60 protein-coding genes (2 of these 60 running past the window's edge) are annotated in these 55,136 nt (G+C 63.1%); 33 read left to right on the top strand and 27 right to left on the bottom strand.

From position 1 onward, the window contains the following. Both ftsH and GC121_RS02555 read left to right on the top strand, forming a co-directional pair. Positions 1-862 carry the 3' end of an ATP-dependent zinc metalloprotease FtsH gene (gene ftsH, locus GC121_RS02560; RefSeq protein ID WP_151972611.1) on the top strand. Its footprint begins 1,088 nt before the window's first position, so the window shows 862 of its 1,950 coding nt (coding positions 1,089-1,950); its start codon lies beyond the left edge, outside the window; its stop codon occupies positions 860-862. Further along, positions 859-1,131, top strand: a complete 273-nt coding sequence (locus GC121_RS02555) for a hypothetical protein (protein ID WP_151972610.1) — start codon at positions 859-861, stop codon at positions 1,129-1,131. Before ftsH ends, GC121_RS02555 begins: the two co-directional genes overlap by 4 nt. Positions 1,132-1,134: 3 nt before the next feature. Here GC121_RS02555 and GC121_RS02550 read toward each other — a convergent pair whose 3' ends face one another. Continuing rightward, positions 1,135-2,190, bottom strand: a complete 1,056-nt coding sequence (locus GC121_RS02550; RefSeq protein WP_151972609.1) for a DUF3667 domain-containing protein — start codon at positions 2,188-2,190, stop codon at positions 1,135-1,137. Between the two features lie 158 nt (positions 2,191-2,348). Between GC121_RS02550 and GC121_RS02545 the strand changes: the two genes are divergently transcribed. Continuing rightward, entirely contained in the window at positions 2,349-3,122 is a 774-nt protein-coding gene (locus GC121_RS02545; RefSeq protein WP_234421081.1) for a sterol desaturase family protein, read from the top strand. Between the two features lie 63 nt (positions 3,123-3,185). On the opposite strand, the gene rpoZ is transcribed toward GC121_RS02545, so the two are convergent. The 3 genes from rpoZ to GC121_RS02530 form a co-directional block, all read right to left on the bottom strand. Beyond that, entirely contained in the window at positions 3,186-3,530 is a 345-nt protein-coding gene (rpoZ, locus tag GC121_RS02540) for a DNA-directed RNA polymerase subunit omega (RefSeq protein WP_151972608.1), read from the bottom strand. Positions 3,531-3,628: 98 nt separating this feature from the next. Beyond that, complete coding sequence (locus GC121_RS02535) at positions 3,629-4,447, bottom strand: universal stress protein (RefSeq protein ID WP_151972607.1); 819 nt, start codon at positions 4,445-4,447, stop codon at positions 3,629-3,631. A 454-nt stretch (positions 4,448-4,901) separates the two neighbouring features. Beyond that, a complete protein-coding gene (locus tag GC121_RS02530; protein ID WP_151972606.1) occupies positions 4,902-6,431 on the bottom strand; it encodes a replicative DNA helicase in 1,530 nt (509 codons plus the stop codon). Positions 6,432-6,583: 152 nt separating this feature from the next. On the opposite strand from GC121_RS02530, the gene GC121_RS02525 reads away from it, so the two are divergent. The 3 genes from GC121_RS02525 to GC121_RS02515 are packed head-to-tail and all read left to right on the top strand — an operon-like array spanning position 6,584 to position 8,268. Continuing rightward, the gene (locus GC121_RS02525) at positions 6,584-7,075 is read left to right on the top strand and encodes a UPF0262 family protein (RefSeq protein ID WP_151972605.1); all 492 of its coding nucleotides are present in this window, start codon (positions 6,584-6,586) and stop codon (positions 7,073-7,075) included. A gap of 48 nt (positions 7,076-7,123) precedes the next feature. Beyond that, complete coding sequence (locus GC121_RS02520; RefSeq protein WP_151972604.1) at positions 7,124-7,822, top strand: glycoside hydrolase family 25 protein; 699 nt, start codon at positions 7,124-7,126, stop codon at positions 7,820-7,822. Positions 7,823-7,872: 50 nt separating this feature from the next. Then, the gene (locus GC121_RS02515) at positions 7,873-8,268 is read left to right on the top strand and encodes a hypothetical protein (RefSeq protein ID WP_151972603.1); all 396 of its coding nucleotides are present in this window, start codon (positions 7,873-7,875) and stop codon (positions 8,266-8,268) included. A gap of 3 nt (positions 8,269-8,271) precedes the next feature. On the opposite strand, the gene GC121_RS02510 is transcribed toward GC121_RS02515, so the two are convergent. Beyond that, positions 8,272-9,411 (bottom strand): M14-type cytosolic carboxypeptidase, encoded by a 1,140-nt coding sequence (locus tag GC121_RS02510; protein WP_151972602.1) that lies wholly within the window; start codon positions 9,409-9,411, stop codon positions 8,272-8,274. 11 nt (positions 9,412-9,422) lie between these two features. After that, positions 9,423-10,025, bottom strand: coding sequence for a DUF4136 domain-containing protein (locus GC121_RS02505; RefSeq protein ID WP_151972601.1), 603 nt, complete (start codon positions 10,023-10,025; stop codon positions 9,423-9,425). A gap of 81 nt (positions 10,026-10,106) precedes the next feature. On the opposite strand from GC121_RS02505, the gene galE reads away from it, so the two are divergent. From galE to GC121_RS02490, 3 genes are all read left to right on the top strand, one after another. Beyond that, positions 10,107-11,126 carry a UDP-glucose 4-epimerase GalE gene (gene galE / locus GC121_RS02500; RefSeq protein ID WP_151972600.1) on the top strand — a complete coding sequence of 340 codons (1,020 nt, stop codon included), beginning with the start codon at positions 10,107-10,109 and terminating at the stop codon, positions 11,124-11,126. A 193-nt stretch (positions 11,127-11,319) separates the two neighbouring features. Next, the gene (gene ykgO / locus GC121_RS02495) at positions 11,320-11,445 is read left to right on the top strand and encodes a type B 50S ribosomal protein L36 (RefSeq protein WP_004210176.1); all 126 of its coding nucleotides are present in this window, start codon (positions 11,320-11,322) and stop codon (positions 11,443-11,445) included. 73 nt (positions 11,446-11,518) lie between these two features. Then, complete coding sequence (locus GC121_RS02490) at positions 11,519-12,136, top strand: HAD-IA family hydrolase (RefSeq protein WP_151972599.1); 618 nt, start codon at positions 11,519-11,521, stop codon at positions 12,134-12,136. Between the two features lie 90 nt (positions 12,137-12,226). Here the strand turns inward: GC121_RS02490 and GC121_RS02485 are convergent, their stop codons facing one another. Then, positions 12,227-12,535 carry a hypothetical protein gene (locus GC121_RS02485; protein WP_151972598.1) on the bottom strand — a complete coding sequence of 103 codons (309 nt, stop codon included), beginning with the start codon at positions 12,533-12,535 and terminating at the stop codon, positions 12,227-12,229. Between the two features lie 171 nt (positions 12,536-12,706). Between GC121_RS02485 and GC121_RS02480 the strand changes: the two genes are divergently transcribed. Further along, positions 12,707-13,204, top strand: coding sequence for a helix-turn-helix domain-containing protein (locus tag GC121_RS02480; protein ID WP_151972597.1), 498 nt, complete (start codon positions 12,707-12,709; stop codon positions 13,202-13,204). A 44-nt stretch (positions 13,205-13,248) separates the two neighbouring features. Here the strand turns inward: GC121_RS02480 and GC121_RS02475 are convergent, their stop codons facing one another. Then, the gene (locus tag GC121_RS02475; RefSeq protein ID WP_151972596.1) at positions 13,249-14,745 is read right to left on the bottom strand and encodes a YifB family Mg chelatase-like AAA ATPase; all 1,497 of its coding nucleotides are present in this window, start codon (positions 14,743-14,745) and stop codon (positions 13,249-13,251) included. Between the two features lie 137 nt (positions 14,746-14,882). On the opposite strand from GC121_RS02475, the gene GC121_RS02470 reads away from it, so the two are divergent. The 6 genes from GC121_RS02470 (at position 14,883) to yihA (ending at position 19,149) form a co-directional block, all read left to right on the top strand. Then, entirely contained in the window at positions 14,883-15,743 is an 861-nt protein-coding gene (locus GC121_RS02470) for an alpha/beta hydrolase (RefSeq protein WP_151972595.1), read from the top strand. Positions 15,744-15,812: 69 nt separating this feature from the next. Then, on the top strand, positions 15,813-15,947 hold the full coding sequence (gene rpmH, locus GC121_RS02465) for a 50S ribosomal protein L34 (RefSeq protein WP_119591263.1): 135 nt from the start codon (positions 15,813-15,815) through the stop codon (positions 15,945-15,947). Positions 15,948-16,113: 166 nt separating this feature from the next. Beyond that, positions 16,114-16,506, top strand: coding sequence for a ribonuclease P protein component (gene rnpA / locus GC121_RS02460; RefSeq protein ID WP_151972594.1), 393 nt, complete (start codon positions 16,114-16,116; stop codon positions 16,504-16,506). Continuing rightward, on the top strand, positions 16,503-16,712 hold the full coding sequence (gene yidD / locus GC121_RS02455) for a membrane protein insertion efficiency factor YidD (RefSeq protein ID WP_151972593.1): 210 nt from the start codon (positions 16,503-16,505) through the stop codon (positions 16,710-16,712). The genes rnpA and yidD overlap by 4 nt, the downstream gene beginning before the upstream one ends. 35 nt (positions 16,713-16,747) lie before the next feature. Next, entirely contained in the window at positions 16,748-18,511 is a 1,764-nt protein-coding gene (gene yidC, locus GC121_RS02450) for a membrane protein insertase YidC (RefSeq protein ID WP_151972592.1), read from the top strand. Beyond that, a complete protein-coding gene (gene yihA / locus GC121_RS02445; RefSeq protein ID WP_151972591.1) occupies positions 18,508-19,149 on the top strand; it encodes a ribosome biogenesis GTP-binding protein YihA/YsxC in 642 nt (213 codons plus the stop codon). The genes yidC and yihA overlap by 4 nt, the downstream gene beginning before the upstream one ends. A gap of 171 nt (positions 19,150-19,320) precedes the next feature. Here the strand turns inward: yihA and GC121_RS02440 are convergent, their stop codons facing one another. Beyond that, the gene (locus GC121_RS02440) at positions 19,321-21,639 is read right to left on the bottom strand and encodes an EAL domain-containing protein (protein WP_151972590.1); all 2,319 of its coding nucleotides are present in this window, start codon (positions 21,637-21,639) and stop codon (positions 19,321-19,323) included. A 208-nt stretch (positions 21,640-21,847) separates the two neighbouring features. On the opposite strand from GC121_RS02440, the gene GC121_RS02435 reads away from it, so the two are divergent. From GC121_RS02435 to GC121_RS02420, 4 genes are read left to right on the top strand one after another with little or no spacing between them, the layout of a single operon-like run. Then, on the top strand, positions 21,848-22,525 hold the full coding sequence (locus GC121_RS02435; RefSeq protein WP_151972589.1) for a glutathione S-transferase family protein: 678 nt from the start codon (positions 21,848-21,850) through the stop codon (positions 22,523-22,525). Then, the gene (gene dapE / locus GC121_RS02430) at positions 22,522-23,661 is read left to right on the top strand and encodes a succinyl-diaminopimelate desuccinylase (protein WP_234421080.1); all 1,140 of its coding nucleotides are present in this window, start codon (positions 22,522-22,524) and stop codon (positions 23,659-23,661) included. The genes GC121_RS02435 and dapE overlap by 4 nt, the downstream gene beginning before the upstream one ends. Before the next feature lie 27 nt (positions 23,662-23,688). Beyond that, the gene (locus GC121_RS02425) at positions 23,689-24,933 is read left to right on the top strand and encodes a dicarboxylate/amino acid:cation symporter (protein WP_370513731.1); all 1,245 of its coding nucleotides are present in this window, start codon (positions 23,689-23,691) and stop codon (positions 24,931-24,933) included. Positions 24,934-24,954: 21 nt separating this feature from the next. Continuing rightward, positions 24,955-25,392, top strand: a complete 438-nt coding sequence (locus GC121_RS02420) for an ABZJ_00895 family protein (protein ID WP_151972586.1) — start codon at positions 24,955-24,957, stop codon at positions 25,390-25,392. 5 nt (positions 25,393-25,397) lie between these two features. Here the strand turns inward: GC121_RS02420 and nth are convergent, their stop codons facing one another. The 3 genes from nth to dapB are packed head-to-tail and all read right to left on the bottom strand — an operon-like array spanning position 25,398 to position 27,986. Continuing rightward, a complete protein-coding gene (gene nth / locus GC121_RS02415) occupies positions 25,398-26,048 on the bottom strand; it encodes an endonuclease III (RefSeq protein ID WP_151972585.1) in 651 nt (216 codons plus the stop codon). After that, entirely contained in the window at positions 26,045-27,214 is a 1,170-nt protein-coding gene (locus tag GC121_RS02410; protein WP_151972584.1) for a M48 family metalloprotease, read from the bottom strand. Before GC121_RS02410 ends, nth begins: the two co-directional genes overlap by 4 nt. Before the next feature lie 43 nt (positions 27,215-27,257). Further along, on the bottom strand, positions 27,258-27,986 hold the full coding sequence (gene dapB / locus GC121_RS02405) for a 4-hydroxy-tetrahydrodipicolinate reductase (RefSeq protein WP_151972583.1): 729 nt from the start codon (positions 27,984-27,986) through the stop codon (positions 27,258-27,260). 117 nt (positions 27,987-28,103) lie between these two features. On the opposite strand from dapB, the gene GC121_RS02400 reads away from it, so the two are divergent. Next, positions 28,104-28,823, top strand: coding sequence for an NAD-dependent deacylase (locus tag GC121_RS02400; protein WP_151972582.1), 720 nt, complete (start codon positions 28,104-28,106; stop codon positions 28,821-28,823). A 3-nt stretch (positions 28,824-28,826) separates the two neighbouring features. On the opposite strand, the gene GC121_RS02395 is transcribed toward GC121_RS02400, so the two are convergent. From GC121_RS02395 to mutM, 6 genes are all read right to left on the bottom strand, one after another. Next, a complete protein-coding gene (locus tag GC121_RS02395; protein ID WP_151972581.1) occupies positions 28,827-29,774 on the bottom strand; it encodes an alpha/beta hydrolase in 948 nt (315 codons plus the stop codon). Positions 29,775-29,981: 207 nt separating this feature from the next. Continuing rightward, positions 29,982-30,311: an HNH endonuclease gene (locus GC121_RS02390; RefSeq protein WP_151972580.1), complete on the bottom strand. Its 330-nt coding sequence runs from the start codon at positions 30,309-30,311 to the stop codon at positions 29,982-29,984. Between the two features lie 4 nt (positions 30,312-30,315). Continuing rightward, the gene (locus GC121_RS02385) at positions 30,316-31,116 is read right to left on the bottom strand and encodes a HesA/MoeB/ThiF family protein (RefSeq protein WP_199857711.1); all 801 of its coding nucleotides are present in this window, start codon (positions 31,114-31,116) and stop codon (positions 30,316-30,318) included. A gap of 146 nt (positions 31,117-31,262) precedes the next feature. After that, entirely contained in the window at positions 31,263-32,666 is a 1,404-nt protein-coding gene (gene dnaA, locus GC121_RS02380) for a chromosomal replication initiator protein DnaA (protein WP_305038603.1), read from the bottom strand. A gap of 543 nt (positions 32,667-33,209) precedes the next feature. Further along, positions 33,210-33,470, bottom strand: coding sequence for a 30S ribosomal protein S20 (gene rpsT / locus GC121_RS02375; protein WP_151972578.1), 261 nt, complete (start codon positions 33,468-33,470; stop codon positions 33,210-33,212). Between the two features lie 405 nt (positions 33,471-33,875). Next, positions 33,876-34,691: a bifunctional DNA-formamidopyrimidine glycosylase/DNA-(apurinic or apyrimidinic site) lyase gene (gene mutM / locus GC121_RS02370; RefSeq protein WP_151972577.1), complete on the bottom strand. Its 816-nt coding sequence runs from the start codon at positions 34,689-34,691 to the stop codon at positions 33,876-33,878. 91 nt (positions 34,692-34,782) lie between these two features. Between mutM and GC121_RS02365 the strand changes: the two genes are divergently transcribed. The 8 genes from GC121_RS02365 (at position 34,783) to dut (ending at position 42,719) form a co-directional block, all read left to right on the top strand. Next, on the top strand, positions 34,783-35,310 hold the full coding sequence (locus GC121_RS02365; protein WP_151972576.1) for a DUF1993 family protein: 528 nt from the start codon (positions 34,783-34,785) through the stop codon (positions 35,308-35,310). 61 nt (positions 35,311-35,371) lie between these two features. Further along, the gene (locus GC121_RS02360) at positions 35,372-36,103 is read left to right on the top strand and encodes a class I SAM-dependent methyltransferase (protein WP_151972575.1); all 732 of its coding nucleotides are present in this window, start codon (positions 35,372-35,374) and stop codon (positions 36,101-36,103) included. A gap of 3 nt (positions 36,104-36,106) precedes the next feature. Then, positions 36,107-37,663: a 2-polyprenylphenol 6-hydroxylase gene (gene ubiB, locus GC121_RS02355; RefSeq protein ID WP_151972574.1), complete on the top strand. Its 1,557-nt coding sequence runs from the start codon at positions 36,107-36,109 to the stop codon at positions 37,661-37,663. A gap of 86 nt (positions 37,664-37,749) precedes the next feature. Next, positions 37,750-38,163: a hypothetical protein gene (locus GC121_RS02350; RefSeq protein ID WP_151972573.1), complete on the top strand. Its 414-nt coding sequence runs from the start codon at positions 37,750-37,752 to the stop codon at positions 38,161-38,163. Between the two features lie 13 nt (positions 38,164-38,176). Then, entirely contained in the window at positions 38,177-39,334 is a 1,158-nt protein-coding gene (locus tag GC121_RS02345; protein ID WP_151972572.1) for a hypothetical protein, read from the top strand. A 32-nt stretch (positions 39,335-39,366) separates the two neighbouring features. Then, positions 39,367-40,476, top strand: coding sequence for a hypothetical protein (locus GC121_RS02340; protein WP_151972571.1), 1,110 nt, complete (start codon positions 39,367-39,369; stop codon positions 40,474-40,476). 55 nt (positions 40,477-40,531) lie between these two features. Next, positions 40,532-42,268, top strand: coding sequence for a phosphopantothenate--cysteine ligase family flavoprotein (locus GC121_RS02335; protein WP_151972570.1), 1,737 nt, complete (start codon positions 40,532-40,534; stop codon positions 42,266-42,268). Continuing rightward, on the top strand, positions 42,261-42,719 hold the full coding sequence (gene dut, locus GC121_RS02330; protein WP_151972569.1) for a dUTP diphosphatase: 459 nt from the start codon (positions 42,261-42,263) through the stop codon (positions 42,717-42,719). Before GC121_RS02335 ends, dut begins: the two co-directional genes overlap by 8 nt. Positions 42,720-42,725: 6 nt before the next feature. Here dut and GC121_RS02325 read toward each other — a convergent pair whose 3' ends face one another. From GC121_RS02325 to secB, 5 genes are all read right to left on the bottom strand, one after another. Further along, positions 42,726-43,244, bottom strand: a complete 519-nt coding sequence (locus GC121_RS02325) for a hypothetical protein (protein ID WP_151972568.1) — start codon at positions 43,242-43,244, stop codon at positions 42,726-42,728. 77 nt (positions 43,245-43,321) lie between these two features. Beyond that, positions 43,322-44,023: a DUF4136 domain-containing protein gene (locus GC121_RS02320; protein WP_370513762.1), complete on the bottom strand. Its 702-nt coding sequence runs from the start codon at positions 44,021-44,023 to the stop codon at positions 43,322-43,324. Positions 44,024-44,201: 178 nt separating this feature from the next. Then, complete coding sequence (gene trpS, locus GC121_RS02315; RefSeq protein ID WP_151972566.1) at positions 44,202-45,221, bottom strand: tryptophan--tRNA ligase; 1,020 nt, start codon at positions 45,219-45,221, stop codon at positions 44,202-44,204. Between the two features lie 35 nt (positions 45,222-45,256). Next, complete coding sequence (gene murJ / locus GC121_RS02310; protein ID WP_151972565.1) at positions 45,257-46,873, bottom strand: murein biosynthesis integral membrane protein MurJ; 1,617 nt, start codon at positions 46,871-46,873, stop codon at positions 45,257-45,259. Positions 46,874-46,973: 100 nt separating this feature from the next. Then, positions 46,974-47,495, bottom strand: a complete 522-nt coding sequence (gene secB, locus GC121_RS02305; RefSeq protein ID WP_151972564.1) for a protein-export chaperone SecB — start codon at positions 47,493-47,495, stop codon at positions 46,974-46,976. Between the two features lie 279 nt (positions 47,496-47,774). On the opposite strand from secB, the gene GC121_RS02300 reads away from it, so the two are divergent. From GC121_RS02300 to GC121_RS02290, 3 genes are read left to right on the top strand one after another with little or no spacing between them, the layout of a single operon-like run. Further along, positions 47,775-48,437 carry a Tim44/TimA family putative adaptor protein gene (locus GC121_RS02300; protein WP_370513730.1) on the top strand — a complete coding sequence of 221 codons (663 nt, stop codon included), beginning with the start codon at positions 47,775-47,777 and terminating at the stop codon, positions 48,435-48,437. Further along, positions 48,437-49,636, top strand: a complete 1,200-nt coding sequence (locus GC121_RS02295) for a murein transglycosylase A (protein ID WP_151975551.1) — start codon at positions 48,437-48,439, stop codon at positions 49,634-49,636. Before GC121_RS02300 ends, GC121_RS02295 begins: the two co-directional genes overlap by 1 nt. Next, a complete protein-coding gene (locus GC121_RS02290) occupies positions 49,633-50,208 on the top strand; it encodes a Smr/MutS family protein (protein WP_151972563.1) in 576 nt (191 codons plus the stop codon). The genes GC121_RS02295 and GC121_RS02290 overlap by 4 nt, the downstream gene beginning before the upstream one ends. 6 nt (positions 50,209-50,214) lie before the next feature. Here the strand turns inward: GC121_RS02290 and GC121_RS02285 are convergent, their stop codons facing one another. Further along, positions 50,215-50,769 (bottom strand): DUF2306 domain-containing protein, encoded by a 555-nt coding sequence (locus tag GC121_RS02285; RefSeq protein WP_151972562.1) that lies wholly within the window; start codon positions 50,767-50,769, stop codon positions 50,215-50,217. On the opposite strand from GC121_RS02285, the gene GC121_RS02280 reads away from it, so the two are divergent. Further along, positions 50,770-51,750, top strand: a complete 981-nt coding sequence (locus tag GC121_RS02280; protein WP_234421079.1) for a LytTR family DNA-binding domain-containing protein — start codon at positions 50,770-50,772, stop codon at positions 51,748-51,750. It abuts the gene before it with no gap. 8 nt (positions 51,751-51,758) lie between these two features. Here GC121_RS02280 and GC121_RS02275 read toward each other — a convergent pair whose 3' ends face one another. From GC121_RS02275 to ahpF, 3 genes are all read right to left on the bottom strand, one after another. Next, the gene (locus GC121_RS02275) at positions 51,759-52,394 is read right to left on the bottom strand and encodes a Pr6Pr family membrane protein (RefSeq protein ID WP_151972561.1); all 636 of its coding nucleotides are present in this window, start codon (positions 52,392-52,394) and stop codon (positions 51,759-51,761) included. A 185-nt stretch (positions 52,395-52,579) separates the two neighbouring features. Next, on the bottom strand, positions 52,580-54,763 hold the full coding sequence (gene katG, locus GC121_RS02270; RefSeq protein ID WP_151972560.1) for a catalase/peroxidase HPI: 2,184 nt from the start codon (positions 54,761-54,763) through the stop codon (positions 52,580-52,582). A gap of 216 nt (positions 54,764-54,979) precedes the next feature. Further along, a protein-coding gene (gene ahpF / locus GC121_RS02265; RefSeq protein ID WP_151972559.1) for an alkyl hydroperoxide reductase subunit F crosses the window boundary here: on the bottom strand, positions 54,980-55,136 show its 3' end. The gene runs 1,445 nt beyond the window's last position; 157 of the gene's 1,602 nt are visible here — the last part of the coding sequence; its start codon lies off the right edge, out of view — the gene reads right to left on this strand; its stop codon occupies positions 54,980-54,982.

Below are 55,136 nucleotides of genomic sequence, written 5' to 3'. Positions count from 1 at the left end.
GATTGCCCGCGGCACGCCCGGCTTCTCCGGCGCAGACCTTGCCAACCTCGTCAACGAGGCGGCGCTGCTGGCCGCTCGCCGCAACAAGCGGCTTGTCGCCATGCAGGAGTTCGAGGACGCCAAGGACAAGGTGATGATGGGCACCGAGCGCAAGTCCATGGTGATGACCGAGGACGAGAAGAAGATGACCGCCTATCACGAGGCGGGCCATGCGCTGGTGAGCATCAACGAGCCCGCGTCCGACCCGATCCACAAGGCGACGATCATCCCGCGCGGCCGTGCGCTGGGCATGGTGATGCGCCTGCCCGAACGCGACAATTACTCCTACCACCGCGACAAGATGCACGCGAACCTTGCGGTCGCCATGGGAGGCCGTGTGGCGGAAGAGATCATCTTCGGGCACGACAAGGTATCGTCCGGCGCGAGCGGGGACATCCAGTATGCGACCGATCTGGCCAAGAACATGGTCACCAAATGGGGCATGTCCGACAAGCTCGGTCCGCTGATGTATGAACAGAGCCAGGAAGGCTATCTCGGCATGGGCCAGTCCACCCGCACCATGGCGGGCGCGGAAACCAACAAGCTGATCGATGCCGAGATCAAGGAACTGGTCGAAGGCGGGCTGAAGCGCGCCACCGAGGTGCTGACGAGTCAGGAAGACAAGCTCCACCTGCTCGCCCAGGCGCTGCTCGAATACGAGACGCTATCGGGCGACGAGATCAACCAGTTGATGCAGAACGGCAAGATCGACCGCCCCGATGCCCCATCGGGCCCGGTTATTGTCCCGCCGGCCCATGGCTCGTCGATCCCGAAGGCAGGCAAGCGTTTCGGCGGCGAGGGTGAAGCGCCGCAAGGCGCGTGATCCACGAACCGCCGCCGCGCCCGCTGCGCACGCTTTCCCGAAGCGTGCTGCGGGTGATGGAGGCGGGCGGCCGTTTTCTCCTCTGGCTTGGCCCCGGGCTGCTGGTGATCCTGCCGCTGGTATGGCTGCTCAACCCGCATGCGCGCGATGAGGTGCTCGCCCAAGGCAGCGTTGCGCTGCTCCTATGGGGCGCGATGGCGGCGGGCTGGCATATCGTGCTGGTGTTCCTGCGCTGGTGGATGTGGTGGCACCGCGACGAACGCGGCTAGGCCTTAGAACGCCCCCAGCAGTAGCAGCAACTGCACGAACAGCAGGATTATGATCCAGATAAAGATGCTCAAAACCATCAGCCGCCAGAAGGTGCCGAAGCGGCTGAGATCATAGGCATAGCGCAACTGTTTGTAGAGGTGGATCGGCGGAACCAGCATCGTCGTTATGACAACCAGCCCCGCGTCCAGTCTCGCAGCAATCAGCAGCGATGCGGCGATGAACAGGATGGTCATGAAGCTCAATGAATAGGTGACGAAGATCGCGTGGTCATAGGCCTTGAACCGGCGCTTCCAGAACAGCAGCAGCCATAAGAAGGGTATGGAGATCGGGATCAGTAACCAGCTGAATTTATACGCGTTCGCCTGCAATTTGTAGAGCATCAGCCCCGGATTATCGCGCCATTTGGCGACGATGCCTTCATCGAGCGATTCAATGCCGAAGATGGTGACGTCCGGATTGTCCTCAAAATCCAGCACCCGCGCCTGCGCCAGCCCGTCGAGCGCCTCCTGTGCAGCCGCCGCTTCGCGCTCGGCCTCGGCATGGGCGGGCGTGCCCGCTTCGCTCGCCGCCATACGGCTGCGCGCATCATCGAGATCGTCTTGCGCGGCGGTTTGCAGCGTATCCATCGAGGAGCTGATGCCGCTGGAATTGAGATCGGTCGGCGTGGTGAGCCCCAGCATCTGGAACACGGCGAACATCAGGAACACGCTGAACAGGAACAGCGCCATCGGGCTGACAAACCGCGCGCGTTCCCCGTCGATATAGCGGCGGGTGAGCGCGCCGGGCTTGAACAGCAGCATAGGCAGCGTGCGCCAGAACTTTCCTTCGAAGTGGAACGCGCCATGCACCAGATCATGCATAAAGGCGCCAATCGTCCGGTGCAGGTGCCCCTTCTGCCCGCAGGAATGGCAATAGGCTCCTGTGAGCGCGGTGCCGCAATTCAGGCATTGCTCGGGCTGGTCGGGATGCGGAGCCTTCGCGCCCGAATCGGGCTCCAGCGCGCGGGCGAACAGGCCGCCCTGGGTTGCCGAACCGATGCCGTCGAACAGATCATTCATGCGCTTGTCCCCGTCGCCTTGGGGGCAAGTATAGGCGGCAGAACAAGGCTGGCAATCGCGGACTTGCTGCGCGCTTGAAGGGTGGCAGCGGAGGGCTTGTGCCGCCCATCGCGCTGTCCCACATTGCGGGGATGGAACTCGCCCCAAGCCAATGGCCTATGCTTGGCCTTGCGATCATGGCCGCTGCCTTCGTGCTCGTTGCGCTGGTGGAGCTGGCTGCGCCTGTGCGGCAAGCGGTGCAATCGAAGCCGCAGCGCTGGCTGACCAACCTCGCCCTGTTCGCCATCGACACGCTGGCGGTGCGGCTGGTGCTGCCCGCGGCAATGCTGGGCGAGGCCTTGCTGGCTGCTGAGCGCGGCTGGGGGCTGTTCAACGCGGTCGAGGTGCCTGCCTGGCTCGCCTTCATCGCCACGCTGCTGGTGCTCGATTTCGCGCTTTATATGCAGCACCGCGCGACGCACGAGATACCGCTGCTCTGGCGGCTGCACCGCGTCCACCACAGCGACCGCGATTTCGACGTGACGACGGCGGCGCGGTTCCATCCGGTAGAAATTGTGCTGAGCATGGTGTGGAAATGCGGCGTGGTGATCGCGCTGGGTGCGCCGGTGCTGGCGGTGTTCGTGTTCGAAGTCGGATTTGCCGTGGCGACCTTGTTCACTCACGCCAATTTTGCGCTGCCGCGCCGCATCGACCGCGCGATGCAAAGCCTGTTCGTCACGCCCGATATGCACCGCATCCACCACTCGGCGCTGGAGCGCGAGACGAACAGCAATTACGGCACTACGCTGTCGTTGTGGGACAAGCTGCTGGGCACCTATCGCGGCGAGCCGGAGCGCGAGCAGACGCGCATGACCATCGGGCTGGATGAATGGCAGGATGATCGCCCCGCGCGGCTCGGCTTCAGCCTGCTGCTGCCCTTCCAGCGCCGATAGCAGGCACAAAAAAGGCCGCTATCCGTAAAGGAAGCGGCCTCTTTGTCGGGTGATCGCGGCGGATCAGCCGTCGTAATCGCCACCGATCGAGGTGGAGCGCGAAGGCGCGGCGGCGGACAGGCGCATGGCCTCTGCCGACTGGCTCAGCGAACCGATTTCATCCGCCTCGTCATCCTCGTCGGGAAGGATCGTCTGCAGCGATTGGATCAGCGATTCCTGCAAATGCTTGGGCTTGACCGTCTGTTCGGCCACTTCGCGCAGCGCGACCACGGGGTTCTTGTCCCGGTCACGGTCAATCGTCAGTTCCGCACCGCCGGAAATCTCCCGCGCGCGCTGGGCGGCCAGCAGGACGAGATCGAAACGGTTGGGAATCTTGTCGACGCAATCTTCGACGGTAACGCGCGCCATAGGGGCACTCCAATAGCTTGGGTATTTCGGAAAGCGCTCGCTTAGGCGAGGCTTGCGCCAAGGTCAAGATTTTCCGGCCTATCGACGCTGGGCGCAGCTTACCCCGTCACTTGCGGGCCGATAATCGCGGTATCCACCGGCACGCTGGTGAGCAGATCGTTCGCCTGGCTGCCGATCATCGCGTGGCGGAAGCCGCTCTCCCCGTGCGAGCCGAGCACAACGCAATCGATGCCCTCGCTGGCGATCAGCCGGTGTATCGCGCCAGACACGGTGCCGTTGGCGATATGCGTGGTGACGCGCGCAGCAATGTCGGGCGGCAAGTCGCCGACAAAGGACTGCATTTCCTCTGTCGCATAACTTTCCAGCTCCTTTACCACATACTCGGCGTTGTTCCAGGCCTGATAGGGCATATGGAACGCGTGCAGCAGATGTAGCTGCGCATTGGGAAAGAAATCCGCCGCCCATCCGGTTGCCGCCAGCGAAAAGACCGAGAAATCCGTGGCAATGGCGATCTTGGCGTAGGGCGCTTGCGGGCGCTGCTTCACCACCAGCACCGGGCGCGGCGTGCGGCGGATCACATCGTCCACCACCGTGCCCAGAATGAAATCGCCGAGCGAATTGTGTTTGGCGACGCCCATCACGATCAAATCGGCATTGTTGGCATCGGCGCAGGCGGCGATGTTCTGCGGGACATGGCCGATTTCAGTGGCGATCTGCACGTCCCCTGCACCGGGCGGAAGCACCGCGCGGATCTTCTTGCTGATCGTATGCGCATCCTCCTCCTTGCCGGGATCGAGCGAGCGGCCGTGAAAGACAATAACCTCGTGCCCCGTTTGCTTGCCGAGCGCAATCGCCCGGTCAATCGCGCGGTCGGCGCGGGCGTGAAAATCGGTGGTGACGATAATGGGGCCGGTCATAGGGTCTCTCCTCCTGAACTGATTCGGAGATACCGCAAGGTGCAGGTGGCTGCGTTGACTTAGGTCAAATTCAGATGCTCAATCGACGCAAACAAAACCACCATCGATCTGCCCATTGTTGATCTCGGCAAAGCAGCCGAAAGTCACGTTGGTAGCTTCGCAAAAGCCAGCGGCTGGGGTCCCGCTGGTTGGGAGCGGCCCTCTATCGGCTGCGTCGAGCAGACATCTGCCTTGGCATTCCGACCCATCGCGGCAGGGCGTGCCGGCATCCTCATATGCGATAGAGCAGACTGCGGAGCCAAGCCTTCCGCCGCGAACCACTTCACCGCCCCTGGCGTTGCAGTCGTCAATCATCGCGTGAGTGACAGGCGCGTGGCGATATCTCGGTTCGCAAGCAATAATTATGAAAACAGCAGAGATGCTGATCGCCAATCGAGCCAAGTTGTCTCGCAATTTACTCAAACCCATAATCCGAATAGTCCTTCAGATTGGGCGAAGTAAACTTGGTGAACTCGCTCTGGAAGTGCAGCGGGACATTGCCGGTGGAGCCGTGGCGCTGTTTCGCCACGATCAGCGTCGCCTTGTTGCGCAGTTCCAGATAGCGGTCTTCCCACACGCGGTATTTCTCCTTCTCCGCTTCGGAGGAGGTTTCGCTCGGATTATCGGGGCGCGAGGCTTCGTGGTAATAATCGCCGCGAAAGATGAACCACACCATATCGGCGTCCTGCTCGATAGAGCCCGATTCGCGCAGATCGGAGAGCATCGGGCGCTTGTCTTCGCGCTGCTCGACCGCGCGGCTCAATTGCGAAAGCGCGATCACCGGCACTTGCAATTCCTTCGCCAGCGTTTTCAGCCCGCGCGAAATCTCCGAAATCTCGTTGACGCGGTTGTCATTCGCGCGGCCCGATCCTTGCAGCAATTGCAGGTAATCGACCACGATCAGCCCGATATCATGCTTGCGCTTCAACCGCCGCGCGCGGGTGCGCAGCGCGCCGATTGTGAGCGCGGGCGTATCGTCGATATAGAGCGGCAATTCGGCCAGCCGCTGCGCCGCGTAAGAGAGTTTCTGGAACTCGTCGCGGTTCAGCTTGCCCGAACGCAGGGCTTCGGAAGAGACTTCGGCCTGTTCGGCGAGGATACGTGTGGCGAGCTGGTCGGCGCTCATTTCCAGGCTGAAAAAGACAGTCGGCGCGCCGTAGCAGTGCGGGCCGCCATCGCGTTCCCAATTGAGAAATTCCTCGGCGCAATTGAAGGCGATATTGGTGGCGAGCGAGGTCTTGCCCATACCCGGACGCCCGGCGAGGATGATGAGGTCGGAATTGTGCAGGCCTGCGGTCTTGCTGTCGATGGTGGCAAGGCCGGTGGTCTTGCCCGACAGGCCGCCGCCCGAATTCATCGCCGCCTCGACCATGCGGATCGCTTCGGTCGAGGCCGCGCGGAACGTGGTCGAGGTGTTTTCGCTGGTCGCCCCGGCGGCGACTTCGAATAGGCGCGCTTCGGCCCCCTCGATCTGCCGCATCGGTTCCACCGATTCGGAAGTGTCGAGCGCGCCTTCCACCAGCTCGCGGCCCACGCTCACCAATTCGCGCAGCAGCGCCAGATCGTAGATCTGCTGCGCCAGTTCGCGGGGGGCAAGCAGGCCCTGCCCGTCGGCGGTCAATTGCGCCAGATAGGCGGTGCCGCCCAGCTCGGCGAGGCCTTCATCGGCTTCGAAATAGGGTTTGAGTGTGACCGGGGTCACCACCATCTGCTTGTCGACGCCGATCAGGACGCGGTCAAAAATCCGCTGGTGGATCGGCGCGTAGAAATGCTTGGGACGCAATTCGACGGGGAGTTCTTCGAGCACCCGGTTGTCGATCAGCACCGCACCCAGAAACGCCGCCTCCGCCTCCAGATTGGTGGGCAGGGTGCGGCCCTGCGTATCCTTCGGCGTGTCGGAAGGCGCGCTGGCGGGAGGACGGATCAGAAGTTCTTCATCATTCATGGATCGCCGGTAATGCGGTGCCGCTGCGCCAAGAGCAAGCCACACGGTGCGGCATTTTTCTTACGCCCCCTGTGGAAAGCGGGGACGAATGGCGCGCCTGCCCTTTTTCGCAATTGCAATATGCCCCAAGGCTGGGCCAAGAGAGGCGCGCTATGTCGCAGGACAACGATAACCGGATCGAAGCCATCACGCTTGACGAAGCGACTGTTATCGCGCGCAATGAAGAGATCGAGAAGGAGCGCGAGGTCGCGCTGCGCGATCTGGTGGAGGACAACCGCTTCCGTCCGCTCCGCGCGCTCGAAAACGGGCAGCAAGGCCCGTGGCACGTGCATCTGGCGATTGTCGACGGGATGCTGGCGCTCAGCTTGAAAGACCGTGCGGGCGTGGATGCGGGCACAATCGGGCTGGGTCTCGGCCGGATGCGCCGTGTGGTGCGCGAATATTTCGCGATTTGTGACAGCTATTACAAGGCGCTGCGCCGCGCCTCCGCGCAGGAAATCGAGACGATCGATATGGCGCGGCGCGGCATCCATGATCGCGGCTCGCGCATCCTGTCGGAGGCGTTGGAGGGCAAGATCGATAGCGATTTCGAAACCACGCGCCGTCTTTTTACATTAATTTGCGTGCTGCATATCAAGGGCTGATGCTACCGGCATCATCGCACCGTTCCAGCCAGTAATCAGGGTCGCCCGATGGGCAAGAAGAAGAAGAGCATTCTGCGGTTCTGGATCGAGGCGTTGCTGCTGATCGCGCTCGTTGCCGTGGGCGTGTTCCTGTGGTGGCGGACGCAGAATTTCATGCCCGAACGGTCCGAGTATCCGGTGCAGGGCGTGCTAACAGGTGCGGGTGAGGGCGTCGTCGATATCTCCGCGCTGCGCACCGCGCGCGCCGATTTCGTCTATCTCGAAGCCAGCAGCGGCGATGACGGGCGCGACGAGGCGTTCGGGCGCAATCTGGCCGCGCTGGCCAGCACCGGCATCCGCCACGGCGCAGTGCACGAATATGATCCGTGCATTCCGGCGCAGGAGCAGGCGGCGAATTTCGTCACCATCGTGCCGCGCGATCCGGAAATGTTGCCGCCCGTCATCGCGCTCAGCAAGCTGGCGAGCGAATGCGGCGATCCGGTGGTGGAGGCGGCGCTGGAAAGCGAGCTGACGACTTTCATCAACCAGGTCGAAGGCCATGCCGAGCAGCCGGTGGTGCTGAAAGTGAGCGAGGAATTCGAACGCACGTATGGCATCGCTGCGTCCATAGAGCGCAATCTGTGGCTCGAACGCGACTGGATCGAGCCCGATTATGCGGGCCGTCCGTGGACATTGTGGACGGTCAATTCGCAACTGGCCAATCCGGCGAACGGTCAGAGTATGCGCTGGGTGGTGGTGCAGAACTAGCGTTGCGGCTGTTAAGCTGGCGGACACGAAAGCGGGCGCAAGATAGCGTGATGCGGCTCCTGCTTTTCGCCTTCGCCATGCTGTGCACCGCTGCGCCCGCTTCGGCGCAGGAGCAGGGCATTTTCAATTTCGACCTTGCGCAACCCTATGCTGTCGAGAACCGGGCGCTCGTCGAACGCGCGGTTGCCGATGCGGAAGACATTGCCGACGCCGCCGCGATTTATTGCTCGACCAACCCTTGGGCCGATGGCGCACGGCATCGCGCGGAATTGCGGCAATTGCTGTTGGAAGCGGGTTCGGCTAGTGCGCGACTGTTCGATGCAGGCCATTGCACGCCCGACATCACTGGCCTGCTAAACGACGACATTGGCGAAGACCGCGTGTGGCTCGCGCTTACCAATGTGCATTTTCTCGAACGCTTTCTGGGAGAACGCGCGCAGCGTTAAGGCTCAGCACGGCTCCAGCCACTCCACCAGCGCAGCCAAACACTCGCGAGCCAGCAGCTTGCAGCGTTCCGGGCTCCAGCCCTGTGCCGCATCGGGCCAATCGGCATTATCTTTGAACGGCATTTCCAGCGTCATCGCAGTCGCGCCGAAGCGTTCGGCGAGCTGGTTGGTACAGAGCGACAGATTGGCCGTGCCCGGTGCCGATTTGGGATAGCCCTTTTCCGTCTGGAAATCGGGGCAGCGGCGGTCAAGAATGCGCTGGTAGCGGTAGAAGGTCTCGCCGAATTCGTCGGTCCATGAAGGGATACCTTCGTATCCGGCAAGGAAGACGGCGGGGATAGCTTCGTCACCATGCACATCCATCGCAAAATCGACCCCGGTTGCATCCATGGCATTGCGGATAGCGAGCACTTCGGGCGCGCGTTCGAGCGTCGGATTGTCCCATTCGCGGTTCAAATTCACGCCCTCGGCATTGGTGCGCAAATGGCCGCGGAAGCTCCCGTCGGGATTGCAATTGGGGACGATGTGCAGGCGGCAATATTTGCGCAAGGCGCGCGCCACCACATCGGCGGGATCGGTCAGCACTTCCAGCGCGCCTTCCATCCACCATTCGGCCTGCGTTTCGCCAGGATGCTGACGTCCGGTGAGCCAGACCTGCGTTTCGCCTTCGCCCATTTCGAGGCAATCAATGCTGCGTCCGTCGAGCGTCTGGCCGAGGCGGCGATAGGTCACGCCTTCGGCGCTCGCCGCTTCGGCCACCAGATCATTGTGCCGTTCCATCGAATAGGGCGCGAAATAGGCGAACCACACTTGCCCGGATGCAGGCGTATAGCGGATCGTCAGCGTGCCGTTGCCGGTGCTGGCGTCATAGCTGGTGTCGGCGCGGCCCCAGAAAGCGCGATCTTCGGAAACGCAGGCGCGGTAATTCGGCCAGCCTTGCGGGAAGGCGCTGTCCTGCAAATTGTCGATGGTGAGCACGAGTTCGCGCCCGGCAGCGCCCGAAACGCGGAAATGGAACCACTGGGCAAATTCGCTCTTGCGATCCGCCGGGATGCGCAGATGCGCTGTTGCGCGTTCGATGGCGACGATTTCGATATTCCCGCTGTCAAATGCAGCGTCGATGGCAATGGGATGGTTACTCATGCAACCGCCCTTTAATCGATTGCCATGGTTTCGCCAGAGGTTCCGGGGAAATTTGTAAACAGCGCGGCCATCATCCGCCGCGCCGCGAGCGCGTTGGCGGCGTAATCGCTATTGCTGGTCGCCCCCATCTGCGCGCGGCCTTCCCACAGATTGGGCCGGTCGCCTTCGGTAAAGCGGATGGCGACGGACAGCCGGCGCTCGATAGTTTCGGGCGGCGGGCCGGACAGGCTGTTGAGATTGATCCCCACGCCCACGCCCACGCCCGAGCCGTAGCTTCCGGTCGATCCGCCCACGCCAACGCCCACGGGGGAGCGGGCGCGTCCGGCATCGGCAACAAAGCTCTCCAGCCCGATAATGGCGGTCTGCTCACCGCCCTCCTCGACAATTGCATAGCCCAACATAGCCAGTTCGGCGCGCAACGCATCGGCATAGGCGGCATATTCGATTGTGTCTGTCTCCACCCCCGGCGCGGGCGCAATCGCAATCGTGCCGCGCCCCAAAGCCATCGGCGCTTCCCCGATGAAGCGGGTGATCTCGACCGGCGAGACATAGGCGGGATGCGCGCAGCCAGCGGCGAGCAGGGCGAGGGGGAGAGCAAGGGCGAGTCTTTTCATGCCCGCTTTATGGCGCAAATCCCCTCGCTTGGCCAATTCGCCGATTGCCCGCGCGGCACAAGCTGCTAACCGCTGGCAGCCATGAGCGATAGCAAACCTTCCGTTCTCGTAACCGGCGGCGCCGGGTATATCGGCAGCCACGCGGTGCTCGCCTTGCGCGATGCGGGCTGGCCGGTTGCGGTGATCGACAATCTGGTGACCGGATTCCGCTTTGCCGTGCCCGAAGGCGTGGCGTTTTATGAAGGCGATATTGCGGACGCTGACCTGCTTGCGCGCATTTTTGCCGAGCAGGGCACACGGGCTGTGATGCATTTCGCCGGTTCGGTTGTGGTGCCCGAAAGCGTCACTAACCCGCTCAAATATTACCACAACAACACGTCAAACAGCCGCGCGCTGATCGAAGCTGTGGTGGCAGCGGGTGTGCCGCATTTCATCTTCTCCAGCACCGCGGCAACCTACGGCATTCCCGATGTGGCCACCGTGCGCGAGGATACGCCGCAAGTGCCGATCAACCCCTATGGCTGGTCGAAACTGATGACCGAGCAGATGCTCGCCGACACGGCCGCTGCACACCCGATGAATTATTGCGCGCTGCGTTATTTCAACGTCGCGGGGGCCGATCCGCAGGCGCGCACCGGGCAATCGACCGCGGGCGCGACGCATCTGATCAAGGTCGCGGTGGAGGCGGCTTTGGACAAGCGCGAGGGCGTGAGCGTGTTCGGCACCGACTTCGCCACGCCCGACGGCACCGGTGTGCGCGACTACATCCATGTCAGCGATCTGGCCGCCGCGCACGTGCTGGCGCTCGAAGAGCTGATCGCCACGCCCGAAGTCTCGCTGACGATGAATTGCGGTTACGGGCGCGGGTTCTCGGTGCTCGAAGTGCTCGACGCGGTTGACCGCGTGACCAACCGGACGATCAACCGCACGATGGCCGCGCGGCGCGCGGGCGATCCGGATTCGCTGATTTCCGACCCCTCGCGGCTCAAGGCGACGCTGCCGTGGCAGCCGCAGCACGGTGATCTGGAGACGATCGTCACCCACGCGCTCGCCTGGGAGCGGAAGCTTGCCGATATTCGCGGAGACTCGGGCGGCGACTAGCTGCCCGCAAGGGCGCCCGCCCGCCCGCAGGTGCCGCGCAGCGTAGCGGAGCGAATAGCGCCGAGGACGCTCCGGCGGATGCCGGAGCGCAAAGCAAACAACTTGACTCGTGCAAGCGGTCTGCGTATCGGCCACCCCAGATTTCCGGCATCGGAGTGCATCTCCGGTGCCGCTTATTTTTCAGGAATAGACCATGAAGATCCGCAACAGCCTCAAGTCGCTCAAGGGCCGTCACCGCGACAACCGCGTGATTCGTCGCCGTGGCCGCACTTATGTGATCAACAAGACCAACCGCCGCTTCAAAGCCCGTCAGGGTTAATCCGGCGCCGTGCCGCTGATCCAGCGCGGCACCGGTCTTTTGCAAAGCCCCCGTCACCACGGGGGCTTTTTGCGTGTTTGATGCGCCGAAAATCACCGCCGTCGTCTGGGATGTGGGGCGGGTGCTCTATCGCTGGGAGCTGCGCCACCTGTTCCGCGAACTGATTGCGGACGAGGCGGAACTCGACTGGTTCCTCGCCAATGTCGTGACCGAGGAATGGCATTTCGAGCATGATGCGGGCCGTCCGCTCGCCGAAATGCTGCCCGAACGCATCGCGCAATTCCCCGCCTATGCGACGCATATTCGCGCCTATGCCGAGCGGTTCAACGACACCATCCCCGGCCCTGTTCCAGGCACCCACGCGCTGGTCGAGCGGCTTGCGGAGCGCGGCGTGGCGCAATTCGCGCTCACCAATTTCGGGGCGGAGTTCTGGGACGTGTTCCTACCCACCGCGCCGGTGTTCGGGCATATGCAGGACATCGTCGTGTCGGGCCGCGAGTGCCTCGTAAAGCCCGATCCGGCGATCTATGCGCTGGCCGAAGCGCGCTACGGCCACCCGCCGCAGCAACTGTTCTTCATCGACGACCGCGCCGACAATATCGCCGCTGCCAAGGCGCGCGGGTGGCACGGCCATGTCTTTACCGATGCCGGGCCGCTTGAGGCGGAGCTGGCGCGGTTGGGCCTCCTCTGAACCCAAAAAAAGCCCCGGCACCGTAAGGCACCGGGGCATCGGAATGCCGCGCCTAGATGGAGAGGGGCGCGGAAAGGTCTTTGCGACAAATCAGCCGTTGCAGCGAGCGAGCTGCGATTCGCTCAGGGCTTCGCCATTGGCGGTGAAGCTGGCGATGGTGCCGACTTCGCGGCGCAATTCGCTGCACACGCGCAGGGGCCGGTCGCTGCTGCGCGGGCCGGTGCAAGCAGTGCCTTCGCAGGCGAACACGACGCCGCCGGCGATCACGCGCTCTTCCTCGGTCGGCTGGGCCAGCACCACTTCGTAATGCGCAATGAAGGCGGGGGCAGCCGCCAGCGGCGCGCCCATGGCGAGCGCGGCAGTGGCGGCGATGGTGGCGAGACGGGGGAGGGTTTTCATCACAAGGCTCCTGAGGTGGATCGGGCGGTGCTGACAATATTGAAAGTTGCGTTTGACAACCAGTTGTCGTTCGCTACCTATCCAGCCGAGTTTCGATTCGCAACTCTTATTTTGCGATTATTTTGGCTTTGCCGCGTTTCGCGCTAGGAAGCGGTAAGGAGAGCTGGGTTTATGGGCATGAGAGAACCGTTGGGAGAGCTGGGCTGCGGCCTCTCGCACGCGCTGGAAGTGATGGGCGAACGCTGGTCGTTCCTGATCCTGCGCGCCGCTTTCAACGGGCTGTACCACTTCGAGGAGTTCTCTGCCGAACTGGGCATCGCCCGCAATATCCTCTCCAACCGGCTGGTAAAGCTCGTCGAGAACGGCGTGCTCGAACGCACACCGTCCGAGACCGACCGCCGCAAGGTGGAATACCGCCTGACCGAAAAGGGCCTCGGCCTGCTCCCCGCAATGCTCGCGCTGCGGCAATGGGGCGAACACTATGCCGATATCTGTAACCCGAACCTGGTGCTGGTCGACTGCCGCGACGGACAACCGATCCGGAAAATCGGCATCCGGGCGCATGACGGGCGCGAGCTGGGCTGGCACGAACTCGGCTGGCAGACCCCCGACAAGATCGGCACGCCGGTGGAACGGCACAACGTGCATTATGCGAAAGAGGGGGTTTGAGGCCTAAGGCCTCATCAGGGGCGAAGGTTGGGGTGGAGCAAACCCTAAGCCCTAGGCGCCTGCCGCCGGTAACTCAGTGCCTCGGCGATATGCACGCGGCCTACGCGCTCTGCCCCGGCCAAATCCGCTATCGTTCGCGCTACCCTCAACATCCGCACATAGCCGCGTGCTGAGAGGCGCATGGCTTCGGCCGCCTGCATCAGCAATGTGCGTCCTGCCTCGTCGGGTGAGGCGAACTGCTCCAGCGCGTCGCCGTCCAGCTCGGCATTAGAGCGCACGCCTCTGGCCACTTGCCTAGTCCGCGCTGCCGCCACGCGGGCAGCGACTTCTGCGCTGCCCTCGGCGGCGGGGGGTAGGGCGAGGTCAGCCGCGCTCACTGGATCGACTTCGACGTGCAAATCGATGCGATCGAGCATCGGGCCACTCACCTTGCTCTGGTAATCCACCGCGCAGCGGGGCGCTCTGGAACACGCTAGCGCGGGATCGCCCAGATGGCCGCAGCGACACGGGTTCATCGCCGCGATCAACTGTACCCGCGCAGGGTAGGCGACATGGGCGTTGGCGCGCGCAACATCGACCTTGCCTGTTTCCAGTGGCTGGCGCAGCGAATCGAGTACGGGGCGCTGGAATTCGGGCAATTCATCAAGAAACAGCACGCCCAGATGCGCGAGGCTGACTTCCCCCGGGCGCACGCGCAAGCCGCCACCGGTGAGCGCCGCCATGCTCGCCGAATGGTGCGGCGCGCGGAACGGGCGGGTGCGGCTGATCTTGCCGCCTTCGAGCGTCCCCGCGACGCTGGCGACCATGCTGACTTCCAGTGCCTCGGCGGGCGTTAGTGGCGGCAGGATGCCGGGCAGACACGCGGCGAGCAGCGACTTTCCCGCGCCCGGCGGGCCGTTCATCAGCAGATTGTGCCCGCCCGCCGCAGCGATCTCCAAAGCGCGCTTGGCGGTCTCCTGCCCCTTCACCTGCCGCAAATCCGGCCCCGGAGCCACATCCTCCACTTCGCCCGCTTCGGGTTCGGGCAGGCGCTGGCTACCCTTCATATGGTTGAGCAGGCTGGTGAGATCGGGCGCGGCGAGAATGCGCACATCGCTCGCCCAGCGCGCCTCCGGCCCCTGCGCTTTTGGGCAGATCAGGCCCTTGCCGTTCTCGCTTGCGTGCAAAGCGGCGAGCAGCACGCCCGGCGAAGGGACGATGCGGCCATCGAGTGCCAGTTCCCCAACCGCCACCCATTCGCTCATGGCCTCGGCATCCACCACGCCCATCGCGCCGAGCAGCGCCAGCGCAATCGGCAAATCGTAATGCGAGCCTTCCTTGGGCAGATCGGCGGGCGAGAGGTTCACGGTGATGCGCTTGGGCGGCAGGGAGAGGCCCATCGCGGCAAGCGCGGCCTGCACCCGCTCGCGGCTTTCGCCCACCGCCTTGTCGGGCAGGCCGACCACGAGGAATTTGGGCATCCCGGCGGTCAGCTGGCACTGCACTTCAACCGGCCGCGCCTCCAGCCCCAGATAAGCCACCGTCGAAACCAGAGCTACCAAGCCAAAATCCCCTTTGTTCAGAGGTGATAACGCCCGCGAGCGCGGTGTCGAGACTCAATAGATCGGGAACAGGGTTAATTCACCGGCAACCGCAATGCTTGGCATTTGCGTAGGGCGCACGGCGCAGAGCGATGGGCATGAACCGTCTGTCGTCCTTCCTTGCCCTGCTTCTTGCGCCTCTCGCGATGCTTGCCGCGTCGCCTGTGGCCGCGCAGCAGACGGTCACGGTGACGGTTGAAGAGTGGACCGAAGAGTGGATCGACGGCGAATGGGTCGTCGTGGAACATAGCGGGTGGCAGGACGCCGACCGTACGCAATCGTCCGCGCCTGCCGCCCGCGCTGTGGCTTCGCCGATGGAGACCGTCGAAGCCGCAGCCATCGCCGCCTATGGCCCGTTCCGCGTGCTGGATGATCGTACCGCCGCGATTGTCGATGTGACCGACGCGGCATCTCCGCGCCAGTTCGCCGCCTTGCTGGCCGCCTATCCTGATATTGAAGTGCTCGAATTCGTCGAAGTGCCCGGCACGCATGATGACCGCGCCAATTTCGCGGTCGGACGGATGATTCGCGAATATGGCATCGCCACAAGCGTGCCCGAAGGCGGTTCGGTGCGTTCGGGCGGGGTCGAGCTGTTCCTCGCGGGAGTAAGCCTCGCCATCGCCGATAACAGCGAATTTGCCGTGCATGGCTGGATGGATGATCGCGGCATGGGCGCAGAAGATTATCCGATGAGCGCGCCCGAGCATCAACGGTACCTCGAATATTACGCCGAAATGGGCATGGCGCCCGAGGCTGCGCGCGCCTTTTACGCCATGACCAATTCGGTGCCGTTCGAAGATGCGCTGTGGCTGACCGGCGAAGAGATGCAGGTGTGGATGGGTGTCGACTCGCCTGCCGCAACCGCTGTAGAGACCGCTCAACCGGAACTCCCGTCGATCGCCTATGAAGACGTATTGCCCCGCCTCGCCTATCTTGACTTGGCCCCGGCCTTTCAGTAAGCGCGCCCCATAGACATGAGGCCGCCCCTGTTTGGCGGCCCTTTTTATTCTGATTCGAAGGTTAGAACCATGAAGCGCACTTTTCAGCCGAGCAATCTCGTGCGTGCTCGCCGCCACGGCTTTTTCGCCCGCAAGGCTACCGTAGGTGGCCGCAAGGTGCTCCGCGCCCGCCGTCGTCGCGGACGCAACAAGCTGAGCGCCTGATTCTTTGTGATCGCCCATCCGGGCGATCATCCTCGGTGCTATTCGCTCCGTCCTGCGGACTTCGCGGCACCTGCGGGCGGGCAGTCGCCCTTGCGGACCCCTCTCGGGGTCAGCTTGCTTTCGTCCTGACTTTTCTGTTGGGCGTGTTACCCCTATATAACACCGCATGACGATTTCCGTCCTCACCAAACGCGCGGATTTTCTAGCGGCGAATCGGGGTTTGCGTATTGCGCGGCCCGGCTTTGTGCTGCTGGCGCGGCCCAATGGTGGGGTGGGGGTGCGCTATGGCATCACCGTTACCAAGAAGATCGGCAATGCGGTCGTGCGCAACCGGATGAAGCGGCGCTTCCGCGAATTGCTGCGTGCAGCTTTGCCGGAAGGCGGCCTGCCCGATCACGATCATGTGCTGATCGGGCGCGAAGGCGGGATCGAGCGGGGCTTTGCGCAACTAGCGGAAGAACTCGCCATTGCGCTCGAACGCGCGGCGAAAGGCAAGGGCGACCCTGCCCGCCGTCCGCGCAAAGGCAACCGCAAGACGCATGGCCGGGGGCGCGGGTGAAGCGTCTGCTGATCCTCCTCGCGCGGGGTTGGCAGCTTGGCCCCAGCCGCATTTTGCCGCCCACGTGCCGCTATCAGCCCTCGTGCAGCGCCTACGCCATCACCGCGCTTGAACGCCATGGTGCAATCAGGGGTGGATGGCTTGCCCTTAAGCGGTTATTGCGCTGCAACCCTTGGGGCGGGCACGGGCATGACCCGGTGCCATAGCGCCTTCACAGACAGACAATTCGACGGATCACATCTTGGACAATCAGCGTAATCTTATCATCGCGGTGCTGCTGAGCGCGGCTCTCCTGTTCGGGTGGGATCTGGCCATGCGGACCTATTATCCCGAGCCTGAAGCGCCGCCGACATCTGCCGCGACCAGCGAAGTGGCGGCGGGTGAGACTGCGCCGTCGGGCGATGCGGGGGCGGCGATTGCCGAGGGCGGCGAGAGCGCGCCCGCCGATTTGGCCACCGCGCTCGCCAGTGCAGAGCGGATCGTGATCGATGCGCCCGAAGTCCATGGTTCGATCAATCCGGTCGGCGCGCGGGTGGATGACATCGACCTGAAAACCCATCGCCGGACGGTGGCGGCCGACAGCGACAATATCCGGATGCTCTCGCCCGCTGGCACGCCCGAGCAGCATTTCGCGCAATTCGGCTGGATCGGCGAAGGCGTGGCGCTGCCCGATGCCGATACGGTGTGGGAACTGGTCGACGGCGAGCAGCTGACGCAGGAAACGCCGGTCACGCTGCGCTGGGCAAACGGCCAGGGCCAGCTGTTCCAGCTACGCTTCGCAATTGACGAGCATTACATGATCACCGTCACGCAATCGGTGCGCAATGGCGGGGAAGGCTCGGTAGCGCTGAGCCCCTACGCCTTTATCAACCGCACCAGTGCCAATGCTGATCCGAGCACGTTCAACGTCCATGCCGGCCCGATCTCCAAGACGGAAGAAGGCGTGAATTTCGACTGGGAATATTCCGAAGTCGGCGAAGAAGGCGCGGCAGAGATGGGCGCGGTCGACTGGCTGGGCTTTACCGATATCTACTGGATGTCCACACTGATCGCCGAAAATGGGCAGGCCGCATCGGGCACGTTCCGCTCTTCGGGCGCGGAAACCTACCGCGCAGACCTGATCTACGATCCCGTCACGCTGGCCCCCGGCGAAACCGTGTCGCGCAACACCCGCTTGTTTGCAGGGGCCAAGGAAAGCGCGGTGCTCGACCAGTATGAAGCCGAAGGCGTAGAGAGGTTCGGCCTGGCGATCGACTGGGGCTGGTTCCGCTGGATCGCTTGGCCGCTGTGGCAGGTGCTGATCTTCCTGTTCGGCGTGTTCGGCAATTTCGGCGTGGCGATTATCGGGCTCACCGTTATCATCCGCCTGCTGCTGTTCCCGGTGGCGCAGAAGCAGTTCACCAGCATGGCGCAAATGCGCGCGGTGCAGCCCAAGATGAAGGCGCTGCAGGAACGCTACAAGGACGACAAGGCCGAGCTGCAACAGCAGATGGCCAAGCTCTACAAGGAAGAAAAGGTCAATCCGCTGGCGGGCTGCCTGCCGATTTTCATCCAGATCCCGATTTTCTTCGCGCTGTACAAGGTGCTGCTGCTCGCCATCGAGATGCGGCACCAGCCGTTCACCTACATCAAGGATTTGTCGTCGCAGGACCCTGCGACCATTCTCAACCTCTTCGGCCTGCTGGATTTCACTCCGCCCAGCTTCCTCGCCATCGGCGTGCTGGCGGTGCTGCTTGGCGTGACCATGTGGTTGCAGTTCAAGCTCAATCCGGCGGCGATGGATCCGATGCAGCAGCAGATTTTCATGATCATGCCGTGGGTGCTGATGTTCGTGATGGCGCCGTTTGCTGCAGGCCTGCTGCTCTACTGGATCAGCAACAACGTGCTGACGCTGGCGCAGCAGAAATATCTCTACGCCCGCAATCCGCAGCTGAAGGCAGCGATGCTCAAAGAGAAGGAAGAGAAGGAACGCGCCGCCGCGCGCGAGCAGGCGGAAAAGGCGTGACCGAAGACGAACAAGCGCTGGCAGAGGAAGCGCGCAAGCTCTTTTCGGGGCGGGTGGACTTCCTGCTTTCCGCGCCGCAGCTGAAATTCCTGCCCGAGCCCGATTTTCCGGAGATCGCCTTTTGCGGGCGATCCAATGTCGGCAAAAGCTCGCTCATCAACGCGCTGACCGGGCGCAAGAGTATCGCCCGCGCTTCGGTTACGCCGGGGCGCACGCAGGAGCTCAACTTCTTCGAAGTCGGTGATCCGACGCAGTTCCGCTTTGTCGATATGCCCGGCTATGGCTTTGCCAAGGCGCCGGTAAAGGTCGTCGAAAAGTGGAAGCAGCTTGTGCGCACATTCCTGCGCGGGCGCGTTCCCTTGCGGCGCACCATGCTACTCGTCGATTCACGCCACGGGCTGAAACCGTCCGACCGCGAGATGATGACGATGCTGGACGAGGCCGCCGTCGGCTACCGCGTGGTGTTGACCAAGGCGGACAAGATCAAGGCGAGCGCGCTGGAAAAGGTCACTGCGGAAACGCAGGCCGAAGCGCGCAAACATATCGCCGCCTTCCCGCACATCCATGTGACCAGCGCGGAAAAGGGCATGGGGTTGGACGAACTGCGCGCCGCGATCATGTTCGACGTGCGGCAATAAGCCCAAGAATTTCAGGCAAAAAAAAGGGCGCCCACAACGCCCTTTTCCTTGATTGTCAGCTCACTCAGCCGCTTTCGCGACCACCGAGGAGCCATGCCCAGAATCCACGCATTGCGACTCTCCTGTTGTTGACAGGGTTATCAATGCATTAACCAGGCTCGTTTGTAAACGCTAAACCATGTTCTGGCGCTGGCGCGCTGCGCTATCCGACTGAAATTCAAGAATTCGATCAAACTCGACCGGACGCGAAATGCCGTATCCTTGCGCCACCAGGCAGCCCGAATCGCGCAGCAAGCGCAGTGTTCCTGCGTCTTCAACCCCTTCGGCAACCACGATGATTCGCAAATCCTTGCCGAGTCGCAGGATGTTCTGGACAATCCCCTGCGCTTTGGGTTCGGTGGCCATGCGGGCAACGAACATCCGGTCGATCTTGAGTTCATCAAAGGGCAGGCGCAGTAGCGCTTCATAGCTCGCCGCGCCCACGCCGAAATCGTCCATCGAGATCTTCGCGCCAAGGCGATGAAGCCCGTCCAGTACTTCGGCTGCGCGGTCGATATTCGAGATGCGATAGGTCTCGGTGATCTCGAGCGTCAGGCTGCGTGGCTCGAACCCGGTTTTGGTCAACACATCCGATACCATCTGCACAATCGCGCGTTCGTGCACCAGAGTGGCGGAAATATTGACCGCCATCTGGATATTGAGCCCGCGCGCGGCAAAGGCGTTGCCCGCCTTGCAGGCTTCTTCGAGCACAAAGCGCGTGAGATGGCTCATGCGCCCGGCGGTCTCGCACTGGCGGATGAAATTGTCGGGCGGAATGTGCCCCTTCACCGGGTCTTTCCAGCGCACCAGCGCCTCGACCCCGATGATCTCGCCCGTCTGCACCATGATCTTGGGCTGGTAGGCCAGATAGATTTCCCCGCTCGACAGCGCGGCGTCGATGCGCGCTTGCAACGAGATATTCCAGATCAGATCTTCTTCCGAGGTGCTGTCGGCGATGGCGATGGGATCATAGGTTTCGTTTGTGTGCTCTGCCGCCGCAACCGCTGCCGCCAGTCGCCGCGCGACATTGGGGCTGGGGGTGATATCGACGCCGAAAGTGATGCCCACATCGACTTGGGCTTCGCCCACGATCAGCGGCGAAGCGAACAGCGCGCGCAGGCCCTCCAGATGCTCTTGCAGCAGGCCGGGGTCTTTCTCGTCCATCGCCCAGGCAATCATATTGCCTTCGCCGCGATAGATGGTCGCGTCCTGTGTCGCGGCTTTCAGGCGGGCAATGATGCGCAGGATATATTCGCCGTGCAATTCTTTCGGCAGGGTACGCTTCACCTGTTCGAAGCGGTGGATTTTTGCCACAATCAGACCCGGCAAAGTTTCGGCGATCTGCCGCTCGGTTTCGAGCGCGGCAAAGGTGGGCAGATTGGTTTCGGCATCGATCAGCGCGAACGAGCTTTTCCACGATGCGCGCCCGCGCAGCGCGCCGAAGAGTGCTAGCATCACGGCAATATCGGTGAGCCACACCCGCACCCCGGCATAGGCCGTGACCACAAAGATAATCGGGAGGCCGAGGCACATCGCAAGATAGAGCACCCGCCGCAATTTTCGCGACTGCAGCCAAGCAGCGCCAAGGAGGAGCGCGATGAAGACAAACAGCGTAAGCAGCACCGGAATGGAATCATGCCGACCCGCCATCAGCGTCTCGGCGGCATAAATGTGGATGAGGCTACCGCGAACGTTGGTCAGTCCCGGAATGCTGTACTCTTCAACCTGATCGGCCCCTGCGCCGGTTATGACGACGGTCTTGCCGTCCACCGCCGAAAGGAGATCAGGCGTGAGGATTAGGTCTCTTGCCGCATATGCCGGAATGCTGTCGCGCTTGAAGCCATAATTGATGAAGAAGCTCTCACCTGCGCGCTCCTCTACGCCAGCAAGATGCATCCCGAGATTGGGCAGGCGCAGTCCGTCTTGCTCGACGTAGTATGTCGCGTCCCACACAAAGCCGGCATACCAAGTGTAATGGCGACTTGCGACTTCTTGGACGCCTGTACCGATGGACGGATCGGTTCTGACAATCTGCGATGCACCCGTTGCATTTGTCCGCACCTTCGACACCAAAAAGGCATCGCCCGAGAAGTTGCGGAGTGCCGCGTTCAGTTCGCCATCGCTCACCGGGTCGGAGGGACGTTCGAACACCTGGTCGATATACACCGCTTCCACGCCCGCCGCGTCCAGCTGGCGGATGACTGCGGCCAGATTGCTGCGGCGCTCGGGGAAATCGGGATCGGCAAGGTTGGTGTCGCTCGACACCAATACGATATCGCCCGACGCGTCTTGCGCGGCCATCCGGTCTTGCGTCGCCCAGACGACCGAATCCAGCGGCTCGAACAAGGCGATAAAGGACAGCACGAGCGCCACCGCGCCCGCCCAAAGGGCGTGCGTGAACCGCTCGGAGCGTCGGGCCTTGGCCGTCTGTGTCGGGTTGCTTTCGGCCACCCATCACCTCGCAAAAGCGCCCAATACGGGCGTAGGAGGCTCCGCTTTCGCAGAGGATGGTTAACATTCCCGAAATTTTTTACATTTTGATTTCTACTTACCTGCCGGTTCACTTTCGCTGCGCAGGGCGGGCACCGCCCAACGTTCAGTCTCGACAGCGCCATGCTGAACGCCTAACCCTTGCCGGACAGGGGAATTCCGGCAGATCATGAAGCTCATTATCGGTAACAAGAACTACTCCAGCTGGTCGCTGCGCGGCTGGCTCGCCTTGAAACAGAGCGGCCTGCATTTCGAGGAACTGACGGTCCATATCGATGGCGATGACTGGCAGGCGAAAAAGCAGGAGCTGGGCGATTTCCACCCCTCGGCAGGCAAGGTGCCGGTGCTGTGGGACGGGGAAACCGTGGTGTGGGACAGCCTCGCCATCCTCGAATATTGCGCCGATCGCGTGGGGCGCGACCGGTTTTGGCCCAAGCCCGACGATGCGCGCGGCATGGCACGGGCGATGGTCGCTGAAATGCATTCCTCCTACCTGCCCCTACGCCGTGCCTGCCCGATGAACATCAGGGGCCGGGCCAATGTGAAGCTGGACGATGCGGTGAAGGCCGATATCGTGCGCATTCTCGGCCTGTGGGCAGAGGCGCGGGCACGCTTTGGCAAGGGCGGGCCGTTCCTCTTCGGCACTTTCAGCGCGGCGGACATCTTCTACGCCCCCATCGTCAGCCGTTTCCTGTCCTATGGCATCGGCGTGCCCGGCTTTGCCGAGGCCTATATGCAGGCGGTGTGGGAACATGACTGGATGCAGCAATGGGTGGAGGCTGCTTCGGCCGAGGAGTGGACGATCTCGCAATTCGAAGTGGGCAAAGAAGTGGGCAAGAAGGCGTGAGTTCCGATCCGCTCGCCAATGCCAAGCACCTGATCGCGTGCGCAAGTGTGACCCCGGCGCGCGGTACGGTGTTTGCGATGCTCGAAGAGATGCTCGTGCCGCTGGGTTTTGCCGTCCATCGCTTCACCCGCGGCGAGGGGCCGGAAGGGTCGGAGGAGGAAGCGGTCGAAAACCTCTTCGCCATCCGCCACGGGCCGGAAGGTTCGAAGCATTTCGCCTTTGCCGGGCATCTCGATGTGGTGCCGCCGGGGCCGGACTGGGCCAGCGATGCCTTTGCGCCAGAGGAACGCGGCGAACTGCTCTACGGTCGCGGCGCGGTCGATATGAAGGGCGCGATTGCCTGCATGGTGTCGGCAGCGGCGGAGATTCCGGCAGAGGCTGGCACGCTCAGCTTTATCATCACCGGTGACGAGGAAGGCCCCGCATTGCACGGCACGCGGGCGCTGATCGACTATATGCGGGGGGAGGGCATTTGCCCCGATCTGTGCCTGGTGGGGGAGCCGACTTCGGTCAACCGGCTGGGCGACATGATGAAGATCGGACGGCGCGGTTCGGTGAATATCTGGGTCGAGGTAGCGGGGACGCAGGGCCATGTCGCCTATCCGCATCTGGCCGATAACCCTCTGCCCAAACTGGTCGCAATCCTGGCCGAGCTGGACGCGCTGGTACTCGACGAGGGCACCGATTGGTTCCAGCCGAGCAATCTCGAAATCACCGAAATCAACGCGCCCAACAAGGCGCATAATGTGATCCCCGGCATGGCGCGGGCGCGGGTGTCGATCCGCTTTAACGACCAGCATTCGGGCGCGTCGCTGTCCGAAATGGTCAGCGCGATTGCCGCCAAGCATGGCGGGGTGGCCAAACCGGTCATCAGCGGAGAGCCGTTCTTGACCCCGCCCGGCGCTTTTTCGGACATTATTGCCAAGGCGATCTCGGCAGAAACCGGCGTGGAGCCCGAAGCCTCCACCACCGGCGGCACATCGGATGCGCGGTTCCTCAGGGATTTGTGCCCGGTGATCGAATTCGGCCTCGTCAACGCGACGATGCACAAGACCGACGAAGCGGTAGCCATCGCCGATCTTCATGCGCTACACCGGATTTACAAGCGGATTGCCGAGGACGCTTTGGCGACCTGACGAGCATATAATGAGGGGTCTCGACTGATGAAATTCTGGTTCGCAATTCCGCTGTGGCAGCGTGTGATCGGGGCCTTGATCCTTGGCGTGGCGCTGGGGCTGTTCTGGGGGCCGGAAGCCGAAAGCATCAAGTGGATCGGCGATTTCTTCATCAAGTCGATCAAGATGCTGGTCGTCCCGCTGATCTTCTTCAGCCTTGTCGCGGGCGTTGCTGCGATTGGCGATTTGCGGAAACTGGGCGCGGTCGGCGGGCGGGCGATGCTGCTCTTCCTCGTCACCGGACAGATCGCTGTATGGCTCGGCCTTGCGCTGGGCACCGGTGCGGTCAATCTTGGCCTGTTCCCGAGCCGCGAGGCGCTGGGCACGCCAGACGTAGCCACGCCTGAGCCCAACGAGACGACTGCGGTCGACATGATCCTGTCCATCGTGCCCGAAAGCCCGGTGCAGGTGATGGCTGATGTCGCGGTGTTGCCGCTGATCGTGTTCAGCCTGCTGATCGGCATCGGCATTCTGATGGCCAAGGAAGAGGGCGAACCGGTCAAGAAAATCTTCGATAGCGGCTCGGTCATCATGCAGAAGGTGACGATGATCGTGATGGAGCTGACCCCCTTCGGCGTCTTTGCGCTGATGGCGTGGGTGGCGGGCACGCTGGGCGTCGATGCGCTGAAGGCGCTGAGCTGGCTCGTCGTGCTCAACTATACCGGCTGTTTGCTGATCATTCTGGTGATGTATTCCGCCATCATCAAATTCATCGCCAAGCTGCCGGTGGTGGATTTCTTCCGCGGCATCGTGGACGCGATGGCGGTCAGCTATTCCACCGCCAGCTCCAACGCGACGCTGCCGGTGACGTTGCGCTGTGCCGAGCGCAATCTCGGCATCCCCAACTCCATCGCCGCCTTCGTGATCTCGCTCGGCGCGACGATCAATATGAACGGCACGGCGATGTATCTGGGCTTGGCGACGCTGTTTGGGGCGAGCATCTTCGGCGTGGATTTGAGCTGGGGGCAGTATTTCCTCATCTCGGTGTTGGCGACGCTGGGCGCCATCGGCGCGGCGGGCATTCCGGGTGCGGGCCTCATTATGATGGCGCTGGTGTTCGGCGCGGTCGGCGTGCCGCTGGAGACGATTGCGTTTGTGGCGGGCGTGGACCGGATCATGGACATGATGCGCACCACCACCAATGTCACTGGCGATGCTGCCGTAGCGACTACCGTGGCCAGCGTGCTGGGCGAAATCGACAAGGCGGAAATGATCTCGGCGGACGATGTTTAGGGCAGCCTAGGGAACAGGACGATGATCAGGTATGTTGGCGCATACTTTCTGCTAAGACTTATCGTTCTTGGTTCCGTCTTTGCCGCATCATTTGTGACCGATGCTATTCCCGACTTAACCTGGTTGGGGGTACTCGCTGCCTCGGCAGGCGCCATGTACTGGTTCGGTAGACGTGAAAATAGACGGTTGAGCAGCAGCGAAATTTGGCGCTTTGCCATTGGCACCGGTCTGGCCGAACTGGCTCTTACCAGTGGCTACAGTTTTGCTTTGCTAGTCGACGCTGGATTACCAATTTCAATTGAAGGTTTGGCGATATTGCTAGGAGAAGGTTCTTCCAGAATCAGTAATCAAGCCTTTGCTTTCATAATGCTCTCTTTGGCCATCGTGACCACGACCCTGGTCACTCTGGGAAGTGCATTGATAGCCTGGCTGATGACCAAGAACTTAGTCAATCAATAGGTCTGTCACCGCCCCTTAGGCTTCTCCAACACCTTCTTCCGGAAACTGCACAAATCCGCCACCGGGCAGCGCCAGCATTCGGGCGTGCGTGCTTTGCAGGTATAGCGGCCGTGCAGGATCAGCCAGTGATGCGCGCCGAGGCGGAAGGGCTGGGGCACGCGCTTTTCGAGTTTGGCTTCGACCGCTTCGGGCGTCTTGCCTTTGGCGAGGCCAGTGCGGTTGCCGACGCGGAAGATGTGGGTGTCGACCGCGAAGGTCTCCTGCCCGAACCAGCAATTGAGCACGACATTCGCCGTCTTGCGGCCCACGCCGGGCAGCCGCACAAGGTCTTCGCGCGTATCGGGCACTTCGCCGCCATATTCGTCGATCAGGAGCTGGCTGAGCGCGATCACGTTCTGCGCTTTGGAATTGAACAGGCCGATGGTCTTGATGTGCTCGCGCAGCCCCTCTTCGCCCAGATCGAGCATTTGCTGGGGCGTTTGCACCTTGGCGAACAGCGCCCGCGTCGCCTTGTTCACTCCGACATCGGTCGCCTGCGCGGACAAAGCCACTGCAACCACCAGCTGATAGGCATTGCCATATTCCAGCTCGGTCTCCGGCTCCGGATTGTCCTCGGCCAGGCGGCGGAAGAATTCGAAAATCTGGTCTTTGGTCACTCTTCGGCTGCCGTCTGGTGCGCTGCCTTCCACTCCATCGCGCGGCGCACGCGGTTGGCCACGGTGGGGTGGGTGTAGAACAACGCCTCTTCCACCGGCCCTGCAAGCGGATAGCGGTATTCAGCGGTCTTCATCAGCGCGCTCGCCAGCCCGTCGGGCAGGCCGACGTGTTCGAGCGAATAGACATCCGCCTCGCGCTCCCCCAGCCGCGTCAAAGCATTGAGCGCAGGCTGGGCCAGCGTCACAAACAGGCCGATGACGAAGAACAGCACGGGCAGGCCGCGCGGATCGGCAATCCCCGCGTCACAGCCGAACAGCCGGGCAAAAGTGCCATAGCTGCGCGTGGTCAGGAAGAAGACCAGCATCGCCGCGATGGTGACAAAGCCGACCATGCGCCAGACATGGCCAAGCACGTAATGCCCGATCTCGTGCCCCGTCACCGCTTTGACTTCATCGAGCGAAGCGGAAGTGAGCGCCACATCGGAAATCGCGATCCGCGCGCTGCCGCCCACGCCCGAGACATTGGCGGTAAAATTGTTCGACTGGCGCGACCCGTCAAACATGAAGACATGATCTTCGGGCACGCCTGCCTCCGCCGCCAACGCGTTCACTGCATCGCGCACTTCGCCTTCGGGGATGGGCTGGTAATCATTGAACAACGGCTCGACCAGCACGGGCGAGAGCAGCAGGACAAAGGCCGACGTCACCGTCACTAGCGCCGAAGCCCAGGCCCACCACAGATGCTGCGAGCGGCGGATCAGCGTATACAGCGCCAGCAGCAGGAGCGCGCCCAGCAACGTGGTAATCAGTGTGGAGATGCCGCTCTGCAACAGATAGTCGCCAAGCGGCTGGCTGGTGCGCTCGTATTGCAGCTCACGCCACCAATCGGTGTAGAGCGTCCACGGCTTGGAAAGCATGGTGTTGAGCAGCAGGAACACCCCCCCCACCAGCAGCACGTGCAAAGCAAACCCGCGGTTCTGCAAGCGCGCCGACAGCTTGTCGAGCACATTGCTCCGCACGATCAGCCAGCTGACCAATGCGGAAACGACCAACCCGCCCAGAATTAGCCAATGATTGCCGGTGGTATAGTCGCGGGCGAGCGCCAGTTCTGCCGCGCTCAGCTGCGCCAGATAGGCCTGCGTCGCCGCCGCCGGATCGAATGTCATGAAGGCCCCCACATATTTGCGCCGCCCTCTATGGGATTATGACCTAGATTCCAAGCACATCCTGCATCGTATAGCGGCGCGGCGGTTGGCCGACAAGCCACGCGGCCCCACGCACCGCACCGCGCGCGAAAATGCTGCGGTTTTCGGCGGAGTGGGAGAGTGTGAGCCGCTCCTCGGTTCCGGCAAGGATCACCGAATGTTCACCCGCCACGCTGCCGCCGCGCAGGGCGGCAAAGCCAATCGCGCCTGCCGCCCGCGCGCCGGTATGGCCGTCACGCCCGCTCTCGCTATGGCTCGCAAGGTCGATGCCGCGCGCCGCTGCCGCCGCTTCGCCGAGTAGCAGCGCGGTGCCCGAAGGCGCATCCACCTTGTGCCGGTGATGCATTTCGAGGATCTCGATATCCCAATCCGGCCCCAACCGCGATGCCGCCTCGCGCACCAGATGTGCCAGCAGCGTGACGCCCAATGAGGTGTTACCCGTTTGCAGGACGGGGATGTCGTGCGCTGCATCATCGATCTGGCCCATTTCCAATGCGCCAAGCCCTGTGGTGCCTATCAGAATGGGAATATTCGCACTCATTGCAGCTTGAAGATTGTTCTCAACAGCTTGCGGTGAAGAAAAGTCGATAAGCACATCACATTCGCCGGCCAGTTCGAATGCCTGCTCGTCACGATCGACTCCGCCGCCAAAGTCGTGTTCGCTATCCGCCAGCACGGCGGCAATTGCCTGCCCCATGCGCCCTTCACTGCCGATAATGCCAATTTTCGCCAAACCCACCTCCGATTGCCCTGAGCCTGTCGAAGGGCTGTCCTTGTTTGTCGGACTAGCTAGAAGAAAAGGCAGTCCTTCGACAAGCTCAGGACGAACGGAATTGGGGAGTGTGCGCCCATGAACAACATCGTGATCCTGACCGGCGCAGGCATCAGCGCCGAGAGCGGCCTCAAGACGTTCCGCGCGGAGGATGGCCTCTGGGAAGACCATCCGGTGGAGGAAGTGGCGACGCCCGAGGGCTTTGCCCGCAATCCCGGCCTGGTGCAGCGGTTCTATGACGAGCGGCGGGCCAGCATCCTCGCAGCAGCCCCGAACCTGGCGCATCTTGCGCTGGGCAGACTGGATGCGGAGTGGAGCGGGGAGCTGCTGATCGTCACCCAGAATATCGACGATTTGCACGAACGCGGCGGCGCGCGCCGCGTGCTGCATATGCACGGGGAAGGGCTTTCCGCATGGTGCCAAAGCTGCGATGCGCGCCACCGCTGGACCGGCCCCTTGCGCAACGGCCCGCCATGCCCCGCCTGCGGTGATGTGGCGCTGCGGCCAGATATCGTGTGGTTCGGCGAAATGCCCTATCGTATGGGCGAGATCTACGCTGCGATTGCGCGGGCCGACCTGTTCGTTAGCATCGGCACTTCAGGTGCGGTCTACCCGGCGGCGGGCTTTGTGCAGGAAGCGAACCGCTCAGGCGCGCGCACCGTAGAGCTGAATCTGGAGCCAAGCGCAGGCTCGCGCTGGTTTGCCGAGACAAGGCTCGGCCCGGCGAGCGAACTGGTGCCGGAGTGGGTGGGGGACGTTCTCAGCGCTTCATTCCCAAGCCCAAGACAGCCTGCTTAACGCTCAGCCGCCTTCCCGTTCCATCCAGCCATGCATCGTCATCCACGCGGCAAAGGCATCGAACCAGCCCGTGCTGGTCGTGTCTTTGGGATACATGCCAAAGCCGTGGCCGCCCTGTTCGTAATAATGGAATTCGACCGGAATGTCTGCGGCGCGCCATTCGCGGATCAGGCCGAAGTCGGTTTCGGGAAACAGCGGATCATCTGCGGCCAGCGCAACAAACAAAGGCGGCGAATCCGGGCGCACACCCATCGCCGAAAGGGGGCCGTAGATGTTCCCGATGAATGCCGGGTCGGCATCGCCTTCATCAAGCCCGGTCGCCATCGTCAGCATGGCTCCGGCGGAAAAGCCGACCATGCCGATGCGAGCAGGATCAATGCCCCATTCTTCGGCATTGGCGCGGATCAGCGCGAAAGCAGCCGTCGCGTCTTCCAGCATCGGGGCGATGCCTGCCATTCGTTCGGCTGGTGATGGCCGTGGCGGGGGCGGGGCATCGCCCGAAAAGCGTGCGCGCTCACCCGCTACGAATTCATCCAGCGTGGGCGGCGTCGGGTTCAGCCGGTATTTGAGGACGAAGGCGGCAACGCCCCGCGCAGCAAGTGCGCGGGCGACATCCCAGCCTTCGTTCTCCATGCTCAGCGTGCGGAACCCGCCGCCGGGGGCGACGACGACTGCCGTGCCATTGGCAATGGCAGGATCAGGCAGGAACGGGGTGAGCGTTGCCTCGGCCACATTGCGGGCAAAGTGACTGCCATATTGCATATGCCAGCTTTCGCCCGCCGATGCGCCGGGCAAGGGGCCGGTGCCGAGCACGATGGCGGTGGGCTGATCGGGCACAGCGATTGCGGTCATTTCGTCCTGCGCCAGCGCGGAGCCGGGCAGTGCCGCTACCGACAATGCCAGTGCCGCCAAACCCGGCGCCAATCGGCGCACGAAGAATCCTGTTACCATCGAGTCACTCCTCCCAATGGTTGGAGATTAGTCCGACTATTTACCGCGTCAAGCCGCAGCCCTTGCTAGCGGGGTCTTTGACAATGTTCAGCATCCGCATTGCCGGTTTCAACCCGACCACCAGCGGCAGGCGACAGCCATCCGCCGCGCTCCTTTACGGAGTAAAGGCGCGTCGATCAGCTGGAGCTGGGATAAGGCGAACCAGCCTTAGCGCCCCTTTTTCGCCGGAGCCGCGTTGAAATCGGGGTCTTTCTTGGCCACCCAGGCGACGAATTTTGCCACCGCCGGATCGGCCAGCAGGCCTTCCACATTCATGCCGTGCCGCTCAAGCTCGGAATTGGTGAAATTGGTAATCAGCGTGTTCTGGCAGATCGCGTGCATCGGCACCGTGTCGCGCCCGCCGCGGCTTTTGGGGATGGGGTGGTGCCACACCAGCGAGGCCTCTGACGTGGGCCGACCGCAGAGCCAGCAGGGCGGCGGCGGAGGCGCGTCTTCCGGCTCCTCGGTTTCCCACTCGTAGCGGCGCTTGCGGGCCATCAGCCTATCCTTCCCCTTGTCCGGCATCGCCGGGCGCACATGCCCGGCACGCCGCATCCTTGACGATTTTCAGCACGCGCATTCCCGGCTTCAACCCGTCCATCAGGTGCAGGCTGCCCCAGTCCGCCGCGCCCATCTGTGGGGCGATCAGCAGGCGCACCGCCTGCATCGCGGCGAAGGTGCCGACCCAGCCGACCATGGCGCCCAGCACGCCGTCTTCCGCGCAGGTGTCACAATCCTCGGCATCGAAAGCATCGCCGACAAAGCAGCGGTAGCACGGCTCGCCTTCAAGGTGCCCTTGGAACGCGGCGACCTGGCCCTGGAAGCGGCCCACCGCCGCCGAGAGCAAGGGAATGCGCGCGGCAACGCAAGCATCGGAGACGGCGAGGCGGGTGGCGAAATTGTCTGTCCCGTCGATTACCAGATCGGCCCCGCCGATCAGCGCGGCGGCATTATTGGCATCGATGCGCCGGTCGTGAATCTCGGCCACCAGCTTCTCGTCAAAATTGGCGAGCCAGCGCCGCGCACCCACCGCCTTGCCGTGGCCGATATCGCGGGTGGTATAGATGGTCTGGCGTTGGAGATTGCTCTCCTCGACATCGCCATCATCCACCAGCGTAAAGCGCCCGACACCTGCGCCCGCGAGATATTGCAGCACCGGCGCGCCGATCCCGCCGAGCCCGATCAGCGCGACATGGCTGCGCGCCAAAGCCGCCTGCCCCGCGCCCCCGACTTCGGGCAGCACGATATGGCGGGCAAAGCGCTGGAGGCGCTCTTCGGTCAACGGATGCGGTGTCTCGGCCATATGCGCAGCCCTGTTGGCAGGCTGTGGAGAGCCTGTCGATAGGGTGTGCATTAGAGGTGCAGAAGCTGTGGACAGGGCCAGTGGAGAACCCTGTCGACAACTGCTGGGATGTTGCTGGAAACTATGTGCGAATTAACTATTCGCCATCAGCTCTCCAATTGCCGCAGCAGGCTGCGCACATCGCCGTCCATATCCGCGTCGCGTTCGCGCAGATCCTCGATCAGGCGCACCGCGTGGATCACTGTCGAATGGTCGCGCCCGCCGAATTTGCGGCCGATTTCCGGATAGGAACGCGGGGTGAGCACTTTGGAGAGATACATCGCCACCTGCCGCGGGCGCACCACCGCGCGGGCGCGGCGCTTGGAGGACATTTCGCTGCGGTCAATGCGGTAGAACTGGCAAACAGTGCGCTGGATTTCGTCGATGGTGATCCGGCGGCGGTTGGCCGACAGGATATCGGTCAGCTGCTCCTCGGCCAGCTGGAGCGAGACTTCCTGACCCGTCAGCTGCGCATAGGCGATCAGCTTGTTGAGACCGCCCACCAGCTCGCGCACATTGCGGCTGACCGTGCGGGCGAGGAAATCGATCACATCGTCAGTCACTTCCAAGGGCGCAAAGCGCGTCAGCTTGGATTCGAGAATGGCGCGGCGCAGCTCGATATCGGCGGGCTGGATATCAGCCACCAGACCCATGCTGAGGCGCGAGAGAAGGCGCGGCTCCACCCCGTCCAGCGCTTGCGGCGCGCGGTCGGCGGCGAAGACCAGCCTTTTGCCTTCGGCGAGCAGCGCGTCGATCGTGTAGAGCAGCTCTTCCTGCGCAGCGGCCTTGCCGATGATGAACTGGATATCGTCGAGCAGCAGCAGGTCGAAACCCCGCAGGCGGCCCTTGAACTCGATCATCTCGTTCGATTTGAGCGCCTGCACAAACTCCACCATGAAGCGCTCTGCCGAGCAGTAGAAAATGCGCGCGCGGGGGAAGGCCTGCAAATAGGAATGGCCGATGGCGTGCAGCAGGTGCGTTTTGCCCTGACCGGTGGCGGCCTTGAGGTAGAGCGGGCTGAACTGCGGCTTTTCCGCCTTGCTCATCCGCTCTGCCGCGTTTTTGGCGAGCACATTGGTGCTGCCAGTCACGAAGGCGGCAAAGGTCTGCGAGGGGTCGAGCCCGACCGAGGAGGTGAAGCCGTCATCGCCGATCGATTCCATCGCCAGCGTTGCATCATTGGCGGCGCGGTGGCCGAAGCCGTCATGCCCGCGCAGATCGAGATCGGCGATCTTGCGACGGCCGGGATGCACCTGGATGGCGATATGGCGGACGGTAGAGGAGGCGATCTTCCAGGCCAGCGACAGCCGGTCGTGATAGCGGTCCTTAACCCAATTGGCGGCAAATTCGGTGGGCAGGAACAGATCGAGCGTGCCGTTTTCGCGGTTCAGCTTGCCGAGCTGGATCGGCTTGATCCACTGGGTGAACAGCTGGTGCCCCAGATCCTTGCGCAGCCCCTGACAAATATCTGCCCAGTCCGCCGCCAGATCCAGCGCTTCGCGTTCTTCCATTGCCTTTTTCGCTTCCTCACTGCTCGCGGCGTCCGAGCGAGCACTGTGCGGGCCCATCCTTATCATCCCTTAAAACCCCGTCCGTCCGGACGCCTCCCGGCGCCCCCTGTTCCTTGACCAAATCCCTCGACAAAGCAGACACAGCTTCCCCGCCCGGTGCTGCGCTGCCCGCACCAGTCTTTTCTGTCGATAAGCTCGTTTGTAGTGGCAGCGGCAGAGAGCGCCGCAGCCGAATTCTGTTATGAACACATCACCCACGCGGGCAAGGGCTTGGTGACAAATTTATTAAAATAAAGGCCATTGACAGGGCGCTAGGCCGCAGACTTCCGTTCATGTATCTGAAAAGACGAAGGAAGTTTTGTGACAGTCCCGCGAATCGTTGAATTTCCTAGGATTCGGGCCACGCGCGTCGGGCTGCTTCGCAGGCGCACAAAAAAAGGCCGGAACATCGTCCCGGCCTCTTCGAAATCTGTTCTGATTGTGTTCCGCATTTCGCGCGCTGATTTGCGAATCAGCCGCGTGTCGCGGGCGAATCACATAAAATTAGAGCGAAGCGATTCGCTTGCTCAGGCGGCTCATCTTGCGGGCAGCCGTGTTCTTGTGCATCACGCCGCGCGCAACACCGCGAGCGATTTCCGGCTGGGCCGCGCGCAAGGCTTCTTCAGCGGTCTTCTTGTCGCCTTCGGTGCAGGCGGTTTCGACCTTCTTGATGAAGCCGCGGATGCGGCTCTTGCGGGCACCGTTGATTGCGGCGCGCTTGGTGTTGCGACGGATGCGCTTGGCAGCTTGCGGCGTATTGGCCATTATTCAGTCCTGTTTCTCAGCCGTCCGCGAACGGCCGGTCGGTTATCCTGTAAGAATCGGTAAGAAGGACGCACAAGCGCCCGGAAAGCGCGCCTGTTAGTTTGTGTATCGACAAAAGGCAAGTCTTGTTGGGATTGGTTTTGCGAGGAGGTTTCTCCGGCTTCGTCCTCGGTGCTATTCGCTCCGCGGGTGCTTCGCTCCCGCTGCGCGGCACCTGCGGGTCGCGCGCGTGCGCTCGGTCGTCGCCTGCGGCTCCGATTTCAGGAGGTCGCAATGAATAAGGCGATGCAATCGGCGGCGACAAGCTGCCGACAGAGCCCGACCGGGCGACCGCAGGTGCCGCGCAGCGCAGCGGAGCGGAGCGATTAGCACCGAGGATGCTCGCGCGGATGCGCGAGCGGAACACTATCTTTGACAAACGGGGCAAAACCACGTGCTCCGCCCGCCCTGCACGATGCGCTTGATCACCCCGCCATCGCCATTCACGCAAGCCTCGCCCTCGCGGCCGTAGACGCGGAAGTTTGTCGCGAAATAGCCCAGCTCGCCATCGGGCCGCGCATAATCGCGCAAGGTCGAGCCGCCGTCGCGGATCGATTCGGTCAGCACCTCGCGGATGGCGGGCACCAGCCGTTCGAGCGCGGGGGTATAGACAAGCCCGCCGCGCTTCGCCGGATGGATTCCGGCGCGGAACAGGGCTTCGCAGACATAGATATTGCCGAGGCCGGCGACCACGTGCTGGTCGAGTAGCAGCAGCTTGATCGCCTGCTTACGGCCCCTGATCGCGGCGCGCAAATGCTGCGCGGTGAGCGCCTCGCCCAATGGCTCCGGCCCCATGGCGGCAAAGGCGGGCCAGCTCTCAAGCGCGGCTGTATCGACCAGATCGACATAGCCGAAGCGGCGCGGATCGTTGAGCGCGAAGCGGTGTTGCGCGGTCTCGATCAGCAGGTGATCGTGCTTGTCGGGCGCATCGGGATCGATCCGCCAGCGCCCGCTCATGCCCAAATGGAAGATCAGCGTGCTGGCCCGGTCGGTATGGATCAGGCCGTATTTGGCGCGGCGCGAAAGGCCTGCAACGCGCGCCCCGCTCACCGCCTGCACCAGTCCTTCGGGGAAGGGAAAGCGCAGATCGGGGCGGTTGAGCACCAGCCGCTCGATCCGCGCACCATCCATAAATCGCGCCAGACCGCGCACGGTTGTTTCGACTTCGGGCAATTCAGGCATGGCCGCGCGTTAGGCGGCGCGGTGCCGCTTGTCCACGCCTGCCATCGTCCCTAGGTCTGCGGCTCGATCCGCCCGTAACTGGAGACTTACCTTGTCCATCACGCCGTATGACGCCTGCATTGCTCCCTCAATCACCATGCTTGGCAATATCAAGCTCTGGCTGGACATGGCGGCCACGCAAAAGCCGGAAAGTGAGTTGATCGGAGCGCAGCTTGCGCCTGATATGTATCCGCTTGCGCGGCAAGTGCAGCTGGCATCGGATATCACCAAGGGCGCAGCCGCGCGCCTATCGGGCACAGTGCCGCCCGCCATGCCCGATACCGAGGCGAGTTTTGCCGAGCTGAAAGCGCGCTGCGACCAGACCATCACCTTCCTCCAATCGGTCGATCCCGTTGCCGTGGCGCAAGGATACGGCAAGGAGATCGTGGTCAATTTTCCCAATGGGGGCGGGATGCGTTTTGACGGAGCGACATATGTGAGCGGATTTGTGCTGCCCAATCTCTATTTCCACGCCAGCATGGTCTATGCGATTCTGCGCAGCCACGGGGTGAGTATCGGCAAACAGGATTACCTCGCCCACCTTGCCCCCAATATGTTCGCCGCGCCAGATGCCGCCTGAAACGGTGAAATTCTGCCGCTTTCGCTGGCACGCTTGGCGATGACGGGCTAAGGCGCGGGGCATGAGTGATACCGTCTCCTTCGGCTATGAAGATGTCGCCCCCGACGAAAAGACCGCGCGAGTGGGCGGGGTCTTTTCCAGTGTTGCCAGCAGATATGACATCATGAATGATGCCATGTCGGGCGGGATGCACCGCCTTTGGAAAGACCAGTTTGTGCGCCGCGTGAAGCCGCAATCGGGCGAGGCGATCCTCGATATGGCGGGTGGCACCGGCGATATCGCCTTCCGCATGGCCGAGCGCGGGGCGGAAGTGGTGGTCGCCGATATCAACCAGGATATGCTCGATGTCGGGATCGAGCGGGCGATGGAGCGCGGCATTGATGGGCTGTCATGGTCGTGCCAGAACGCCGAAGAGCTGACCTATCCTGATCGCCAATTCGATGCCTACACCATCGTTTTCGGCATCCGCAATGTGACCTTTATCGACAAGGCCCTGCGGGAGGCGCACCGCGTGCTCAAATTCGGCGGGCGGTTCTATTGCATGGAATTCAGCACCACCGAATGGGGCGGGTTCAAGGAAGTGTATGACCTGTATTCGCACCAGCTGATGCCCAAGATCGGCAAGGCGATTGCAGGCGATGAGGAAAGCTATCGCTATCTGGCGGAAAGCATCCGCCGTTTCCCCAAGCCCGTCGATTTCGAAGCGATGATCCGCGCAGCAGGCTTCGTGCGCACCAAAGTGGAGCCCATCCTCGGCGGCGCGGTGTGCATCCATTCGGGGTGGAAAATCTAACGCGTGACCCGCCCCTCTACCCATATTTTTCGTCTCCTGAAATGGGGGCGGACACTCGCTAGGCATGGCGCGCTGCGCGGGATCGAGCGCGACGCCAACACCCCGCCGCCAGTGCGGCGGTTGATGCGCGTTGCCCGTTTCGGCACGATGCAGCCCAAAGAGCCCGATTATGCGGGTGCCTTTCGCGCCATTGGCCCTGCCGCGATCAAGCTGGGGCAAACGCTCGCCACGCGGCCCGATCTGGTGGGCGAGGAAGCGGCGCACAATCTGCTCAGCCTGCAAGACAGCCTGCCGCCTGTGCCCTTTGCGCAAATCCGCGAACAGATCGAACGCAGTTTCGAACGCCCGCTTGAAGAGCTTTTCAGCCACGTCGATGAAGAACCCGTCGGCGCGGCCAGCATCGCACAGGTGCACAAGGCGGTCACCACCGAGGGGCGCGATGTCGCGATCAAGGTGCTGCGCCCCGGCATCCGCGAAAAGTTTGCCGAAGATATCGCCACCTATGAATGGGCCGCCGCGCATCTCGAAGCCTTGGGCGGGGAAGCCAAGCGGCTGCGCCCGCGCCTCACCATCGCCAATTTCAAGCGCTGGACGAACCAGGAGCTCGATCTGCGGCGCGAAGCGGCCTCGGCCTCCGAACTCGCCGAAGCGATGCGCGGGGTGGCGGGCTATCACATCCCCGATATCGACTGGGATCGCACCAATGGGCGGGTGATGACGATCGAGTGGATCGACGGGGTCAAAATCTCCAACCGCGAGGCTTTGGTGGCGGCAGGCCAGGATCTGCCCGATTTGGCGCAGCGTCTGGTGCTTGCCTTCCTGACGCAGGCGATTGCTGGCGGATTCTTCCACGCCGATATGCATCAGGGCAATCTGTTCGTGAAAGCCGACGGCACCATCGTCGCCATCGATTTCGGGATTATGGGCCGGATCGATCTGCGCGCGCGGCAGTGGCTGGCGGAAATTCTCTACGGCCTTATCACCGGCAATTACAAGCGGGTGGCCGAAATCCACTTCGAAGCGCAATATGTGCCCAGCTATCACGATGTCGGCGAATTCGCGACCGCCCTGCGCGCGGTGGGCGAACCGATGCGCGGCAAGCCGGTGAGCGAGTTGTCGGTGGGCCAGATGCTCGACGGACTGTTCGCCATCACCCGCGATTTCGATATGCAAACCCAGCCGCATTTGCTGCTGCTGCAAAAGACCATGGTGATGGTCGAAGGGATTGCGACGCAGCTCGATCCCTCGATCAATATGTGGGAAACAAGCGCGCCCTATGTCCGCAGCTGGATCCGCGACGAGCTGGGGCCGGAAGCGGCGATCGCCGACAAATTGCGCACCGATGCGCAAACGCTGCTGCGCATTCCCGATCTTGTCCGGCGCATCGAAGACCGCTTCCCCGCCAAAGGCGGCGCGCCCGAGCAGCAGCCGCTGGGGGATGTCGAACTGATCTGGGACCGCCGCGAACGGCAGGGTCGCGGGTGGGGCGGCTATGTGGTAGCGATGCTGGCAGGAGGATTGCTGGTGTATGGAGGCACGGTGCTGGGGTGGCTAGGCTGAGGAACAGGCGGCTCGCGGTAACTTTGGGCGCGGCCGCGGCAGCTCTAATGCTCGGCGGCTGTCCTTCGAGCATCCGGACGCAATTGGTGAGCACGACGCCGCCGCCCGTCTGGAACCTCACTTTCGCGCATGGAACGATCCAGCGTTCCGAAGCCAGCTTCCGCCACGCCAGCTACACGGTGAGCGATGCGAGGGGCATAATCTGGCAGATCGACCGAGACGCCGCGCGCCCCGAATGCGATCCACACATAGAAGCAGGCTGGGAAGCGGTTTATCCCGACCGGATTACCTATGGCCTTACCCCCGCGTGCTATGTCGAAACGCTCGCCCCTGCGCCCCTGCTGGAAAGCGGTGTCTATCATTTCGAGAGCCGCGATCCGGTGTATCGCAATCTGAACGGGGTTTCTTTCTATTTCCGGATTCGCAGTGGTGTTGTCGAAAGGGCGAGCGAGCGCGATTTTGCGCGGCAGGCGGCTGCTGCTCCGGAATTGACGGAATGAAAGGATTGCGGTTGTGCCTCGTCTGACATCCCGCATCCGTCCGCGCGTGCAGCCATGGGATCGCTTTGCCGGTTGGGCGCCGGGTGCGGCGATGTTGGCGTTGGCCTTCTTCGCCCTTCTCTTGCTCGGCGCGGGTCTGACCGCGCGCGACACCACGACCGACCGCCATTATCCGGCGGAGCAAAGCACCGCCCAAACGGGTGCGGCGAATGCGGAGAGCGACCAAAGCGCGCCGCAGCCCGCTCCTGCCACCCGCCAGCGCGACACCGATCTGGCCCTCTACAGTGCGATTGCGGAGCGCGTTGCGGCGGGTGAGGATTATTACTCCGCCGCGGTGGCCGAACAGCGCGCCCGCAATTTCCCGGTGCGCCCGGGATTGACCGTGCGCCTGCCGACGCTCGCCCAACTCGCCGCCCTGCTGGGCCAATGGGGTTTGTTCGCGCTGGCCTTGCTGTTGCTCGGAGGTACTTTGGCCGCGTGGCATTACCGTTTGCGCGATGAACCGGGTGGGCCGGGCAAGCTGCGCTATATCCTGCTGCTCGTGGTTTTGGGATCGACCATCGGGCTGAAGCCGCAATATGTCTTTGTGCACGAGGTCTGGGCGGGTCTGCTGGTGGCGCTTTCGCTGGCCCTAATTGCTCCCGGGCGCTGGGCTTGGGCGCTGCTTCCCGCCGCCGCCGCCTTGGCGATCCGCGAGCTGGCGCTGCCGTTCGTGATGCTGATGGGCGCGCTTGCGATTCTGCGCGGGGAAAGGCTCCAAGCGATGGCCTGGGGCGGGTTGGTGCTGCTGTTCATCGGCGGATTGTTGCTGCACCTGTCCTATGTGGACGCGGTGACCAGCGCCGCCGATCCTGCTTCGCCCAGCTGGCTTGCCTTGCGCGGGTTGACCGGCTGGACATCCAATATCGTGCTCACCAGCCCGCTCTACCTGCTGCCCCACTGGCTCGCTGCACCGCTCGCGCTGCTGCCGCTGATCGGCTGGGCGGGCTGGCGCAGTCCGTTCGGGCTGACCGGCTTCCTGCTGTGCGCGGGCTATGGCGTGATGTTTATGATCGCGGGGCGCGACAACAATTTCTACTGGGCGCTCACCATTATGCCGGTGTGGTTCGTGGGCCTTGCCTTCACGCCGCGCGCGCTTGGAAGCCTGTGGAATTCGGCGCGCGGTTATTGAGACGGTAACGCGCAGCGTCCACAAGGGCGCGCATGAGCATTTGGCATGATCCGCTTGGGCGCTGGGAAGCAATGGCGCGTCCGCTGCGCCACACCCCGCGCGCGCTGGCGGCGGGTTTGCTTGCGCTGCTGGCGGGACTGATGGCGTATAGCATTGCCGCATCGTTGCCCGACGATGCCGCCTCGGCAGAAACACCCGCGCAGGCCGAAGAACTGGAAGAGGGCGAGGGCGACATCGCGCTGTATCGCCGGATTTCTGAGCGGGTTGTGGCGGGCGAGAATTACTATACCGCCGCGCTCGCCGAACAGCGGGCGAGCAATTACCCGACCACGCCCTTTGTCACCGTGCGCCAGCCGACGCTCGCCATGGCGCATCGCTGGATCGGGGCGGACGTGCTGGGGTACATCCTGTTCGCCGGGCTGCCGATCGCGATCATCCTGCTGGTCAAGCGGCTGGAAGCCACCACGCGCCTGCCCGAACGTATCGGCGCGGCGCTCGCCATGCTGCTGGGCGGCATTGGCCTCACCATTCCGCAAGCGCCATTGATCCATGAAGTGGTGGCGGGTCTGTGCCTGACGCTGGCGGTGCTGGCATATGCGCCGGGCCGCTGGTGGCCCGCGCTGCTGTTTGCGGCGCTGGCACTCGCCGTGCGCGAGCTGAGCGCGCCCTTCGTACTGCTATGGCTGGCCTTCGCTCTGGTGCAGCGACGCTGGAAAGAGGCACTAGCGGTGGGCGGTGTGCTCCTGCTTTTCGCGGCCGGGATGTATCTCCACGCGCTGGGTGTCGAGGCCGCGCGGCTGCCGGGCGATCCCGCTTCGCCCGGCTGGAACGCCTTTGCCGGGATCATGCTGCCGCTTTCCGCGCTCGCCAAGCTGACGGCCATTCCCTTCGTCCCCGCATGGCTGGAACCCGCGCTGCTTGTCCTCCCGCTCTTCGGCTGGCTGGCGCTGGGTGGACGCATGGGCGTGTTTGCCTGCCTGTGGTTTGCGGGCTTCCTCACTGCCGTGGCGCTGGTTGCGCGGCCGGAGAATTTCTACTGGGTGCAGCTCACCATGCCGCTCTATCTTGCGGGCATCGCGCTTGCACCGCGCGCCATCGGCGATTTGCTCCACGCCATCCGCGCCAAAACTCCACACGAATAACTAAGCCAATCTTAACCATCATTTGCGAAGGCACCGGCTTGGACGTAGAGCGGATATGAACGGCGTGCTAAAGCAACGCATCAATGCTGAACCGGAGGGTATCTCGACCAAACCCCGTATCCTGCTTGTCGTGGGCGGCGGCATTGCCGCGTATAAGTCCTGCGAGTTGGTCCGCCTGATCAAGCGCGGGGGTGCCGACGTCACCTGCGTGCTGACCGAGGGTGGGGCGCAATTCGTCACGCCCATGGCGCTCGCCGCGCTGTCGGGCAATCAGGTGCACACCACGCTGTGGGATCTTAAGAACGAGAGCGAAATCGGCCATATCCAGTTGAGCCGTGAGGCCGATCTGGTGGTCGTCTGCCCGGCCACCGCCAATATGCTCGCCAAAATGGCAGCAGGCATTGCCGATGATCTTGCCACCACTATGCTGCTCGCCACTAACCAGCCGGTGATGGCGGTGCCAGCCATGAACGTGAAAATGTGGCAGCACGAAGCCACCACCCGCAATGTCGAGACGCTACGCGCCAGCGGTGTCCATGTGATGGAGCCCGATATGGGCGACATGGCCTGCGGCGAATTCGGCCCCGGCCGCTTGCCCGAACCCGAAGCCGTGTGGCTCGAAATCGCCAACGCGCTCGGCGTCGATGCGGGCGCTGCCAGTCCGGACATCGCGGCCTATCTGGCGCGCCGCAACAATGATCCCGAATGGGGCGAGGAAGAGCACGAGGACGAAAGCTCCTATCGCGGCGGCGGCCTTGGCGGTCTGCTCTCCTCGCTTATCCCGCGCGCGGCGAAAAAGCCGGTGGAGGAATGGGACGACGAATTTGCCGATATGGAACTGCCCGAAGGCGTGGTTCCCGGCCCCGAACTGCCCGAACCCGATTTCACCGGCGCAGAGCACCTCTTCGCCAAGAAAGGCAGCGCCAGCGCCGCCCCGCCGACCGACCGCGAGGCGATCAACCACACGGTCAACGCCCGCCAGGCCGCGCCGCAGCCATTCGAAGGCGAGGAAGCGGCGGCTCCGGTGAATCCGCTGGGAATCAATCCGGTCGATGCGCGTAGCGAGGGCTCGCTCGATCAGGCCTATGACAGCTTCGATCCGCTGGCGGGCCAGCCCGGCTTTGAAGGCGATATCGAACACCGCCCGCTTTACGGCAAGCACGTCCTCGTCACTGCCGGGCCGACGCATGAGCCTATCGATCCGGTGCGCTATCTCGCCAACCGGTCGAGCGGCAAGCAGGGCTATGCCATTGCGGCTGCTGCTGCGGCGGCGGGCGCGAAGGTCACGCTCGTCTCCGGCCCCGTCAATCTGCGTACACCCCTGGGGGTCGACCGGATCGATGTCGGCAGCGCGCAGGAAATGGCCGCGGCGGTGAAGGCCGCTTTGCCCGCCGATGTGGCGATCATGGTCGCCGCCGTCGCCGATTGGCGCCCGCGCGATTACACCGACAGCAAGATCAAAAAACGCGGCTCGGCCCCGCCCGCGCTCATCCTCACCGAAAACCCCGATATCCTTGCCGGCGTCGCCGCCAGCCCCAAGCGGCCCGAACTCCTCATCGGCTTTGCGGCGGAGACCGACGATGTGGTCGATAACGCGCGCAAGAAGCGCAAGAGCAAGGGCGTGGACTGGATCGTTGCCAATGATGTGTCGGGTGATGTGATGGGCGGGGATGACAACGAAGTGCATCTGGTCAAGGAAGGCCAGGTCGAACATTGGGAAGCGATGACCAAGCAGGACGTTGCCATGAAGCTCGTGACCGAAATCGCCGCAAGGCTCACCGTCGATGCCTGACACAGTAGGCGTGCAGATCAAGCGCCTGCCGCACGGCGAAGGCCTCGCGCTGCCCGCTTACGCCACCGATGGCGCGGCGGGGATGGATGTGCTGGCGGCGGAGGATGTGACGCTTACGCCGGGAATGCGTTATCCGGTGGCGACGGGCTTCGCGCTGGCGATCCCCGCAGGCTACGAAGTGCAAGTGCGCCCCCGCTCCGGATTGGCGCTCAAACACGGTATCACCTTGCCCAACACGCCCGGCACCATCGATTCCGACTATCGCGGCGAGCTGAAAGTGATCCTGATCAATCTGGGCGACGCGGACTTCGTGATCGCACGCGGCGACCGGATCGCGCAACTGGTGCTGGCTCCGGTGACTCTGGCGCGTTGGGACGAAGTGGCGGAACTGGACGAAACCGCACGCGGGTCAGGCGGGTTTGGGTCTACGGGCGGGCACAAGGCGCTTTAGACGGGATTAGTTATTCGGTTGCCAAGACGGAGCTGTCGGTGTCTGCGGCAGCGACTCTGCGCATTCCAGAAGCTGGGTAAACCCGGCATCACTCCCGGCGAGAACGACCTGCCCGATCCGTCGTTCTTCCGCGAAAATGTCGATTATACCTTCGGTGTGGAATGCTTCGATAAACGCTTCGCTTGGGGGCTGCGTGAGAAGCAATCTCTGACCTGCATAGGTCACTTCGGCCACTTCGCGTACATCCCCGATTCGCAAAGATACGGGCGCATCCCAATCGTCTCTCGCCAGCGCCGTGGGAAGCCGGATTGAGAGGTCGGTCACCCCGTAATCGGTGCGTAGGACCCAGATTTCCACTCGATCGGCCGCGGGCAGGTTCGCCAGAATGCATCCGAGTGGTTCGACAGACACGCGCCAGCCATCGCTTTGCGCGTAAACTTCCCCTTCAAGCGCGATCTGCGCGCTGGCCGGTATCGGCAGCACGGCGAGCGCCAGCGGAGCGAGGAAGAGCGCGGCCTTATGCATATGGCGTTCAGGAAGTCGTCCGGTCATGGCGCGAAAAGAGCAGTCGGGCGAGCCGATGGAGGCCCCTGTAGTCAGTCCTACCGCTCGTCGCGGCGCACCGGCTGGTCTTCCGGCGCGATTGAAATGCGCAACGTTTCGCCCGAATTGCCGGGGAAGTCGGTGAACATCGCTTCGACCAGATTGGGCACCAGATATTGCAGACGGTTCGAGGTCGAGGCGGCTTCGGCGCTGCCTTCGAACAGGCGTTCACCCGTTGCCGCATCGTCGATCTTCAGCTCGATCCCGCTGGTGAAGACGGTGTAGCTGCGCACATCGGCGCCCGGGCCGAAGAACGGATCGTGCCAGCCATAGCCCCAACTGCGGCCCGGCACATAGGCGACGCGCAAGCGGCCCTGCCGGTCGCGGAAGGCCACGCGGCGCGGGTAATCATACCAGCCGCGATAGAAGGGATCGCGGTAGCCATAGCCGAAACCGGAGGAGCGGACGCGCTCGCGCCCGTCATCCACGCTGTAATCGAAGCGCACGAGCAGCGTTGCCTCTTCGGGCGAAGCGGCCTGCGTGTAGCCCAATGCGGCCATTTCCTCTTCCACGCGGTCGGCATAGAGCGCAAATTCGAGCCCGCCCGCGAGCGCCGGATCATCGGCGAGCACGTAGAAGCTCTGCCCCTGCGGTGCCGGAAGCTGGCTTTCGAAGCGCGACACATCGGCGCGGAAGGGGGTGGCGCAGGCGGCGACCGACAGCGCAAGCGCGGCGGCAGCGGCGAATTTGGTGAAGGGCATCCGGGTCATAACACGTCTCTTTCGATCAGCAGGTGCAGGCGCACGGCCCCCACTCCGGCGCACAGAATTGTTGACGATGAGCCGTGCAATAGCAAGGGCAGGCTGAACCGGGCTTGAACCGCCAATTGCAAAATACTGTAAATCCAGTGCTTTGTCGCAGCGGTTTGGACGGGAATCGTTAGCCGCGCACCAGTCCCAGCGCGGCATAGGCCGAGTCGAGCGTCCGTCGGCTCGCCTCGCGCGCCTGCGCCGCGCCGCGCGCGAGGATCGCGTCCAAAGCCTCGCGGTCGTCCTTCAGCTCGACAAAACGGTCACGGATCGGACCGAGCACGCTGACCACGAGATCGGCCATGGCGGGCTTGAACGTGCCGAAGCCCAGGCCGCCAAACTGGTCGAGCACGGCCTGCTGGCTGGTGCCCGCAAGTGCTGCATAAATGCCGACGAGGTTGGCTGCTTCGGGGCGGCCTTCCAGCCCGGCGAGGTCGCTGGGCAACGGTTCGGGATCGGTCTTCGCCTTCCTGATCTTGCCCGCCATATCCTCTGCCGTGTCGGTCAGATTGATGCGGCTCATATCCGAAGGTTCGGACTTGCTCATCTTGCGGCTGCCATCGCGCAAGCTCATGATCCGCGCGGCTTCCTCGGGGATGTAAGGCTCGGGCAGGGTGAAAACCGGCGCCTCTTCCGAAGCGAAATCATTGTTGAATTTCTGCGCAATATCGCGTGCCAGCTCCAGATGCTGCTTCTGGTCTTCGCCCACCGGAACATGGGTCGCCTGATACAGCAGCACGTCGGCGGCTTGCAGCACGGGATAGCCGAACAAAGCGACCGACTGGCCCTCGCGGTTCTTGCCCGCCTTGTCCTTCCACTGCGTCATGCGGTTCAGCCAACCCATCCGCGCAGTGCCCATCAGCAGCCATTGCAGCTCCGCATGGGCGGGCACCTGCGCCTGGTTGAACAGCACGCTCTTGTCCGGATCGAGCCCGCAGGCGACCAGTGTTGCGACCATTTCCAGCGTGCTGGCGTGCAGTTCTGCGGGCACGTGCGGCATGGAGATGGCGTGCAGATCGGCGAGGAAGATAAAGCACTTGCCGCCATTCGCGTGCGCTTCGTCCTGCAACTTCACATAATTGCGGATCGCGCCGAGATAATTGCCCAGATGCGGTTTGCCCGTGGGCTGGATGCCGGAGACAACGGTCATTTCGGAAGGCGTTGGCATTTGCGAGGACATGGGAATTACACTTCACTCTTCTTGGTCAGGGCGCGGATGCGCTGCCGGTCTATCGCGCCGATCGCAAAGGCCACGCCGAAATAGACGACAGCCGAACAGCCGACGAGCATGATGAGCGCGCCCGCCCGTGCGAACAGCCCGGCATCGTACCAGCCCGTAAGCAAATCGCGCGCATAGAACAAGGCAGCGCCCATCGCGGCGGCGGCGACAAGCTGGCGGGCGATGCGCCCCACCAACTGCAACGGGATGGCATAGAACCCGCGCGCGGCGAGCACGGCGTAGAGGAAGCCGACATTGATCCACGCCCCCACCACGCTGGCGAAGGCGATGCCCGGCACGCCATATCCCGCACCTGCAAACCGCAGCGCGCCCCAATCGAGCCCGGTATTGGCGACGCACAGGCTGACAAACACGAACAGCGAGATAAAGGCCGCGACCACCGGCGTGCGCGTATCGGCACGGGCGTAGAAATTGGGGACGAGCACTTTCACCAGCACATAGGCGGGCAGGCCGAGCACCAGCATGGCGAGCACTTGCCCGGTCAATTCCGCCTGCTCTACGCTGAAACGCCCGCCTTGGAAAATCATCGTCACAAACGGCACCGCGCACACCGCCAGCGCAACGGCGGCGGGGATGGTCAGCAGCATCGCCAGCTCGATTGCGTCGGACTGGATGCGGTCGGTGCCGTCCTTGTTGCCGGAGCCGATGAATTTGGAGAGCGTCGGCAGGATCGCGGTCGACAGCGCTATCCCGATAATCCCCAGCGGCAATTGGTTCAGCCGGTCAGCATAGTTCATATAGCTGACCGAACCGGCATCATACTGGTTGAGGAAATAGAGCTGCACCAGCGTGTTGATCTGGTACGCGCCGCCGCCAATCGCCGCGGGCAGCGCGATGATCGACAGGCGCTTCACTTCGGGCGTGATGCGCGGCCATAGCAGCCGGGGGCGAAAGCCTTCCACCCGCGTCCAGACATACAGCCAGCCAAGCTGCACCAGCCCGCCCGCCACCACGGCCCAGGCCTGCAGATAGCCGACCTGTTCCACGCTCCATCCCCAATGCACCATCGCCCGGTCGCCCAGCAGCAGCGAGGCGATCAGGACGAGATTGAGGATGATCGGAAAACTGGCACCCGGCGCAAAGCGGCTCACCGAATTGAGCATTCCGGTGAACAAGGTCACCAGACTGACGAGCAGGATGTAAGGGAACATGATCCGCGCGAAGGCGACTTCCATCGCGAAATTCGCCGGATCCGCATCGCCATCGCCCAGCAGCGTGATGATCCACGGCATGGCCAGCATCATCACGGCGCACAATGCGATCAGCACCGGCAGAAAGACGCTCAGCACATCGTCGGAAAAGCTGCGCGCTTCCTCCAGCCCTGTTTCGGCATCGGCGGCACCGTGCAGCCGCTTGGAGAACATCGGCACGAAGGCCGCCGAAAACGCGCCTTCGGCAAACAGGCGGCGGAAGACATTCGGGATGATGAACGCCTGAAACCAGGCATCCGTCACCGCATTGGCACCAAGGACGCGCGAGAAAATCATCTCGCGCGCCATTCCGGCGATCCGGCTCAACATGGTGAGCGAGCCGATTGTCCCGACGTTTTTCAATAAGCTCATGACTGGATTTCCGCTCGTCCTGAGCTTGTCGAAGGACGAAATGTCATACGCTTACCCATTCGTGCTTCGACAGGCTCAGCACGAGCGGGGTGAATTGAAATCAGGCCTCGCCGCCCGCCGGAGCCGCTGCGGCTTCCTGCGCGCGCTTGGCCTGCAATTGCTGGAAATACAGCCCGTTGAAATCGATCGGATCGAGCATCAGCGGGGCAAAACCGGCATCGCGCACCGCGTCCGAAATCACCCGGCGGGCGAAGGGGAAAAGGATGCGCGGGGCTTCGGCATAGAGGAAAGCGTGAGTCTGTTCTTCGGGCAGGTTGCGCACGCCGATCAGGCCGCAATAGGCGAGATCGACGATGTATGCGGTGCCTTGGCTGGTCTTGCTGGTGGCGGTGACTTTCAGCTCCACCTCGTGCAACTCGTCATTCACCTTGCGCGCGCCGATATTGAACTGGACGTCCATTTCCTGCTTGTCGCGCCACTGGAAGCTGTCGGGAGCCTTGGGGTTCTCGACCGAGAGATCCTTCACATATTGCGAGATGATCCCGGCCACCGGCTGGTTGTCCGCGCCATTTGCCTGCGGGGCTGCGTCGAGATCGGTGAGAACGTCGCCTTCATCGGCCATAATCGTAAGTCTTTCGTCTGGTGTGTGCGCCTTGCAGACGGGCTGCAAAGCCTCTGGCATTCCGAAGGCGCGCGCCTATCACCCTTGCCGCCGCGCTGCAATCTCTCGCCTGCGCCGCCCGCCAGATACGATGAAATGATGCATTTGCGGCATAGATGTGACCTTAAGCGGTAGTTGTTCATTTGCTATCAGTCACTATCTGGTTCATTGTTAATGCAAGAGCCCGCGCCGGAGCGTTTCTCCGGCAGCATTTGCGGGAGAAGTTGGGAAGTTTATCGCATGATTATCTGGCAAATCGTCATCCTCGCCATGATCGCCGCATTTCTGGGCATGCGGCTGTATTCGGTGCTGGGCCGCAAGGCCGAGCATGAGGAGGAAGCGATTTCGTCGCGGCTGGAACAGGCCCGCCAGCAGCAGGAAGAGGCGCAGGCCGAACGGCCCAAGCTGGTGGAGACCCCGCGCAACGACCGTGCGCTCGCCGGATTTTCGCCCGCCATCGAAGAAGGCCTGCGCGATATTTCGTCTGCCGACCGCAGCTTTGATCTGCTGCCTTTCCTTGCCGGTGCGAAGGGCGCGTATGAAGTGATCCTCGAAGCGTTCTGGCGCGGGGACAAGGACGAGCTAAAAGAGCTGTGCGATGACGATGTCTATCGCAGCTTCGTCGCCGCCATCGAAGAGCGGGAAGCCGCGGGCTACACGCTCGATAACAAGCTGATCCGGATCGAGGATGAGACGGTGCATTCTGCCGTGCTCGATGGCAAGGTGGCGCGCATTGCCGTGCGGTTTGTCGCCGATATTGCCAGCGTCACCCGTGACAAGGATGGCAATGTTATCGCCGGTTCGCTCGACGATGCGATTGAAAGCCGCGACATCTGGACGTTCAGCCGCGACGTGCGCAACAGCGATCCGAACTGGCTGCTCGACGAAACCGACGTCGCGTGATGCGGGCAGGCGGCGGGAAACCGTGGCGCCGCCTGGTCGCCGCCACCGCAGTGTTGCTGGTCGCGGCTTGCGGGCCGATCATCCCCGAAGCAGGCGTGGTGGAAAGCGTGCCGCCGCCCGCTGCCAGCAGCGCGGCGCAATTGGGCATCACCGCGTTGGCACCCGCGAGTCTCGGCGCGCTGAATAGCGGCGACGCGCGCGATGCGCTGATCGCCTTTCGCACATCCTGCCGCGTTGCTACTTCGCGCGAGGACGTTTCCGGCCTGACGCAGCCTGCCGATTGGGCGATCCCGTGCGACGCGGCCAATGGCTGGGCGAACAGCAATGCCGCCGCCTTTTTCGCAGCCTATTTCACTCCTGTCCGCGTGGGCGAGGGGACGGCCTTTGCCACCGGCTATTTCGAGCCCGAGATTGCCGGCAGCCGCACCCGTCGCGCCGCGACTGACGTTCCGGTTTACAGCGTGCCCGCTGATCTCGAACGCTGCTGGCGCGACGGCTCGCCCGAAAGCGAGCAGACCGGCCGCGCACCGCTCAGCCGCCGCACATCTGATGGCCGCTGCGTCGAATATTACACTCGCGCCGAGATCGAGGATGGCGCATTGGACGGCAATGCGCCCGTCATCGGCTACGCTGCCGACGCCATCGAGTTCTTCTTCCTGCAAATCCAGGGCTCCGGGCGATTGGTCGATTCGCGCAGCGGCGAAGTCATCCGCATCGGCTATGCCGGGCAGAACGGCCACGGCTACACCGGCATCGGCGCGCTGATGCGCGAGCGCGGGCTGATCGGCGGCGACACCGGCTACGCCACCAGTATGCAGGGCATCATCGCTTACCTGCGCGATTACCCCGAACAAGGCCGCGCGATCATGCGCGAGAATGAAAGCTGGGTGTTCTTCACCGTGCTGGAGGGCGAGGGCCCGCTGGGCTCCATCGGTGTGCCGGTGGTGCGCGAAAGCTCGGTCGCGGTTGATCCGCGCTTTGTCCCCTATGGCGCGCCGGTGCTGCTCGATCTCGACCGCAGCGTCGCCAATGGCTTGTGGATTGCGCAAGACACCGGCGGCGCGATCCGCGGGGCCAACCGCTTCGACACCTTCTGGGGCGCGGGCGAGGATGCGCGCGAGATAGCAGGCGGCATGAGCGGGCGCGGGCAGGCGCTGATCCTGCTTCCCAACGCAGCGGCGCAGCGCCTGACGCAATGACCCATCCGCGCGGCCTTTCCCCGGAAGAGGCCGCGCTATGGGAAAGACTGGCGCGCACCGTGCGGCCGATCAGGACGCAACCTACTGCGCCTCCGACAATAAAAGTGGCCGGGCGCAACGCAGTCGGAGCAGGTAAGGCGGAGCACTTGTCGCGGCCAGCCCCTGCCAAGACACGCACTTCGGCCATCTCCCCTCCTCCCAAGGCGGAGGATTTTCCAACGAAGGCACCCCACGGCCTCGACTCGCACTGGGAGCGCCGCCTCGCCCGCCCCTCGACCGAGCCGGACTTTGCGCTCGATCTCCACGGCCACACGCTCGATCAGGCCTATGACCGGCTGAATGACGGGCTGACCCAGGCCAAGGCGATGGGTGCGCGGCTGGTGCTGGTGGTGACGGGCAAGCCGCGCCCGGTCGATGCCGCCGACCGCGCCGAAAAGCGCGGAGCGATCCGCGCGAAAATTCTCGATTGGCTGGCGGCAGGCCAGCACGCCGCCGACATCGCCGCCATCCGCAAAGCGCACCGCCGCCACGGGGGCGAGGGTGCGCTCTACATCGTGCTGAAGCGTAGATGATGAAGCTCAGCCCCAGCCGAACAGCATCACATTCATCATCCGGCCCTCTATGGCGAAGGCGAAAATGCCGGGGATCATCAGCGCGGTTAGGAACAGGCTGACAATCTCGTTGCGGTGGCCCTTGATATCGCCGCGCCGCGCCTTGGCGACGATCAGATAGGCCGCGCGCAAGGTGATCGGCACGAAGATGTGGATCCATGAGAGCCGCATCCCGTCATGGATGAACAGCGTGCTGAGCGCGGTGACCACCATCAGCGCCACCCAAAACTTGCCCAATTGCTTGTGCATCGCCGTGCCTTTGGGTGCGAGCAGCAGATAGAGGCCGAGCGGGACGCAGGGGATAACGGTGGCGACGTGGAACACGATCACCGCGTTTTGCAGATGCGGCAGCTCCCCGCTCAGGCCCAGCACCGCGCGGGCGATGGCGAGCAGGCAGATCGCCGTCATCAGCATGCCCGATGCGATCACCAGCCCCTTGGTCAGCGGGCCAAGGTCAAGCGCACCTGCGGGGCGGTGCCAAGGGTTGAGGAATTGCAGCGGATTGGCGGTGGCAGTAGTCATGTGCGGTCTCCCGTTGAAGTTCGTGAGACCGGTCTGGCTGATGCCCGTTGGCGGGCAATCGCGTTTGCGCTGGCGGGCGCGGCCTTGCGTGAAATGCGCGGATTTACGCCTGATTGCCACTTTACGAAGCGCGAACGGGCGCTAGGTTCGCATCCAGTGACACCGCACCAACCCAAACCGCTCGCCGCGCGCATCCTTTCCGATCTGGCGGTGATGACGGTGATCGGCGTGATCCTCGGCCTGATCGGGCCGTTGGGGAGCTTCGAGGATCCGCTACCGCTGCGGCTGATCGTGTGGACCGGTTTCGCGTGGATCGGCTATGCGCTCTATGCGCCGATCGATACGATGGCGGTGCGCCTCGCGCCGAAGCTGCAATTGCCCGCTTGGGGCCTGCGCATTGCGGGCGTGTGCCTGGCTTCGCTGCCGATGGCGGTGGTGGTCTATCTGCTGCCTGCGATGGGCCGCGGGCGCGAATGGCCAGGGTTGGAAAGCGCCATCACGCATTATCTCTATGTCGTGATGGTCGGCGGGCTGATTACGCTCGCCAACCTGCTGGTGCAGCGCGCGCTGGCACAGCCTGCGGTTGTGGCTGTTGCCTCGTCGGAGGCCAAGCTGGAGCCTACGCCCGCAGCGATTGCGCCCCCGCCATACCCCCCGGCACCGCCAGCGCCGATGCGCTTTCTCGACCGCCTGCCGCCCGAACTCGGCACCGATCTGATCGCGCTCGAGATGGAGGACCACTACGTCCGCGCGCACACCGCCTTGGGCAGCGAGCTGGTGTTGCTGCGGATGCGCGACGCGGTGGCGGAACTTGGCGGGATTGAGGGCGCGCAAGTGCATCGCAGCTGGTGGGTCGCGCGCGGCGCGGTGGCCGATGTGAAGCGCGAGGGGCGCAATATCCGCCTGCTGCTCGACAACGGGATCGAAGCGCCCGTCAGCCGCGCGAATGTGACCCCGCTGAAGGAGGCAGGCTGGTTCTAGGCCAGCAACTAGGCCAGCACCCGCCGCTCGCTGCGGCTGCGCGCTTTAACTGCCAGCACCAGCAACAGGCCGAGCAGCGCGAAGAAGGCGGTCAATCCAGCAATATTGATCGCCAGCTCGGCTACGCCCAGCCTGTTCGCGTCGATGAAGAAATAGGGATAGTCACCCTCCACGCTCCCCCGCACCAGCGCGTAGACGCAGTACAGCGTCGGCCAGATCACCACCAGCGGCACGTGGGACAGGCGCAGCACGCCTTTGGGCACGCAAGCGAGAAACCACAGCACGGTCAGCACCGGCGCGGCGGTGTGCACGCCTTGGTCGGCGACGATTTCCCACCCTTCATGTTCGAGCAGCCGGGCGAGCGCCACGTGGTAGACAATCCCCACACCCGCAATCGCCGCCGTCATCGCGAGCAGCCAGCGCGGCGCGACCGGCTTGCCCATGGCGATCCCGGCAAAGGTGCCCGCCACCAGCAGATTGGTGAGAATGGTAAAGAAGCGCAGCAGCCACCAGGTTACCTCGCCCAAGGGGTCACCCTCGGCCAGATAGAGGCCGATGCGCAGCGCAATGCTGCCTGCAGCGACAAGGGCGATAAGAGCGGCGAACAGGCGCGCGAGCGGCGGCGCGGAGCGGGTGCGATTCATCGCGCGTGTTTAGCGCAGCGATGGCAAAGGGGAAGATGCCGCGGAAAAAACCGCGCCTTCCCGATCCATTCCCTTCGGCCAGAACGGAAAAGACCCTCACCGGGGGGGCCAGTGAGGGTCTTCCAGCGACCCGAAGTAGCTTGGGGGGCAAGCTCTCCAGGTGTTTGTTTTATCTGATATCTAGGTCAGATATCGAATCGGTCGGCGTCCATTACCTTCGTCCATGCGGAGATGAAAGTGGAAATGAACCGGCTTTCCCCACCATTTTCGGCATAGACTTCGGCGACGGCGCGCAGCTGCGAATTGGAGCCGAAGACGAGATCGGTGCGGGTGGCGCGATACTTTTCCGCGCCCGACTTGCGGTCGGTGCCGACAAATTCCTCGTCGCCGCTTTCGTCCACCACAGTCCACTTCGTGCCCATGTCGAGCAGGTTGGTGAAGAAGTCGTTCGACAACGTGCCGACACGGTCAGTGAAGACGCCATGCGCAGTGTTGCCGCTGTTCGCACCGAGCACCCGCATCCCGCCGACCAGTGCGGTCATTTCGGGAATGCTGAGACCAAGCAAATGCGCCTTGTCGACCAGCATATCCTCGGTCTTCACGCTCGCTTTGGTGCGCAGATAGTTACGGAAACCGTCGGCAAAGGGCTCCAGCGGCTCGAAACTTTCGGCGTCGGTATGCTCGTCACCCGCATCGCCGCGACCGGTGGTCACATTGACGCTGACATCGTGGCCGCCATCCTTGGCCGCCTTTTCGATGGCTGCGGCACCGGCCAGCACGATGGCATCGGCCATGCTCAGCGAACCGCGCAACTCGTCCAGCTTGGCGAGCACCTTGGCCAGTTCCTCCGGATCGTTGGCTGCCCAATCCTTCTGTGGGGCAAGGCGCACGCGGGCACCATTGGCACCGCCGCGACGGTCCGAATTGCGGAAGGTCGAGGCCGAAGCCCAAGCGGCTTTCACCAGTTCGGAGACGGTCAGGCCGCTGGCCAGCACTGCCGATTTGAACGCGCTGACATCGGCATCAGACGGCGTGGTGCCAGCGGGTACCGGGTCTTGCCAGATCAGATCTTCGGCGGGAACTTCGGGACCGAGATAGCAGGCCTTGGGGCCCATATCGCGGTGGCACAGCTTGAACCATGCACGGGCGAAGGCATCGTCCAACTGCTCCGGATGGGCGAGGAAGCGTTCGGAAATCTTGCGATATTCCGGGTCCATCTTCAGCGCCATGTCGGCGGTGGTCATCATGGTCGGGACGCGCTTGTTGGGATCGCGCGCGTCGGGTGCCATGTCTGCCGGATCGGGATTGATCGGCGTCCATTGCTGGGCACCGGCCGGGCTGCGCACCAGTTCGAAGTCATACTTGAACAGGATGCGGAAGTAATCGTGGCTCCAGCTCGTCGGGTTGTTCGACCAGCTGCCTTCAATGCCCGACGTGGTGATATTGCCCGCGGCAATCTCTGCCTCGTCATTGAGCCAGCCAAAGCCCTGCAAAGCGAGCACTTCGCTTTCGGGCGCGCCGCCGAAGGTGTCGGACGGAGCCGCACCATGTGCCTTGCCGAAGGCGTGGCCACCAGCGGTCAGCGCAACGGTTTCCTCGTCATTCATCGCCATGCGGGCGAAAGTCTCGCGCATATCGCGCGCCGATTGCAGCGGATCGGGGTTGCCGCCCGGGCCCTCGGGATTGACGTAGATGAGGCCCATCTGGATCGCCGCGAGCGGGTTTTCCAGCGCCTTGCCCTCGTCAGGGTTGATGCGGGTGGGCACACCCTGGTCGACCCACAGCTCTTCAGAGCCCCAATAGACAGTTTCGGGCTCATACACGTCGGCACGGCCACCGCCAAAGCCGAACACCGGGCCGCCCATGCTTTCGATGGCGACATTGCCGGTGAGGATGAACAGGTCGGCCCAGCTGATATTCTTGCCGTATTTCTGCTTGATCGGCCACAGCAGGCGGCGCGCCTTGTCGAGGTTGCCGTTATCCGGCCACGAGTTGAGCGGAGCAAACCGCTGCTGGCCGGAGGAGGAGCCGCCGCGCCCGTCACCGGTGCGATAGGTGCCCGCCGCGTGCCACGCCATGCGGATGAAGAAGGGGCCGTAATGGCCGTAATCCGCCGGCCACCAATCCTGGCTGTCGGTCATCAGCGCGGTCAGGTCTGCCTTCAGCGCGCTGTAATCGAGCGCGTTGAACGCCTCGGCATAGTTGAAATCTTCGCCCAGCGGATCGGGCGACTTGCCGCCTTCCTTGAGGATGTCCAGCTGCAGCGCATCGGGCCACCAATCCTTGTTGGTGCGGCCGAGCAGCGAGCGCATCCCGCCGTCACCGTGGAAGGGGCAGCCGCCGGAAATTGAACCTGTCTTCGCGTCCATCGTTCGTTCCTCTCAACATTGTGTCGAATCTCTTATGGAGCGAAGATGCGCTTTCCCCGGTGATTAGTCCAATCGATTAGTTGGAATTGTTTGATCGGATTTGCCGGACTTGCGTCGCACCGCATTTTCGCCTCGCCCAGATGCACAACGCCCGCCAGCCGGATAACCGGTGGCGGGCGTGTCGGGATCGCGGTTGAACCGATTGTGCAGCACTGGCTAGGCGGGTTCGAGAACCTTGGCATCCTCCGGAGCCGCTTCGTTGCGGATGAGGTAATCGAAGGCGGACAGCGCCGCTTTCGACCCTGCGCCCATTGCCACCACAATCTGCTTGTATGGCACCGTTGTGCAATCGCCCGCTGCGAAAATGCCGGGC

The sequence above is a fragment of the Erythrobacter sp. EC-HK427 genome, assembly GCF_902498745.1.
Classification (GTDB): Bacteria; Pseudomonadota; Alphaproteobacteria; order Sphingomonadales; family Sphingomonadaceae; genus Alteraurantiacibacter.
This window is presented reverse-complemented; position numbering and strand designations above follow the sequence as displayed.

What these genes read in the sequence shown, in the direction of transcription:
- GC121_RS02550 (WP_151972609.1), bottom strand. Translation starts at nt 2,190, where the DNA reads ATGAATGATCTGTTCGACGGCATCGGTTCGGCAACCCAGGGCGGCCTG.
- GC121_RS02545 (WP_234421081.1), top strand. Translation starts at nt 2,349, where the DNA reads ATGCTTGGCCTTGCGATCATGGCCGCTGCCTTCGTGCTCGTTGCGCTG.
- rpoZ (WP_151972608.1), bottom strand. Translation starts at nt 3,530, where the DNA reads ATGGCGCGCGTTACCGTCGAAGATTGCGTCGACAAGATTCCCAACCGT.
- GC121_RS02535 (WP_151972607.1), bottom strand. Translation starts at nt 4,447, where the DNA reads ATGACCGGCCCCATTATCGTCACCACCGATTTTCACGCCCGCGCCGAC.
- GC121_RS02530 (WP_151972606.1), bottom strand. Translation starts at nt 6,431, where the DNA reads ATGAATGATGAAGAACTTCTGATCCGTCCTCCCGCCAGCGCGCCTTCC.
- GC121_RS02525 (WP_151972605.1), top strand. Translation starts at nt 6,584, where the DNA reads ATGTCGCAGGACAACGATAACCGGATCGAAGCCATCACGCTTGACGAA.
- GC121_RS02520 (WP_151972604.1), top strand. Translation starts at nt 7,124, where the DNA reads ATGGGCAAGAAGAAGAAGAGCATTCTGCGGTTCTGGATCGAGGCGTTG.
- GC121_RS02515 (WP_151972603.1), top strand. Translation starts at nt 7,873, where the DNA reads ATGCGGCTCCTGCTTTTCGCCTTCGCCATGCTGTGCACCGCTGCGCCC.
- GC121_RS02510 (WP_151972602.1), bottom strand. Translation starts at nt 9,411, where the DNA reads ATGAGTAACCATCCCATTGCCATCGACGCTGCATTTGACAGCGGGAAT.
- GC121_RS02505 (WP_151972601.1), bottom strand. Translation starts at nt 10,025, where the DNA reads ATGAAAAGACTCGCCCTTGCTCTCCCCCTCGCCCTGCTCGCCGCTGGC.
- galE (WP_151972600.1), top strand. Translation starts at nt 10,107, where the DNA reads ATGAGCGATAGCAAACCTTCCGTTCTCGTAACCGGCGGCGCCGGGTAT.
- ykgO (WP_004210176.1), top strand. Translation starts at nt 11,320, where the DNA reads ATGAAGATCCGCAACAGCCTCAAGTCGCTCAAGGGCCGTCACCGCGAC.
- GC121_RS02485 (WP_151972598.1), bottom strand. Translation starts at nt 12,535, where the DNA reads ATGAAAACCCTCCCCCGTCTCGCCACCATCGCCGCCACTGCCGCGCTC.
- GC121_RS02480 (WP_151972597.1), top strand. Translation starts at nt 12,707, where the DNA reads ATGGGCATGAGAGAACCGTTGGGAGAGCTGGGCTGCGGCCTCTCGCAC.
- GC121_RS02470 (WP_151972595.1), top strand. Translation starts at nt 14,883, where the DNA reads ATGAACCGTCTGTCGTCCTTCCTTGCCCTGCTTCTTGCGCCTCTCGCG.
- rpmH (WP_119591263.1), top strand. Translation starts at nt 15,813, where the DNA reads ATGAAGCGCACTTTTCAGCCGAGCAATCTCGTGCGTGCTCGCCGCCAC.
- rnpA (WP_151972594.1), top strand. Translation starts at nt 16,114, where the DNA reads ATGACGATTTCCGTCCTCACCAAACGCGCGGATTTTCTAGCGGCGAAT.
- GC121_RS02435 (WP_151972589.1), top strand. Translation starts at nt 21,848, where the DNA reads ATGAAGCTCATTATCGGTAACAAGAACTACTCCAGCTGGTCGCTGCGC.
- GC121_RS02425 (WP_370513731.1), top strand. Translation starts at nt 23,689, where the DNA reads ATGAAATTCTGGTTCGCAATTCCGCTGTGGCAGCGTGTGATCGGGGCC.
- GC121_RS02420 (WP_151972586.1), top strand. Translation starts at nt 24,955, where the DNA reads ATGATCAGGTATGTTGGCGCATACTTTCTGCTAAGACTTATCGTTCTT.
- GC121_RS02410 (WP_151972584.1), bottom strand. Translation starts at nt 27,214, where the DNA reads ATGACATTCGATCCGGCGGCGGCGACGCAGGCCTATCTGGCGCAGCTG.
- GC121_RS02400 (WP_151972582.1), top strand. Translation starts at nt 28,104, where the DNA reads ATGAACAACATCGTGATCCTGACCGGCGCAGGCATCAGCGCCGAGAGC.
- GC121_RS02395 (WP_151972581.1), bottom strand. Translation starts at nt 29,774, where the DNA reads ATGGTAACAGGATTCTTCGTGCGCCGATTGGCGCCGGGTTTGGCGGCA.
- GC121_RS02390 (WP_151972580.1), bottom strand. Translation starts at nt 30,311, where the DNA reads ATGGCCCGCAAGCGCCGCTACGAGTGGGAAACCGAGGAGCCGGAAGAC.
- GC121_RS02385 (WP_199857711.1), bottom strand. Translation starts at nt 31,116, where the DNA reads ATGGCCGAGACACCGCATCCGTTGACCGAAGAGCGCCTCCAGCGCTTT.
- dnaA (WP_305038603.1), bottom strand. Translation starts at nt 32,666, where the DNA reads ATGGAAGAACGCGAAGCGCTGGATCTGGCGGCGGACTGGGCAGATATT.
- rpsT (WP_151972578.1), bottom strand. Translation starts at nt 33,470, where the DNA reads ATGGCCAATACGCCGCAAGCTGCCAAGCGCATCCGTCGCAACACCAAG.
- mutM (WP_151972577.1), bottom strand. Translation starts at nt 34,691, where the DNA reads ATGCCTGAATTGCCCGAAGTCGAAACAACCGTGCGCGGTCTGGCGCGA.
- GC121_RS02360 (WP_151972575.1), top strand. Translation starts at nt 35,372, where the DNA reads ATGAGTGATACCGTCTCCTTCGGCTATGAAGATGTCGCCCCCGACGAA.
- GC121_RS02340 (WP_151972571.1), top strand. Translation starts at nt 39,367, where the DNA reads ATGAGCATTTGGCATGATCCGCTTGGGCGCTGGGAAGCAATGGCGCGT.
- GC121_RS02335 (WP_151972570.1), top strand. Translation starts at nt 40,532, where the DNA reads ATGAACGGCGTGCTAAAGCAACGCATCAATGCTGAACCGGAGGGTATC.
- dut (WP_151972569.1), top strand. Translation starts at nt 42,261, where the DNA reads ATGCCTGACACAGTAGGCGTGCAGATCAAGCGCCTGCCGCACGGCGAA.
- GC121_RS02325 (WP_151972568.1), bottom strand. Translation starts at nt 43,244, where the DNA reads ATGCATAAGGCCGCGCTCTTCCTCGCTCCGCTGGCGCTCGCCGTGCTG.
- GC121_RS02320 (WP_370513762.1), bottom strand. Translation starts at nt 44,023, where the DNA reads ATGCCCTTCACCAAATTCGCCGCTGCCGCCGCGCTTGCGCTGTCGGTC.
- trpS (WP_151972566.1), bottom strand. Translation starts at nt 45,221, where the DNA reads ATGACCGTTGTCTCCGGCATCCAGCCCACGGGCAAACCGCATCTGGGC.
- murJ (WP_151972565.1), bottom strand. Translation starts at nt 46,873, where the DNA reads ATGAGCTTATTGAAAAACGTCGGGACAATCGGCTCGCTCACCATGTTG.
- secB (WP_151972564.1), bottom strand. Translation starts at nt 47,495, where the DNA reads ATGGCCGATGAAGGCGACGTTCTCACCGATCTCGACGCAGCCCCGCAG.
- GC121_RS02300 (WP_370513730.1), top strand. Translation starts at nt 47,775, where the DNA reads ATGATTATCTGGCAAATCGTCATCCTCGCCATGATCGCCGCATTTCTG.
- GC121_RS02295 (WP_151975551.1), top strand. Translation starts at nt 48,437, where the DNA reads ATGCGGGCAGGCGGCGGGAAACCGTGGCGCCGCCTGGTCGCCGCCACC.
- GC121_RS02290 (WP_151972563.1), top strand. Translation starts at nt 49,633, where the DNA reads ATGACCCATCCGCGCGGCCTTTCCCCGGAAGAGGCCGCGCTATGGGAA.
- GC121_RS02285 (WP_151972562.1), bottom strand. Translation starts at nt 50,769, where the DNA reads ATGACTACTGCCACCGCCAATCCGCTGCAATTCCTCAACCCTTGGCAC.
- GC121_RS02275 (WP_151972561.1), bottom strand. Translation starts at nt 52,394, where the DNA reads ATGAATCGCACCCGCTCCGCGCCGCCGCTCGCGCGCCTGTTCGCCGCT.
- katG (WP_151972560.1), bottom strand. Translation starts at nt 54,763, where the DNA reads ATGGACGCGAAGACAGGTTCAATTTCCGGCGGCTGCCCCTTCCACGGT.